Source organism: Methylobacterium sp. J-030 (genome assembly GCF_022829545.1).
Classification (GTDB): domain Bacteria; phylum Pseudomonadota; class Alphaproteobacteria; order Rhizobiales; family Beijerinckiaceae; genus Methylobacterium.
The window spans coordinates 1-56330 of sequence record NZ_JAKSYM010000063.1 but is presented as its reverse complement, the minus strand read 5'-3'; the positions used below and the strand labels follow the sequence as shown (position 1 = coordinate 56330).

The following is a 56330-nucleotide window of genomic DNA, read 5'->3' as shown; positions in this document are numbered from 1 at the left end:
TGGTAGCGGGAGCCGGCGCCGCCGTCGAAACCGTCGAAGGTGGGGGCCTGGAGGAAGAGCGTGCGCATGGGGTTCAAGGCCTCAGGGCAGTGCCGGGGAGGGGCGGAGGAAGGAGGAGCCGGGTTCAGCGGAGCGGCGCGCCGGCGTCGGGTCCGAGTTCGGCGTCCGGGATCAGGGTGCCATCCGCAACCACGTGATAATCATGACCTTTCCATGTCACCGCCCCCGACATGAAGGCCCAGGAGAAGTTCAGGAAGGAGAGGCTGTCGCGGATTGGCAACAGTCCGTAAGGGTGCGGGGCGAGGCCGAAGGCGCGCTCGACCTGCCGGCAGAGCAGGATGCGGCTCGCCAGGGCGAAGCCGGCCAGCGCGAGGGTGCCGGTGCCCGCGCCGGGGAGCAGCGCGGCCAGCAGGGCCAGCGGGAAGGCGTGGGTGACGATCGAGCCGGCATAGCCTGCCGGATCGACGGTGCGGATGGTGCGGTTCCAGCGCAGTTCGTGCCGCCACAGGCCGGCGAGATCGGTGTCGACGCTGGTATGGCCGATGGTGAAGCTCGGGATCGCGACCCGGCCGCCGAGACCGCGAAGCGCGGCGCCGATGGCGTAGTCGTCGGCCAGGTCGTTGCGGAAGCTGCGGAACCCCCCCACCGCCTCAAGGCTCGCCCGGGTGAAGGCGACGGTTGAGCCGAAGCAGGGTTTTGCCAGCCCGAGGCTCAGGCCCATCACAACGTTGGGCAGGAAGTGCGTGTCGATCGCGAGCGTCGAGAGCCGGTCGTACAGGCCTCGGAAGGCCGGCACCCCGTGGTACAGGCAGGTGACGCCGGTGACGCCCGGCTGGGACAGCTCGGCGACCAGCCGCTCCAGATAGTCGGGGCCGACCACCATGTCGCTGTCGGCGAGCACCACCACCTCGTGGGCGATCCGCTCGGCCATGTTGATCAGGTTCGAGACCTTACGGTTCGAGCCGTGCTGGCGGGCGTCGATCACGAGGTCGATCCGGGCCGCCGGGTAGGCCCGCTTCAGTTGCTCCACCACACCGATCGCCGGATCGGCGGCCTTCTGGACGCCGAACACGATCTGAACCGGGCCGGCATAGTCCTGGCGCAGGACGCTCTCGAGATTCGCGTAGAGGGACGGCTCCAGCCCGCAGAGGGGCTTCAGCACCGTCACGGAGGGCAGCGGCGCGCCCGGCGTCAGGACTGGAACCGGTCGGGCCGCATAGCGGCAGGCGCAGAAGGCAGCCGCCAGCGCGTAGAGGCAGCCCGCCGCCGCCAGGATCAGGCAGAACAGCGAGAGCCACGAGAGGGCGAGCAATGCCAGGGCGGAAACATCCATCCGATCGGGTCCGTGCGATCGTCCCGCCGCCTCAGGCAGCGATGGCCGCGAACGGCCGGTTCAGGGCTGCGTTCACGGCGCGGGCTTGGCGGCCAGGATGCCGTCTGTCCGCTGGCGCAGGAACTTCACGACGCCGTCCGCCCCCCCGGATTTCAGCGGCGCCGACAGGGCGGTCCGCTGGGCCGCGACTTCGCTGACGTCGCCGTTGAGCAGGACGTCCTGGATGCGGTTGTCGGCGTTGACGACGAAATCGACCTCCGAATCGTCGCCGTCCGCCGCGGTGACGCGGGTCGGAACGACACGCTGGGCGCCGCGCGCCTCGACCTTCGGCGTGACGTCGAACTTGCCCCCGGCGGCGCGGGCGAGGCGGTTGGCGTAGGTGACGGTCAGGCTGCGCTTGAACGCGTCGGTCACCGCTGCCTGCTGGTCCGGGGTGAAGCTCGACCATTTCGCGCCGACCGCGATGCGGGCCATCGCGGGGAAGTCGAAGGCTTTGTCCATCGCCGGGCTCACGGCCTCGACCCGGGCGGGGAGGGGGCCGGGCCCGTCCTTCAAGGCGGCCGAGAAGGCGGCGTAGAGGTCGCGCACCGTCTGAACGGCCGGATCGTCGGCGGCCCATGCAGGGACCGGGACGAGCAGCGGTGCGGCGATCAGGGCGGCCGCGAGCCGGCGGGTCAGGCGCACTTCTTCAACTCCTCGCCCTCGCCGAGCCGCGCCACCATGCGGGGCGGGGCGTAGCTGTAGAACGGTCCCAGCGTCGCGGCCTGCGGCATCCGCTGGGCGCCGCGCACGGCCGCCACCTCCGCCTCGCGCTCCTCCTCCGGGGCCTCCGCGCGCAGCTTGGCCTCGATCCGGTGCCAGAGCAGCAGGCTTGGGAGGCCGACGCCGAGATCGGCAAAGCGCTTGACCAGCGAGAGGGCGAGCGCCGCCTCGGCCGGGATGTTGAACAGGCCGCACAGGGCGATCAGGCCGCCCTCCTGGGCACCGAGCGCCCCGGGCACCGCGAAGGCCGCCCCGCGCACCGCCTGGGCGAGGCTCTCGATCATCAGGGCCTGCGCGAAGTCGATCGGGTAGCCCATGAAGTGCAGGCAGACATAGACTTCCAGGGTCCCGATCACCCAGCCGATGAAGTGGACGCCCAGGGCGGCGGCGAAGCGGCCGTGGTTGCCGTAGAGGCGGCGCAGGCTGTCGTAGAGCTGGTCGACGGCCCCGAAGGCGCGCCACTCGCGCCCGGAGGCGAAGCGGCTGAGCAGGCCCTGGATCAGGCGGTGCCCGGCCCGGCGCTGGATCAGGTAGAAGGCGCCGAGCGCCGGCACCGCCAGGGCGAGGCCGCCCGCCACCGTCCGCGCGATCGGACCGTCGCCGCAGATCATGATCAGCAGGGCGAGGCCGACGATGGTGAACAGGAGCTGCGTCAGCGCCTGGGTCATCAGGTCGACGAACATGCTGGCGCCCGCGAGCGCGCCCGGAACCCCGCGCTTCGACAGGAGACGCGCGCCGACGAAGTCGCCGCCGACGGTCGCCACCGGCAGCAGGGTGTTGATGCCCTCGCGCACGAAGCGCAGCGACACGCAGTCGGCGAGCTGGGCCGTGCCCTTCGGGAATACGACGTACCAGCCGAGTCCCGCCCAGCCCACCGCCACGATGCGGGCCAGCACGACCAGGGCGGCGCCCCAGCCGGCGCTCATGACGGCGGCCGAAACATCCTCGAGACCGGAGGACATGAACAGGCCGACGACCGTGCAGAGACCGGCGATCGAGGCCAAGGTCGTCAGGCGCTTCATTGTCGTCTTTCAAGCTCGCAAAAGGCTTGATGCGGGAAATCGGCCACGGTCGCGGCAGAAATAGGTCCGCCGGGCCGAGAACGTTTCTGTCACGTTGCAGCACGGATGAGCGCTGTCTATCACCCGTTTAACACACCGGGAGTTAAAGCGGCGGCGGGGCTGAAGGGCCTGCGTAGAAGGCCGCGGCACGTCGCAGAAGGGGCACACGTCATGGAGCGCGAATCACCGATCACGGCCCTTGAGGCCGTGGCCGACGACACGCATGCCGGCGGCTACGCGGGCGCGGCCGCGCCGGGCGTGCCGGCCCCCCACGCGCCCGTGATGGCCTGGAACGAGTGGGATCCGCTGGAGGAGGTGATCGTCGGCTCGCTGGACGGCGCCACGATCCCGACCCACCATCTCACTGTGATCTTCAACCTGCCGCGCGCCGCGCAGCCGTTCTACCGGCTGGCGAGCGGCTGGAAGTACCCGAAGTTCATGAAGAAGCTCGCCCAGGCGGAGCTCGACAACTTCATCGGGATCCTGGCCGGCGAGGGCGTGAAGGTCCGCCGCCCCGATACGGTGGACTTCTCCAAGAAATTCAAGGCGCCGCGCTGGTCGTCCCGGGGCTTCTGCGTCGCCTGCCCGCGCGACCCGTACCTCGTCATCGGCGACGAGATCATCGAGAGCCCGATGTGCTGGCGCTCGCGCTACTTCGAGGGCGACGCCTACCGCGCGCTGTTCAAGGAGTATTTTCGCGCCGGCGCCCGCTGGACCTCGGCGCCGCGGCCGCAGCTCACGGACGATCTCTACAACTACGATTACCGGGTGCCGAACCTGAAGGCCGGCGAGCCGATGCAGTTCACCGTCAACGAGTTCGAGCCGGTCTTCGACGCCGCCGACTTCGTGCGCTGCGGTCGCGACCTGTTCGTGACCCGCTCCAACGTGACCAACCTGATGGGCATCGAGTGGCTGCGCCGCCACCTCGGCCCGGGCTTCCGCATCCACGAGATCGAGAGCCGCTGCCCGCAGCCGATGCACATCGACTCGTCGTTCATGCCGCTGGCCCCCGGCAAGGTGCTGGTGAACCCGGACTACATCGACGTCGAGAAGCTGCCGGCCGTGCTCAAGAAATGGGACGTGCTGATCGCGCCCCGCCCCGACCCGGTCGAGGGCTTCATGAGCAAGATCTCGATGTGCTCGCCCTGGACCTCGATCAACGTGCTCGCGATCACCGAGAAGAAGATCGTCGTCGACCAGAGCCAGCCGACGCTGATCAAGGCGCTGAAGGACTGGGGCTTCGACCCGATCCCGGCGCCGTTCCTGAGCTACGGCCCGTTCGGCGGCTCGTTCCACTGCGCGACGCTGGACGTGCGCCGCCGCGGGGTGCTGAAGTCGTATTTCTGAGGGTCGGGGACGGCCCCGCCCCGCGGCAGAAGCCGGGAAGGGGCCGTCCCCGGGCTCACCGCACCGCGATCCCCTCGATCAGCGCCTTGTTGAACCCCTCCGGGTCCGACATCTGCGGCGCATGGCCGAGCGCGGGGAACTCCACGAGCCGCGCCCCCGGGATCGCCTGCGCGGCCGCCCGGCCGAGTTCGGGATAGTGGCCGAGGCGCGCCCGCACCTCCGGCGGGGCGAGATCCTTGCCGATCGCCGTGTTGTCCTTCTGGCCGATCATCAGGAGGGTCGGCACCGCGATCTGGGGCAAGCGGTAGACCACCGGCTCGGTGACGATCATGTCGTAGACCAGCGCCGAGTCCCAGGCGACGGCCTCCTTGCCGGGGCCATTGTTGAGCCCGGCCAGCATCGTCACCCACGGCTCGTAGCGCGCCTCCCAGCGGCCGGCATAGTAGGTCGTGGTCTCGTAGGCGCGGATCGACTCCGCCGAGACCTTCAGCTCGCGCTGGTACCACTGTGCCAGGGAGATCGGCGGCAGACCCTTGGCGCTCCAGTCCTCCAGGCCGACCGGATTGACCAGCACGAGCCGTTCGACCGCCTTCGGGTAGAGCAGGGCGTAGTGCGCGGCCAGCATGCCCCCCGTCGAGTGGCCGATCAGGATCGGACGCTCGACCCCGAGCTGCGCCAGCAGCGCGTGCGTGTTCTCGGCGAGCTGCCGGAAGGTAAACTGGTAGGCGGCCGGCTTGCTCGACTTGCAGAAGCCGACCTGATCGGGCGCGATCACCCGGTAGCCGGCCGCGCTGAGCGCGCGGATCTGGCTCTCCCAGGTCGCGGCGCAGAAGTTCTTGCCGTGGAGCAGGACCGCTGTGCGGCCGTTCGGCGTCTCGGCCGGCACGTCCAGATAGGCCATCTGAAGCGCCTGGCGCTGCGATGGAAACGTGAAGCGCTTCACCGGGAAGGGATAGTCGAAGCCTTCCAGCTCCGGACCGTAGGCCGGTGCGGCGACGGGGTTCGCCGTCGCCGCACCGGGGGAGGCCAGCGCGAGGAGCGCGGCGGCGAGGATGGGTCGGAGCATGGGCCGGGTCGGAGCCTCGTGTGCCAGCGGCGTAGGGCGCCGCGCCGCCGGCACAGATCGGGCATCCGAAGGGCGCTGTCCACGCTGCGAGCCCGGGGCGACAGCCGCCGGACCCGGCCCGAGCCGGACGGACAGCGCCGGCCGGCCTCAGGCCGCGGCCGGCTGCGCCACCGCGGCCTGGTCGCGCTTGGCGTACCAGGCGTCGGACATCGAGAACGGCGCGAACCGGCGCTCGTAGCCCGTCCGAGTCATGAGCTCGGCCAGCGCCTCGCCCTGCGGCGGATCGACATTCGCGATGCTGATCAGCGTCACGTCGTGTGCGGAGATATCGAAGCGCTCCAGAAGGTCGCGCGTGTCCTCCTCGGCGTTGATGCTCAGGAAGTCGATGGTGCGCGGCGCCTGAGCGGCCTGCAGAAGGCTGCGCAGCGTGATGGTCTCGACCTCGTACCGCTTCCCGCTCCGGCGCGTCCCCGCGGCAGCCGAGGGATCCTCCGAACTCTCCGTATCGTTGAACAGGAGCTTCAGACCGTCCTCGGCATAGACGAACTTGTTCGTGACGTAGCAGGTCCGGCTGGCGCGCAGAGTCTCGTGCCGGCCACGCGCCGGCTCCGCGATGGCCCCCTGCCAGCCGTAGAGCGTCTCCAGCAACTGCGTGGTGCTGGCGCCCCGGCCGTCCGCGGCCCCGAACTCGACGAAGTAACCGTTCCGCTTTTCCCCGAGTTCGAACAGGACCCAGAGATCCTGCAGGAGCGGCGCCGTTGAGAGCGCCGCGCGCCGGGCCGCGAAGGTGAGGAAGTCGATCAGTTCGGCGTAGGCCTCCTGGCCCGGACCGACGAGGCTCTTGATCTCCGCGATCGATCCTTCGAGCGTGTCCCGGACGCTCAAGACCGACCTGAAGACGATTCCAAGATCATTTTCCACGACCCAACTCCTCCACACTCGTCCTTCCGATCGGCGCACGGACCCCGAGGCGATCGGTCCGCCGCAGGCCGCCGGAACCTTTTCGGCCGACAATCATCGATCCCCGTGGCATCCTGCACGTCCCGCCCGGGCACCCGGACCGGGCGCACGGCCAGTCATCGGCATCGGATAGAAACATTCACCTCGAACAAAGTCCTTGAACACACGATACAGAGGCTATATTCGGGACGCATCGAAGCAAACCTGGGTATATTGCCGGTAAATATCGAAACGAAGACAGCAAATCGCGATACAGCCGGCCCTTCTTACGGCCAAGCATGCGATGAGATCTTGCAGAGGATTTGGAACGAGTCAATGACACCGACCCGGAAAACGATCTTAACGTTTGCTATCCTGACCAGCCTGAGCACAGCGCCGGTCCATGCCGCGGATGCCTGCGACGCGCTTGCCGCCAGGGTGATCCGCGATACCGGCGCCTCGCTCGCCGGCCGGGCCGGCCACTACGCGGTGTTCCGCGCCGAGGATGCGGAGCGGCTGAGCCTCGATTGCCGAAAGCCCGCGCGGATCACCGTGGCTTCGCGGGATCGGGAACCGTCCCTGGCCTACTTCACCCTGGTCGGCCGCGCGGCCCGGGCGCTCGCCGGGGCGGATCCCGCCGCCGCCGAGGTGCTGGCGCTCAACCTGCATCAGGCGAGCCTTCTGGCGAACGCCCCGCGCCGCGGCGGCTCGGGCAAGGCCCTGATGCTGTGCGAGACCGGCCCGCGATCGGACGCCCTCCGGGAGGATCTCACGGTCTGCCGGGTCGCGCCCCGGGCCGGGCTTTCGCGGATCCGCCGTGCGGGCTAGACCGCACTCATGTCGAATTCCGAGACCCCCGGCCCGGTCGTCCGAGGCCCCATCGTTCAGGTCGGCGACGCGCGCTTCGCCAACCACCTGCCGCTCGTGCTGATCGCCGGCCCCTGCCAGTTGGAGGGGCGGAGCCATGCCCTGGAGATCGCCGCCGCCCTCAAGGCGATGACGGCGCGCGCCGGGATCGACCTCGTGTTCAAGACCTCGTTCGACAAGGCCAATCGCACCTCGGGCGGTGCCGCCCGGGGCGTCGGGCTCGACGAGGCGCTGCCGGTCTTCGCGGAGATCCGCGAGTCCCTGGGCCTGCCGGTGCTGACCGACGTGCACGCCGCCGAGCAATGCGCCCGGGCCGCCGAGGCCGTGGACGTGCTCCAGATCCCGGCCTTCCTGTGCCGCCAGACCGACCTGCTCCTGGCGGCCGCCGCGACGGGGCGGGCGGTCAACATCAAGAAGGGTCAGTTCCTGGCGCCCTGGGACATGAGGCACGTCGCCGCCAAGGTGACGCAGGCCGGCAACCCGAACGTCATCGTCACGGAGCGGGGCGCCTCGTTCGGCTACAACACCCTGGTCTCCGACATGCGCAGCCTGCCGATCATGGCACAGGTGACGAGCGGCGCGCCGGTCGTGTTCGACGCGACCCATTCGGTGCAGCAGCCGGGCGGCCAGGGGGCGAGCTCCGGCGGGCAGCGGGAATTCGTCGCCGTGCTGGCCCGGGCCGCCGTGGCGGTGGGGGTGGCCGGCGTGTTCATCGAGACCCACCCCGATCCCGACCGGGCGCCCTCCGACGGCCCCAACATGGTGGCGCTGAAGGATATGCCGGCGCTGCTCGACCAACTCATCGCCTTCGACAAGCTGGCCAAGGCTCGCGCCGCGTGAACTGGGTTTCAAAAGGGCGAGCCCTCTGGTGGGTCGTCAGGGCAAAGCCCTGACCGATACCAAGGCTCCGCCCTGGACCCGCGAAAGGGCTCGCCCTTTCGAAACCCCGGATCAGGCAGGCTCCAGCACGTGGATCCGCAGGGGCTGGACGAGGCCGTAGCGTCCGTCCGCCGCGCGCTCGGCCGCCGTCTCGAAGGCCGCTTCCACGACGGAGCGACGGGCCTCGATCGTCGCCGCCCGGGCGGGATCAACCGCGCAGACCCGCTTCAGGAAGGCATCCAGGGAGGCGAAGCTCTCCCGCCGCTCCATCGTGATGTCCCGCCGGCAGGTGAGGGCGCCGCGGGCGAGGGCCGCCGCGATCGCGTCCTGTGCGGCCGCGCGGATTGCGGTCTCGTCCTCGATCGGCCGCAACGCGTCGAAGAAACTGCCCGCCGCCAGGGGCTCCACCACCACGACACACCCGCCCGGGACGAGGACGCGCGCCGCCTCGATGAGGGCTGCGGCGGGGTCGGGCACGTGGTGCAGGGCGTTGAGGAGGACGGCCCCGTCGAAGCTGCCGTCGGGGAAGGGCAGGGCCTCGCCCGAGGCGCTCTCGAACCGCACCCCCGGCGCGGCGGCCCGGGCCTGTTCGAGCGCTGCCGCGCCCGGATCGATGCCGGTCACCGCCGCGCCGTCCTCGCTCAGCCGCTTCGCCAGCGTTCCGGGGCCGCAGCCGATGTCGAGGATCCGCTTGCCGGACAGCGGCGCGAAGGTCTCGCGGATCAGGGTCAGGGCATCCATCGGGCACTCCTCCAGGGTCGCCATCATAGGCCCGACACCGGGCGGAGGCGATCAAGCCGGGCGCGACAGCATCGGAAAATATTCGCAAGGTTACGGGATGCACCGGGGCCGGAACGGCCAAGCTCGGCGGAATGGTTAACCCGTCGATCATGAAGAGCCGCGGTTCACGAAACCGACTGTGTGCGGATCCGCACGCCGAGACCTGCCGGAACTTGGAACTGTCCCGGCACGGCTACGTTATTGGGCAGGTTCGATCGAGGATCGAGAGGGAATATCATGCGCAAGATCGGTATCATCGCCACCGCCGCCGCCCTGGCCATCGGCAGCGTCGCCGCGACCTCGAGCGCCGAGGCGCGTCCCTACGGCTTCCACGGCGGCTATGGCGGCTACGGCCACGGCTACTACCGCGGCGGTCGTCGTGGCATCGGCACCGGCGCCGCCATCGGTCTCGGCATCGCCGGCCTCGCGGCCGGTGCGATCGCCGCCGGCGCGGCCCGCGACAGCTACTACGGCGGCGGGTACGGCTACGCGCCGGCCTACGGCTACGCCCCGGCCTACGGCGGCTACGGCTACGCGGCGCCGGGCTACTACGGCTACGGCTACTGAGGTCCGCGGACCGACGATTTGGGGGCGGCCGGCGCAAGCCGGCCGCCCTCTTCGTTTGCGCCGCTCACCGCCCGCGGTAGGGCGGCACGCCGGGATCGGGCAGCCACGCGTTCTTGGGCAAGGTGCCCGTCTGCCAGAAGACGTCGATCGGGATGCCCCCGCGCGGATACCAGTATCCGCCGATGCGCAGGAAGCGCGGCGCCAGCAGGTCGCCCAACCGCTTGCCGATCGCCACCGTACAATCCTCGTGGAATGCCCCGTGGTTGCGGAACGCGCCGAGGTAGAGCTTCAGCGACTTCGACTCCACGAGCCAGTCACCCGGCACATAGTCGATCACCAGGATGGCGAAGTCCGGCTGTCCAGTCACCGGGCAGATCGACGTGAATTCGGGCGCGGTGAACCGGGCCACGTAGTCCGTGTCCGCGTGCGGGTTCGGCACCCGGTCGAGGCGCGCAGCCTCGGGGGAGGTCGGCAGCGGCGCCGGCTGGCCGAGCTGGAGGTTTTCGGGCATCATCATGGTGGGCGTATAGAACGCCGCGCCGCCAGGCGCATCCCTCGGCACCGCGGCGATTTTCCCGGTCCGGCGCCCGGCCGGCCCCGGCAGCGGCATGCACAGGCCGAGCGTCCTCCGCCGCTTGCCGTCACTCCCGGCTTGACCGATAAGCCGCCGCGATGCGCCGACGCCCCGACCGGGCGCGGTCGCCGGCCCGCGGCCCCGCAAGAGGACGTTCCATGACCGCGATCACCAATATCAGCGCCCGCGAGATCCTCGACAGCCGCGGCAACCCCACGGTCGAGGTGGACGTGCTCCTGGAGGACGGCTCCTTCGGCCGCGCCGCGGTCCCCTCGGGCGCCTCCACGGGTGCCCACGAGGCGGTGGAGCTGCGCGACGGCGACGCGAACCGCTTCCTCGGCAAGGGCGTGTTGAAGGCGGTCGAGGCGGCGCAGACCGAGATCCTCGACGCGATCGGCGGCATGGAGGCCGAGGATCAGGTCGCGGTCGACGAGGCGATGATCGAGCTCGACGGCACGCCCAACAAGGCGCGGCTCGGCGCCAACGCGATCCTGGGCGTGTCGCTGGCAGTGGCGAAGGCCGCGGCCGAGGCTTCGGGCCTGCCGCTCTATCGCTACGTCGGCGGCGTGCAGGGCCGGGTGCTGCCGGTGCCGATGATGAACATCATCAACGGCGGCGCGCATGCCGACAACCCGATCGACTTCCAGGAATTCATGATCCTGCCGCTGGGGGCGGACTCGATCGCCGAGGCCGTGCGCATGGGCTCCGAGGTGTTCCACACCCTGAAGGGCAAGCTGAAGAAGGCCGGCCACAACACCAACGTCGGCGACGAAGGCGGCTTCGCGCCGAACCTGCCGTCGGCTGAGGCCGCCCTCGACTTCGTGATGGACGCGATCAGCGCCGCCGGCTTCAAGCCCGGCCAGGACATCGCCCTGGCGCTCGACTGCGCCGCGACCGAGTTCTTCAAGGATGGCGGCTATGCCTACGAGGGGGAGGGGACGACCCGCACCATCGAGGCGCAGGTCGATTACCTCGCCCAGCTCGTCGACGCCTACCCGATCGTGTCGATCGAGGACGGCATGTCGGAGGACGACTGGGCCGGCTGGAAGCTCCTGACCGAGAAGATCGGCGACCGCTGCCAGCTCGTGGGCGACGACCTGTTCGTCACCAACGTCGAGCGCCTGTCCCGGGGCATCGGGGAGGGCACGGCCAACTCGATCCTGATCAAGGTCAACCAGATCGGCTCGCTCACCGAGACCCTGGCGGCGGTCGATATGGCCCAGCGCGCCGGCTACACCGCGGTGATGTCGCACCGTTCGGGCGAGACCGAGGATTCGACCATCGCGGATCTCGCGGTCGCCACCAATTGCGGGCAGATCAAGACCGGCTCGCTCGCCCGCTCGGACAGACTGGCCAAGTACAACCAGCTGATCCGGATCGAGGAGGGCTTGGGCCCGCAGGCGCTCTATGCCGGCCCGGCGGCGCTGAAGCAGCTCGCCCGGCGCTGATCCGGCGGCGCTCTCTCCCCCGCAGAGGGGGAGGGGATCCGCGGAATCGGTCGCGCCCACGCTGAAAAGGCCCGGGATCTCGCCGTCGAACACGAGCGGGAATCCCGCCTCATGCCGGCTCCCCGGAACCAAACCCATCGCCGAACTCCGGCAGCGTCCAAACCCGCATCGGCCGCGACAGGCCCCGCAGCTCGATCGTCCCGACGGGCTGAAGCCGCCGCTCGCAGCGCTCCGCGAAGGAATCCGACACCAGCAGCGGATGGCCCAGGGCCGCGCACTGGCTCTCGATCCGGCTCGCCTCGTTCACGGCCCGCCCGATGATCGTGAAGTCCAGGCGCCGCCCGGTGCCGACATTGCCGTAGACCACCGTGCCGAAATGGACGACGCAGTCGGCCGCCAGGTCGGGCAGCCCCGCGGCCCGGCGGCGGGCATTGAGGGCCTCGTTGGCGGCCAGCGCCTCCGCGGCCGCCCTCAGGGCGTTGCCGCAGACCGGGCAGGGCAGGGTGTCGGCGTCCGAGACGGGGAAGATCGCCAGGAATCCGTCGCCCAGAAATTTCAGGATCTCGCCGCCGTGGCGCGCCACCGGATCGCCCAGGGCATCGAAATGCTCGTTGAGCCACGTGACCATGTCGATCGGGTCGGCCCGGTCGGACAGCGCCGTGAAGCCGCGCAGGTCCGTGAGCAGGATCGCCGCCGGGACGGCCCGGCCCTCGCCGCGCAGGATCTGCCCGTCGAGCACCCGCTCGGCAGTGGAGCGGCCGAGATAGGTCGCCGAGACCTCGCGCAGGGTGTTGGCGAGGCCGATCTTGGCGACCGCCAGGGTCAGAAACGGCAGGGCCGCGGTGATCGCCGCGAAGTGCGCCTCGGCGAAGCCCGCTTGCGCCCGGGTGCAGAACGAGACCGCGACGCCGCGGAGCGCCGTGCCCGGCGCGAAGCCGACGATGTGGACTGCGTAGTCGGTCCCGCCCTCCGCCCGCAGGGACCGCAGGATCGGGAAGTCCGGTTCCGATCCCGGCGCGTCGAGGCGCCAGCGTCCGAAGGTCTCGTCCCGCTCCAGAAGCGCGTGGACGGGGCTGAGACGCCAGTCGGTTTCCTGCTCGGCCCCGTGGGGATTGGCCACGAAGGAGAGGCCCGCGCCCGCATGCCAGTTGAGGCTGACACCGCGCAGGGTCGGATCGATCGCCGGCGTCATGACGCTGACCCGCCAGAGGGGAACGCCCGCGCCGATCAGCGCCCCGCAGAATCGCTCCAGCAGGGTGTCGTGGTCGTTCGTTCCGGTGGCGTGCTCGGCGATCCAGCGCGCCAGTTCGGTCATGTCCATTCGCGCGGCCCTCGCGCTCTCCTGTGCGATCCCGCCCCACGGGGATCAAGTCCCGGGGCCCGCGCAAGGCTCCGTTAACCTTCTCGCGCGAGGGTCGCGCCATGGTCGTGCGTCGCCGGGTCAGAATGGTCGTGTTGCCGCTGGGTCTCTGGACCCTGTCGGCGCTCGTCGTGGGCTATTTCGTCTGGCAGGCCGAGAGCGGCAATCGCGGCCTCGAGGCCAAGAAGGCGCTGAAGATCCGCGCCTACCAGCTCACCCAGGAGCTCAACGCCGTGAAGGCCGAGCGGGCCGTCTGGGAGCACCGGGTCGCCCTCTTGAAGAGCGACCAGATCGACCGCGACCTGCTGGAAGAGCGCGCGCGGATCGTCCTCGGTCGCGTCCACGCCAACGACGTGGTGATCATCACGCCGTGATGCGTCTGGCGGGGTTTTGCCGAGAGCAGGGTCCCCCGCGCACGAAGAGTGGCCCAGTGCTTCACGTCGGGTAAGACCGGATTTGAGAACGCCGAGACCGTCGCGGTCGCATGCGGTGCGCTCCGGCCGCTGCCTGTTCGACCGCTCTTCGGAGAGCCTCTTCGCCCCACTGATTGAGGATCTTGCCCGACAGTTCGGCCGCGAGGGCCACATTGGCCTGCAGTCTCCGAGCCCGCATCGCATCGCGTGCCGGCCCCGGGAGGACAACCGCGATCCCAACGAGGCCTTAGTCCCGAAAACCCTCTGACAACAGCGGCTTCCTGTCAGAGCGGCAGCCCTCGCTTTCCCATCGGCGCTGTCCTACACCCCCACCACGTCGCGTGGAATCACGGGGAGAGCGCCGATGGACGCCGCCAAAGAGCCTGCAAAGGAGGCTTCGTCTTCGCAGCCCGCGAACCCTCAAGTCGCCGAGGCGCACAAGCCGGCACCCAACATGCCGCAGTTCAGCCGCGACGAAGATCTCCACGCCTATCACGAGATGCTGCTGATCCGGCGCTTCGAGGAGAAGGCCGGCCAGCTCTACGGCATGGGCCTGATCGGCGGCTTCTGCCACCTCTATATCGGCCAGGAGGCCGTGGTGATCGGCATGCAGATGGCCTCGGTCGACGGCGACCAGGTCATCACCGGCTATCGCGACCACGGCCACATGCTGGCCTGCGGCATGGACCCGAAGGGCGTGATGGCCGAGCTGACCGGGCGCCGCGGCGGCTACAGCCGCGGCAAGGGCGGCTCGATGCACATGTTCAGCCGCGAGAAGCAGTTCTTCGGCGGCCACGGCATCGTCGGCGCGCAGGTCTCGCTCGGTACGGGTCTCGCCTTCGCCGACCATTACCGGGAGAACGGCAAGGTCAGCCTGACCTACATGGGCGACGGCGCCGCCAACCAGGGCCAGGTCTACGAGAGCTTCAACATGGCGGCCCTCTGGAAGCTGCCAGTCGTCTACGTGATCGAGAACAATCGCTACGCCATGGGCACCTCGGTGGCCCGGGCCTCGGCGCAGACCGACTTCTCGAAGCGCGGCCTCTCCTTCGGCATCCCGGGCGAGCAGGTCGACGGCATGGACGTGCGCACCGTCCGCGAGGCGGCCACCCGGGCGATCGAGCACGCCCGCACCGGCCAGGGCCCCTACATCCTGGAGATGCAGACCTACCGCTATCGCGGCCATTCCATGTCCGACCCGGCCAAGTACCGGACCAAGGACGAGGTCTCGAAGATGCGCGACGAGCACGACCCGATCGAGATGGTGCGCAAGCGCCTGCTCGAACTGCATGGGGTGCCCGAGGCCGATCTGAAGGCGACGGATGCCAAGGTCCGTGAAGTCGTCAACGCCTCGGCCGAGTTCGCCACCAACGATCCCGAGCCCGATCCCTCGGAACTCTGGACCGATATCCTGTTGGATGCGCACGCCTAGCGCGATCCTGAAACCCTGGCCGCCCCGACCGAAAAGACGACCGCAGAGCTGAGCATGGCGACCGACATCCTGATGCCCGCCCTCTCGCCCACCATGGAGGAGGGCAAGCTCGCCAAGTGGCTGAAGAAGGAGGGCGATCCGATCAAGTCCGGCGACGTGCTGGCCGAGATCGAGACCGACAAGGCCACCATGGAGGTGGAGGCGATCGACGAGGGCGTGCTCGCCAAGATCCTGATCGCGGAGGGCACCGAGGGCGTCGCGGTCAACACGCCGATCGCCGTCATCGCGGGCGAGGGCGAGGATCCGGCGAGCGTCCAGTCATCCGGCGGCGGCGCCAAGCCCAACGGCGCGGGCGGCCATCCGGCCCCGGCGCCCGACATGCAGGCCGAGGGCATGGCCGACAGGCCGGCTGCCACGGCCAAGACCGGCGACGACGCCCCGAAGGCGCCGGCGGCCCCGGCCGTCATCACCAACAAGGCCGACGAGCCGGTGATGGAGGAGTTCCCGGCCGGCACGCCGATGGTCACCCAGACCGTCCGCGAGGCCCTGCGCGACGCCATGGCGGAGGAGATGCGCCGCGACGGCGACGTCTTCGTCATGGGCGAGGAAGTCGCCGAGTATCAGGGCGCCTACAAGGTCACCCAGAACCTGCTGCAGGAATTCGGCGCCAAGCGCGTGGTCGACACCCCGATCACCGAGCACGGCTTTGCCGGCATCGGCGTCGGGGCAGCTTTGTCCGGCCTGAAGCCGATCGTCGAGTTCATGACCTTCAACTTCGCCATGCAGGCGATCGATCACATCATCAACTCCGCGGCCAAGACGCTCTACATGTCGGGCGGCCAGCTCGGCTGCCCGATCGTGTTCCGCGGCCCCAACGGCGCGGCCGCCCGGGTCGGTGCCCAGCATAGCCACGACTATTCCGCGTGGTACTCCAACGTGCCGGGCCTCAAGGTGATCGCCCCTTACACGGCCTCCGACGCCAAGGGCCTGCTCAAGGCCGCGATCCGCGACCCGAACCCGGTGATCTTCCTCGAGAACGAGATCCTGTACGGGCAGTCCTTCCCGGTGCCGAAGCTCGACGACTTCGTGCTGCCGATCGGCAAGGCCAAGATCCACCGCACCGGCAGCGACGTGACCATCGTGTCCTTCGCGATCGGCATGACCTACGCCCTCAAGGCCGCGCAGGCTTTGGCCGAGCAGGGCATCGAGGCCGAGGTGATCGACCTGCGCACGATCCGCCCGATGGACAGCGCCACGGTGGTGGAATCGGTCAAGAAGACCGGCCGCTGCATCACCGTGGAGGAGGGTTTCCCGCAATCCGGCATCGGTGCCGAGATCGTGGCCCGCCTGATGGTCGACGCGTTCGACTACCTGGACGCCCCGGTCCTGCGCATCACCGGCAAGGACGTGCCGATGCCCTACGCGGCCAACCTCGAGAAGCTGGCGCTGCCCAACGTGGCGGAGGTCGTCGAGGCCGCCAAGAGCGTCTGCTACAAGTGACCGGCGCGCGGGCGCCGGTCGCCCGCCCCGGCGAGGATCGAGGAACAGCCGGCGCGCCATGAGCCAAGATTCCAGCAACGAATTTGCCGAACTCGCCATCCCGCCCGACGCCCTGGACCAGGGCGGCATCGAGGTTCTGCGCGCCGCCGTGGTCGACGGCGCGGTGAGCGTGGCGCTGCGCCGCTCGTTCGACGATCCCGCGACCTGGGGCCGGCTGCTGGCCGACCTCGCCCGGCAGGCCGCCCGCGCCTACGCGCTGGAGACCGACATGTCGGAGGAGGAGGCGGTCGAGCGCATCCGGGCCGGGTGGGAGGCCGAGGGGCTCGACCCCGGCGGCCTCAACTAGCGATGGCACATGCCCATGGCTGAGGCGGCTGTCCGGCAGGCGACCTACGCGGATCTGGAGGCGGTCCCGGGGCATCGCGTCGCCGAGATCATCGACGGGGTGCTGGAGACGCATCCGCGGCCGAGGCCCCGGCACGGCATCGCCGCGGCGCGCCTGTCGGGCGAGCTGGATCGGCCGTTCGCACGCGGCCGCGGCGGCCCCGGCGGATGGGTCTTCATCATCGAGCCGGAACTTCACCTCGGATCCCAGGTGGTCGTGCCCGATCTTGCGGGCTGGCGCCGCGAGCGGATGCCGACCGAACCCGAGGATGCCTTCATCGAGACGCCTCCGGATTGGATCTGCGAGATTCTCTCGCCGTCAACGACTCGCCTCGGTCGCGGGCCGAAGCGCCGGATCTACGCCGGGTCCGGCGTCGGCCATCTCTGGCTGCTCGATCCGACGTCGGGCGTGCTGGAAGGCTTCGCTCTCACGGATGGGCGCTGGGTGCTCCTCGCCACGATCCAGCGCGGCGAGACCGTGGCGCTCGCGCCCTTCGACGCCGTGCCGTTCCCCCTCGACGACCTCTTCCCCTTCGACGATCCGGCCGCCCCGGCCCAGCCCGAGACCTGATGCCATGCCGATCAACGTGCTGATGCCCGCGCTCTCGCCCACCATGGAGAAGGGCAACCTCGCCAAGTGGCTGAAGAAGGAGGGCGACGCGATCAAGTCCGGCGACGTGCTGGCCGAGATCGAGACCGACAAGGCCACCATGGAGGTGGAGGCGATCGACGAGGGCGTGCTCGCCAAGATCCTCGTGCCCGAGGGCACCGCGGACGTGCCGGTCAACGACCTGATCGCCATCATCGCGGGCGAGGGCGAGGACGTGTCGGCGGCTGCGGCCGGCGGGGCGCCGAAGGCGGGCTCCAACGGCGCGGCCAAGCCCGAGTCCAAGGCGGAACTCAAGGTGGACGCCTCGGCGGCCGACCAGAACACCACCCCCGGCGGCGGCCACATGTCGTACGAGCGGGTGAACGCCGCGCCGGAAGGCGCGCAACCGAGCGGGGCGCCGCAGGCCGGTGCCCAGGCCGGTTCGGGCGGCCGGGTCTTCGCCTCGCCGCTCGCCCGGCGGATCGCCAAGCAGGAGGGCGTGGACCTCGGCGCCGTCCAGGGCAGCGGGCCGCACGGCCGCATCATCGCCCGCGACGTCCAGGCCGCGAAGGCCTCCGGCGCCACCAAGGCCCCCGCCGCCGCGCAGCCCGCCGCCGAGGCACCGAAGGCGGCAGCCCCCGCCCCGAAAGCCGCCCCCGCGGGCGGGGCGCCGGCCGGGCTCACGACCGATCAGGTCAAGGGCTTCTTCGCCAAGGATTCCTACGAGGAGGTGCCGCTCGACGGCATGCGCAAGACCATCGCCAAGCGCCTCACCGAGGCGATGCAGGTGGCGCCGCACTTCTATCTCACGGTGGATTGCGAGCTCGACGCCCTGATGAAGCTGCGCGAGACGCTGAACGGCTCCGCGGCCAAGGACAAGGACGGCAAGCCCGCCTTCAAGCTCTCGGTGAACGACTTCGTCATCAAGGCGATGGGCCTCGCGCTGACCCGCGTCCCGGCCGCCAACGCGGTCTGGGCCGAGGACCGGATCCTGCGGTTCAAGAACGCCGAGGTCGGCGTCGCGGTGGCGATCGACGGCGGGCTGTTCACCCCGGTGATCCGCCGGGCGAACGAGAAGACGCTCTCGACCATCTCCAACGAGATGAAGGATTTTGCGGCGCGCGCCCGCGCCAAGAAGTTGAAGCCCGAGGAGTACCAAGGCGGCGTCACCTCGGTGTCGAACCTCGGCATGTTCGGCATCAAGCACTTCACCGCGGTGATCAACCCGCCGCAATCGAGCATCCTGGCGGTGGGCGCGGGCGAGAAGCGCGTGGTCGTGAAGGATGGGGCCCCGGCGGTGGTCCAAGTGATGACCGCGACCCTGTCGTGCGACCACCGGGTGCTCGACGGGGCGCTCGGCGCGGAGCTGGTCTCAGCCTTCAAGGGGCTGATCGAGAACCCGATGGGCATGCTGGTGTGAGGGGCGACTCTGCTATGATCGCCTGAGCGATCAAAGCAGAGTCGCGTGTCCGAAGTCACCGATCCGGTTCTGCTCGCCTTTCAACGGATGCAGAGCGACATCGCCGAGGTGAAGCGCGATGTCGCAGCGATCAAGACAACCCTGACGGGTCATACCGAGAAGCTCGAAGAACTGGAGATCTACGTCGCCTACGAGACCGGCCTCGGCACGCAGGCGAAGGCGGATCTCCAGGCGATCAAGAAGACGATCAAGGCCATGGAGCAGCGGCTGAACGCGCTGAAGACCTCGTCCTGATCGCCGCGTCAACGACGGTGCGGTCGCGCGCCCCACAGCGGAGAGCTGAGACACGATGTCCGACACCTACGACGTCCTCATCATCGGCGCCGGGCCCGGCGGCTACGTCACGGCGATCCGGGCGGCGCAGCTCGGCTTCAAGACCGCCGTGGTCGACCGCGAGCATCTTGGTGGCATCTGCCTGAACTGGGGCTGCATCCCCACCAAGGCCCTGCTCCGCTCGGCCGAAATCTACCACTACTTCCAGCACGCCGGCGATTACGGTCTGACGGTGGAAAAAGTCGGGTTCGACACCGCCGCGATCGTGAAGCGCTCCCGGGGCGTCTCGGGCCGGCTCAACGGCGGCGTCGGCATGCTGCTCAAGAAGAACAAGGTCGACGTGATCTGGGGCGAGGCGGCGGTCGACAGCGTCGCGAAGGGCAACCAGCCCGGCCAGGTCACCGTGAAGGCGACCCAGCGCGCCGAAGCCCCGAAGGGCGCCAAGGGCGCCGGCACCTACGGCGCCAAGCACATCATCGTGGCGACCGGCGCGCGCCCCCGGGCGATCCCCGGGATCGAGCCCGACAAGAAGCTGATCTGGACCTACTACGAGGCCATGGTCCCCGAGACGATGCCCAAGAGCCTGCTGGTGATGGGCTCGGGCGCGATCGGGATCGAGTTCGCCTCGTTCTACCGCACCATGGGCGCCGAGGTGACCGTGGTGGAGCTGCTGCCGCAGATCCTGCCCGTGGAGGATGCCGAGATCGCCGGCCTCGCCCGCAAGCGCTTTGAGAAGCAGGGGATCAAGATCCTCACCGGCGCCAAGGTCACGAAGGTCGAGAAGGGCGCGGATTCGGTCACGGCGACGATCGAGGGCGGCGACGGCAAGTCACAGACTATCACGGCCAAGAAGCTGATCTCGGCGGTGGGCGTTGTCGGCAACATCGAGGGCATCGGCCTCGAAAAGCTCGGGGTAACGATCGAGCGCGGGATCGTGGTGACGGACGGGCTCGGCCGCACCAACGTGCCCGGACTCTACGCGATCGGCGACGTCGCCGGCCCGCCGATGCTCGCCCACAAGGCCGAGCACGAGGGCGTCCTCTGCATCGAGACCATTAAGGGCCTGCACACCCACCCGATGGACAAGGCCAAGATCCCGGGCTGCACCTATTGCCAGCCGCAGATCGCCAGCGTCGGGCTGACCGAGGCCAAGGCCAAGGAGCAGGGGTTTGCCGTGAAGGTCGGCCGCTTCCCGTTCGCGGGCAACGGCAAGGCGATCGCGCTCGGCGAGCCGGACGGGCTGATCAAGACCGTGTTCGACGCCAAGACCGGCCAGCTGCTGGGCGCCCACATGGTCGGCGCCGAGGTGACCGAGCTGATCCAGGGCTACGTGGTGGCGATGAACCTGGAGAGCACCGAGGAGGAGCTGATGCACACGGTGTTCCCGCACCCGACGCTCAGCGAGATGTTGCACGAGAGCGTGTTGGATGCGTATGGGAAGGTGATCCATACGTAGGGCCTGAAACGGACCGAAAGCTCCTTCAAAACAAGCTGTTAGCTAGAGGAGCCTAGGTGACTATCGGGCCCTGGGTCAAGCCTAGGGTCAGCCAAAGGAGGGCCGGGTGCCGGCTCTCACTGTGCCCAGATTGTGCCAGCGAGCATCCTAACCGGAACACGCACAGTGGCTTCAGTGGTCCATCAGAGCGCTATGATGTGCCATGCCGCTGTTTGAGCCTGACGACTTCCCACCGACACTCAGGGACCGCCTACAGGCCGCTGGGGCTGGTGTCTTCCTGTTGGGTATCGGCTCGCTGATGCTGTGGTCCGCCCCGACCTACGCAGATTCCTCCTGGACACCATCATCCCACAGGCTCCGCTACCTGCTGGATTGGCCCCCATTCTGGCGTGGGGCGCAGATGGCAATCCTAGGGTCTTGGTTCGCAGGCTTCTCCCTGGTTGCCTTCTGGAAGGCTCTGAGACCCTTCACGCCGCGTTGCATATCAACAAAGCCGCGTAGCAATCACAGGGGCTGATTCGAGCGGTCTATCTTTCTGAGCCGAGCAGACAAGGCTCCTGATTTCAAGGGAGACGTGATGACTAGACTTCATTGCTGGATCGTGGTGGGTGGCAAGGCTGTCCGTAAGGGCTCACTTGTTCGGGCATTAACCGGAGTCGGGAATGGGCGGGATGCACGTATTGAGCTAGCCAACGGGCAATGGCTTGAACTGAATTTAGCAGTTGTCAGCTCAGTCAACGAGGGTCATACACCGCCGACGCCTCAGTACTGGGTTCAACAGCAGCTGACGCGGTTCACTAAAGGTAGGGCAAATTTGCTAATTACATTAAGGCTCACGGTCGCCCCAGGATTCAACGCCGTCGATTACATCGATGAACTTGACAAGAATGGCGCGGTCATAGAATCAATTCTAACGCTTGGGGAACCAGTGCCGACCTGGGTTTCTACCTACGGCGCCCCATTTGCTGCCATCGCAAATTCACAATGGACGCCAACAGCCCATACTGCTCGACAAGTTCGTGGGTTTTGGGGCTGGAGTTGATCGGGTAAAGACGCAAAGCACTACCTAACCGTCACCCTACACGTACCCTTCAGCATCTCGCCAGATAATTCTGACATAGCCGTGCTGGTATTTTGGGTGACCAGCAGCTTGCCTGACCGTGGGTAGATCGAGTGGACCCACGTGGCGTCATCAAGCACGCTTACGAGGCTCCAACGGCCCGTGAGTATCCGCTTCACATAAGCCTTCTCGGTCACCACGTGCGCGCCAGAAGATTTGGAGCCCTGGAGGATCAGCAATCCCTCCGACGTGTCGTCGTCCCCCGTATAGGACCACGAGACATCTGTAAGACGGCCTGTGCCCAATGCCAGATTGCCCTTCTCATCATCTTACCTGATGCCCCCAATGTCTCGGCATACAGCAGTCAACTTCTCGGCTGACACTGAGGCGCTAGCGAATACATTAAAGGCGATGTGGGCTGAGGCGGTACGCTTAGCTTGACAGTGAGCGGGACCGGGGGATGGCCGCTAGCTGGTCAGTTACCGCAACCTCAATCATATTCAGTCCATGAACCCTGACAATCCCAAGCCGTCCAGCGAAGTCATTACGCCCTATCGGATACCCCGACGTATTAGGGCCGCCATAGGCGAGATAATTATGGTTGGGGCTGAAATAGACCACTTGATCAGTATGAGCCTATTCAAGATGGCTCAAGTCCATCCCCGCATTGGTTTCGTGTTACTGAAGCGCGCTCCAATAAGTCAAAAGCTAGAGACCCTGGGTTATCTGGTAGAAGAAGAGTCCGACGAAAAACGATTGCAGGCTTGGGACGCGTTGGCGCCAGAAATTCGGCAGTTCTCCGAAAACCGCAATGTCCTCAGTCACGGCATATATCGGGGTCGATTGATAGCCAATGACAGCCTAAGCTTCGGCATGCCTCAGTCTCATGTAGCAACAGACGGTAAGCACCCTTACTATTACGAGAATAAGTCAATCTCAGAGTCCGCGATCATCATCACCTCAGCTAAAGGTCTTGAGATATGCGAGAGGCTGAAGGAAGCATTCTCAGTGCTGCCGTTTCATGAGGCCTACCGGGATCTACACCAAGCTAGGCGACCTATGTCCCAGAAAGCCCAGCGGAAGCAGTTGGGCGGACAGAATAAGTCACGCTAGGACTCCCCAGGACGCCCCCAAGCCCCCCCTCGCCCTAGAGACCACTCACGGCCGTCCCGGGGCTTCCTAGAGCACTCCAGGGGCATCCCACGGCCCATACCCAAGGCTCCTCCCGCGCTAGGTGATTCCCTGAGTGTCCTCAGCGCCTTGGTGCGGTTTGGTGGCCGAATAACCGACCCTTTAGAGAACAGACGGGCCGCATATGGTCCCGCTAAGTAGCCTGGTTACGTTGGTTGCTCAGGAGCTTGGACCCACTTGAGTGCCACAACGGAGACCCTTTAGAGAACACGGGTGCCACACGAAGCCTCTACGAATAGCAGGGCTCACAAGAACGCTCAGAGGCTTGGACCCACTTAAGGCCTGGATAAACGGCCCCTTAGAGAACCTGGCGACCACCGTGTTTCGGGGAAGTGGTCCGTGATGGGCAAGGTTCCTGATAGTGTTCTGTGGGTTAGGCCTTGTTAGGGTTCACAACGGTGGCCCTCTAGAGAACACAGGGCCTCCGAGGTGGCTTCCGATGGCGCTCCGGGTCGGATCCGAAGGCTCGTAGCATGAACTGTTGGTCCGATAGTTATCCGTTTCGTGGTTCACTCTTGGGCACCAGAGACGTGAGTCTGTTTGTGTGCTAAAATTCCCAAACATGCGACCCTTCCGGACATGTCGATTTCATAGGCAAGGTTCCTGATATAGTTCAGAGGGTTAGGTCGATTTAAGGGCCGAATAATGCCCCCTCCAGAGAAAACGGGCTCAAATCAGCCACCCGCTGGGCGCCTCCTGAAGCCATCCCGCAGTGGACCTGGAGCCCCTTCGTTCTCTCGCTAGCTCCGCATCGATCAAAAAGACCACGCCACGTCTGCCCCTGGGAGCCGCTGTGCTCCTGGGGTTTTTCCTTATGCCATTTACTAATGGTAGTCCTGGGGTCCACCTACAGGCCCAGGTCACTGAGAGAGATGATCGTTATAGATACACACATGAGAGGATACTCATGAGGATCAGGGATGAACCATGATACTGAGAATGACGATGATGATAGAAACACCAAGGAGAAGGAGCCTTGGATCCATCAGTACCGTCTGTCGAGACCGGGGCCTCTGGGCTCTGTGCTAGATGTGGTGATTGAAGAGGTAACGTTCATCGAACAGAGAGCTAGGAAGCGTAGGACAAAGGACGCTGAGACCTTCCACCTCGTTACCGATGTTTTGGTGTCCAATCTCGCCTACAGCCTCCTCAGACACCCCGCGGGCAAGCCGCTGGTCATCTGCCGGGACAATGGGGGCCGTAGGGCCTACGACAATCCCGCGATCCCCCGAGCTACCTTTGTACAGACTGTGGACCTCCTGGAGGCCGCAGGCTTCCTCACTCAGGCCATCGGAGCGAGGGGCAAGGGCCTCACCACCATTCAGGCTACCAGCCGTTTAGCAGCCCTGGTGTCCGGCCTGGGCGTGGACCTGGGATGCTTCAGGATCGATAGGCGCAATCCGCTTGTCATGCTCAGACGGAAGGTGGTTCACGGTCCCGGCCAGGAGCCCACCAGGAGGGACATCGAGTTCCAGGACACCCCGGAGACCGAACGCGTCCGATTGGAGATGTCTCGTCTAAACAGCTTCCTAGCCACTGCGGATCTTGGGTTCATCCCGGATGGCCTTGGCTTGGTGGACACCATCAATGACCGCACCCTCAGTCGCCGCTTCGTGGTCCTGAACGATCAAGCGGCACGCTTCGATCAAGTCGGCCGTCTCAGTGGGGGCTTCTGGACGAACTTGGAGAAAGACCGCAGGGGCGGCCTTCGCATCCAAGGCGAACCCATCGCGGACCTCGACTTTGAGGCGATGCACCCCCGGCTCGCCTACCTGATGCTAGGCCAGGATTGGCCTCCCGGTGATCCCTACGACCTAACCGGCCTCCTGAGCGGCTACGACCACGCAAACAAGGAGCACCGGGGGGCCGTGAAGAAAGGCCTTTCGTCTCTCCTGAATGGCGGGAGAGCAGGCCGGAAGTACGGTAGGCCGCTAGAGGGGCTTCCCAATGGGGCGACCCCCGCAAGCCTCCGCGCCGCACTGAAGGCCAAGCATCCCACATTGGTGTCCATCATTGATCCCCCGGTGCCACTCGAAGTCCCAATGGGCTACCGATTGATGAAGCTAGAAAGTGACATCCTCCTTGAGGCCCTAGACCACCTCATGTCCTTGGGCATCGTAGCCCTCCCCAGTCATGATGGTGTGTTCACCGCTCAGAGCAACGCCAAAATCGCCCAGGAAGCCCTACAGGCCGCTTCCAAGTTCATTCTGGATGTGAGCCTGCCCGTGAAGGCTAAACCCGTTCCTGGGCCGCGCCAGGCCATTCTACCGCCTACCTACAATCAACCCTTTCACCAATACGCATGCCCATGACCGAAATCACCACCAATAAGAAGCCGAAGCGCGCTAGGGCCAAGTCCCGTATCTCGCTCAAGGAGTTCATCCCCAACTACCGAGACTTTCAGAGAGAGGTAGCCCGGCTTGAAGAGATGCTTGGACCTCAATCTAATCTCGATGTTGCCGCGAACCTTCCCGCTGGGATGACCCGTGAATGGGCCGTTGATGCCCGGGAGATAGTGAAGGCAAACGCTGATCTGGATTTCAGGCCGCTCAAGCCCGGCACAGAGTTCCCTTCAGGCGTCTACGCTGACCGTGCCAAGTTAGCTATGCTTCGGATCAGGCACAGTCCGTTCAATGACAGGCTCAAAATGCTTGCTATCCGTCAGATGCTTGACGGGGACGAAATGAAATACAAGGCCACACAAAGGCGCCTCAGGGCTGATAAGCGGGCTGCCAAGGCTGAAGCCTCTCAGAACTAAACCACGACACAGACAACCCAACAGAACGTGAGGCCATCTCTGGCTTCGCGGCGATAACCTATGGAAGCTAGCAATTGCCCGCAACACCACATGACCCAAACACACCATACACCTTGCAGCAGCGGTCGCGAAGCTACGAAGCGTAGGCCTTGAATCCTCCTTGGACACGCTGGGAGTCGGACGGAGGCCTTCCGAGACGACCAACTTACCGCCGTCACAGCCGCAGCAGCCTACTCCTCCCGTGTGGCTCCCCGGTAATCTGGATTTCGCTGGGCGCGACCCTTGGCACCCGCAGTTCGCTGGGCTCCCCGGCCAGCCTACAGGAGAGGACCGTTTGATTACCCTCCACAACGGAGCCGGGACACCATCCAATGAGATGACCCTGGGTTCGGATGGCCTCCATGGGCCAAACCCGATGACCGCTGCTCTCAGACAGCGGCGAGAGGCCGGTGAGGATGCCACCCGACAGGCTCAGTCTGAGGAGACCGACGCCATGGTTGATGAGTTCTCACGGTCCAAGACTCGAAAGGATGCCGCTCAGGACCAAGAGTGGGCCGCACGCTCCGCTCAGTCCGCCGCGAACTTTGAGGCCGACATGCAGGCCCGTGGTGCCCAGCGGACCACACCAAGGCGTGGAGGCTTCTCGCGGATTGGAAGGAGCGCCCGTGGCCGCGCTGGGTCCTAAGGTTAGCCTTAAGATCGCAGCGACACAGGCGAGGAGCCAAAGGCAGAACCACTGCTCGCTCAAGACGCCTCATAGCTTCTCACGAACAGGGGCTGAGCCCTCGCGAAATCCTCCATCGACCTCATGGTCACTTCGAGATTGCCGGTTCCGAAATGGCCCACCTTGGTGACATCACGTGTGAAGCCATCTTCGAGCGCAACCGTTGCGGGGTCTACCTTGAGAAACGCGATGACAACCTTCGTTTGCGGGTACACCTCCAAGCAGGCAAAGTTCTTGATGCGCTTGAACGCTATGTAATAGCTTAGCTCCTTGACCTGAACGTCATCGCCCAGGGCCATCAGGTAGTCCTTGATCGCACCGAAGATGTCTTGAAGGGCGATGCTCGACTGACTGAGGCGGTACGCGATGCGACTTGATTTGTATTTGTTTTCGAGTGCGGCACCGTCAGACACAACAGAGGGCAATACGACGCCTTCCGCAGCGACAGCCTGGTTCGCGTTGGAGGGCTTGGCCTGCTTGGGAGCATGAACAAGCTCAATCATCAGCAGGTCGGAACCAAAGCGGCGGTAGCGAAGAAGCTCTATGTTCCGAGCAATCTGCTTGACCGCATGAGCATCATACCGTGTGAAATCACCAGCGATGCATAACAGTCGTGGAGCAGACCACTCGACAGCCTTCGCCGCCTCATGGCCCAATTTCTCCATTGCGAGCCACTGGAATTCCTTGCGGTGGTCCAGTAGCCAATCAAGGTAGAAGAGCCCTTGGTTGACGACATTCTCGTTCACTGACCGCTTGTACTCAATGATGACCGGCGTACCATCTTCATCGAGGCCCAATGTGTCAATCCGACCGCCATGGGCCGGACCTGTCGAGTACTCACTTGCTAGGAGGCGTACACCTAGTAGGGTCTCCAGATTACCCTCAAAGAGCTTCTGGAGTGACTTCTCGACCTGGACGGCTTCTCCCTTGAGTTCACTGACAACCTCGCCAAAGCGGAATAACTTGATGTCGCTCATTGAGGGTACCTAGCGGCATGGAGGGGGAGAGGCCTTCATATAGATCACGAAATGATTGGATAAATTATCAGCACATGCTGACATTTTCCTTGCAAACGTATCCAGTCAGGTTTTTGGCATGTAATTTTTTAGGTCCAATGCTCCAGATGAGAGCCACCTATGATTCGTCACCGGGAGAATTACATCGCCACCCGAGTTAATGGCCGAGACCTGCATTCGGATATAGACGTATTCCTCGTCATTCGGGATATAAATTTTTGCCAGATCTAGGTGCTGTATATACTTGTCATTGAAATCGAGTGCCCTTGAAACAGCATCCTGCAACGCTTTTACCATATTGTCTAGATCGCGATCTCTCTTGGTTGGATCGAGAACAAATGTAACTGCCACGCACCTTGGAGATGACTTCGGGATATCAACGGTACGTGTGGCAAACCAGTCGGCAATAGCCGCCTGAAACGCCTTGAAGACTTCTCCCGTGACCGCTTGTCGCGAGACTGGTGTAATGCGGATAGGAATGAAATGTATTTGGCCATCAGGTGAGGCACACAAGCGACAGTGCCGCTGAGCTAGAAGTGAAGCCTTGGTGCTGTAAGTAGAAAATAGAAAATTATGAAGTGAAGGCCATTTCCTCAGTCGGAGATTTGGGTCGCCATTGATCTCTTGCCAAATAAGCCATTTAGCAAACTGATCCTCATCTTTCGAGGAACCCGTATGGTCGGCCTGCTGCTCAAATTGGCTTTTTAGCCATTCGGCGATCAAACCCGCTTTGGGGAACTCAGTCCGCAAGGACGCCTGAAGCTCCCCTGGAAGATCATTCACGGATAGGCCTCGCCAGCCACTAACGTTCTCGCTGCTCACATTTGTCCTCCAGTTATACTACATACATGCGTGTAGTCAGCGGTTTGGTCCACATATCCCAAATTGCGCACCCTGTGGCTACGTCTCGCTGTTACGGCCACGCGCCTCACCCTCGATTGGATTCGAAACGCTCTGAAACTCATCGTTCCAATAGGGCAAGCTCCAGCGGAACGTTCCGGTCCACCCCTGGCATCGTTCCACAAGAATGGGTTTGACAAACGGAACGGCTCCGCTCACTATGTCAAGGACTTCAACGGAACGATCCTGGTCCTGGAGCCCTCTCGATGCTCATTGGTTACGCCCGTACCTCTACCTTGGAGCAGGAAGCCGGTCTCGACGCCCAGGTAAGGGACCTGAAGGCTCTTGGGTGTGAGCGCATACACTCGGAGCAGGTGTCCTCTGTAGGTCAGCGCAAGGAGCTTGAGGCCGCGCTGGACTTCGTGAGGGCCGGGGACACGTTGGTAGTGACGAAGCTCGACAGGCTCGCACGCTCAGTGACCCACATGGGCGACATCATCAACAAACTGGAGGCCAAGGGCGTGGCTCTCCGCATCGTCAACCTGGGAGTGGACACCTCGACACCCACGGGAAAGCTGATGCTCAACGTCCTGGGTGGTGTGGCTCAGTTTGAGCGTGAAATGATGCTGGAGCGTCAGAGAGAGGGGATCGCCAAGGCCAAGGCTGAGGGCGCCTACAAGGGCCGCAAGCCCACCGCACGGGCCAAGGCTGAGGACATCAAGGCTATGGCTGCCCAGGGTCTCAGCATGGGTGTAATCGCCACGAAGCTCGGGATCGGCAAGGCCTCAGTCCACCGTGTGCTCAACCCAAAGGAAGCCTGAGGGTGCTTCCCGCAGCCACCCACCCATCACGCGAAGCACGGCTGGAGTTGTGTCATGGTTTGGTTCTTCGGGTTGGCAATCGCCGCGGTCCTCATGTCCCTCAGTGAGAAGGCCTGGGGAAACCCTTTGACTGTCTTCGGCTTGGTACCGCTTGGCTTCTGCATCGCGATGCTGGGCAGCGTCTTCCTGAAGGCAGCAGGCCTGAACTGACGGGCAACCAATGTCCCCGAAGTCAGCCCCGGATTGCCCAGGGCCTTCAGTGTTCCTGGTGTGCCCGTGGTCACCGCTGGTCTCGCCTGTCCGCTGGGGACGCTGACGGCCGGGGCGGTTCGGGCGCGGTGTGAACCTTGGGTCCTCTCCGTAGAGTCTCCTTTCGCACACCTGATATGGGAAGCGCCCCCAGGCCCCCACTTTCAAGTTCCGGCTAAAGCCTCTCGTTGTTGTTCGTCCTTGCCGTGCAATGCTCCCCATGGTTGCGACCGATGTAATGGGACATCTAACGCGTGAACAACACATACCAATTGATATCCGAATGTTTTGCGCATGATTACATACGCCCAACAGACAGAACACACTTGCTAAATACTCGCGAGCATGAGATAGGCGAAGCGTGACCGCAAGGGACACACGACGGTCTAGGGCTGAGAAGATGCTTCACTCTCTCCACTACGACATCGTGTTCTATCCTCCAGGGCATCGGAGGCACCCAGATGCATCCAGCAAGAGCTTCGTGTTCGCCGCACTGACCACCAAAGGCCTTGAGCATCTGAAAGCTTCGCCATACGGCGAGTGGTCCACCGGACACCTGATAGTCACAAACGAAGCCGATGCGTCAGACTTGATGGATTATGCAACAGACCTTCCGGTCTACGCTTACGAGTAGACCCCAAGGCCCTCTCGCGGGCCATTTTTCGCAGCAGACGCAACGCGATCCAGATCCTACAGGAGGCCGCATGGGTGGCGAGATCATCGGAAACCACGGACTGCCTTTGAAGTCCCTGAGGCGCATCAAGGACGTGATAGGAGCCTTCAGGAGCCTGGAGCCGAACCTCCCGGCCTCCTACATCGATGCCTTCTTGGCTGTAGCCTTGAGGCCCGGCCTGGGCCCTACCGACTACGCCTCAATACTCGGAACGATACAGCCGGTTGCCTCAAGGACCCTGATGGAAATTGGGAAATCTGCAAGGATCCGCGCGACCTCTTTGCATTTGGTTGAATCCCGGCCTCATCCCGAGAACCGTAGACAGATCATGTACCACCTGACGCCCAAGGGTTACGCCTTGGCCTACCGTGTTGGGATGATGCTGCAAGGACGGCAGACGCCATGGGAGAAGCAAGGAACTGAATGAGTTGGCCACTCAAAAGGGGCAGGACTGGGCTTCGAAACCCTATGAGCCGCCCGAGGCTACCCCATCCGCAAGCCTCGTTGACGTCGTTAGACCAGATAGGACTAATTGGCCACTGCTCCAGAGAAGGAGGGGAAGTACGTGGACAGAGGCGTCTCGACTTCGTAACCTTCTTCAAGCGCACGTCGGATGTGACTCGCGACATCTGATCGATAGGCCTCAATTTTCGGAACGAAGGTGTAGATGTCGGTGTCGTCAATTACAATCGTCCGCATCTGGCCGACATCAAAGGGTATTCTATCGCGGGTACGTATCAGCTGAACAATAGGCTTCCTGATGGCGTGTCGGAAAGCAAGTTCGTAGAACACGTTTGGATTATGAAACGACAGGTCGGCAACAACCAGTCTGGCTCTCATGATGTACTCGATGATCTGGCGGGTAATCATGCCAGGTTCAGTCATCGCATCGGCTCGCACCACCTTTAAGCCAAACTGCGCAAGAGCAGGCTCTATGATGCTGCCCATCATCAGATCGGAATGCCTGCGTTCAGGCGAGCCAACTTCGCCGATGGGGGTGATGTAGAAACAGGCGTTGTCCAAACCACCATCTACATCGCGAGCCCGTGCAGGCTGCGGCGCGGATTGCTCAACGATGGCGGATGCGAACCCAGGCGGAACCACTGGGCTGGCCCGTTCTAAGGCCACATGCTCCAAGGCCAGCTCAAGACTAACGATACGATCTGCGCCTGACAGAGTTTGCAACAGACCTGCATAACGAAGGTTAAGGACAAACGTGTCTACGCCCTCCTCAATGAAATCTTGAGGTACCTGCTGCGCTCTCAAGGCATCTATGAGTACTCCTCGACCCGGTAGCCTATTACCCTGAAACTGGGTGTAAAGCTGAGAGAAAATCTCAATCTGTGTGATCCCAAGCTCAGCCTTGGCAACAATTTTGTCACTCGCCGTGCCTGTCTCTGAAAGGATGCGCTTGGCTGCTTCCGTCAATTCGATGGGATCAGCCGCAAAACTACCCTTCAACAAGCCGTACTTGTTGGCATTCGTAAGCAGATCCCGGCTAACACTACTCTCAGGAGACTTGCTGAGATGATCGAAAAACGTCAGCTTTCTAACAGGCTGGCCCGCACTGAACTGATAGATTTGACGAGCAAACTCAACAGACTCCTCGAAAGGCCCTCCGGGGAATGGCCTGACTACTCGTCTGCGTCGTGCGCGTTGACCTGTGCTAGGGCTCGCAACCGATTCAACTTCAACGCCTGACGCCTCAGCGCCATCGTCCGGTCGTCCATCGGTCATTGGGCTGCTGTCCCTGTTCTGTTCTCAACGTAAGGCGCTCATGTCTCCACGGCAATCTTTGGCCCACCTCTCTCCACAAGTAGTCAACCGCCTCGGCGTCGCGGCAAAGTTGTACGAGGTTTAAGCAATTTGCGTTGCATCCGGTGGGGGCGAAGTCTGGCTTACTAAAGCTACGGTTCGCCGCTACTGAGGCCCATCCCAGATTGGCCTAAGATACTGAAATCATTGCCTCAGATGGCTAGGTCAGAAATTGGACCCCTTCCGCCAGAAATCTTGCAAGTCTGCGTGACTTCCAGCAGATTTCCGTGGTGCCCTAAGATTTTGGCGAGACCCAAGGCACCAGGCCGCCCGATACGGCTCGTCAGCGCCGCGTCTAAGGAAGCTTCATCACAACAGCCTCGGGCTTCAGGTGTGTGTACCTCATGAGCATCCGGGTATCGCGATGCCCACTGATGAGAGCCACCTCTGGAATGCTCAGGCCCATTTCGAAGAACCGCGTCACAGCCTCATGCCTTAGGTCGTGGTACCGGAAGTTTGGTAGGACCACGCGTCCCATGATGCGCCTCCAGGCCATCTTCACGGCATCCTCCGTGGTGGGGAACACAAGCTCTTGACCGGTAGGGGTCTCAGGCCTTCGAACCGTTAGGATGCTCAAAGCTCTGGAGGTCAGCGGGATGGTCCTGGCATGACCGTTCTTGGTCTGTGGGATGTGGAGGGTACGCTTCAGCTCATCGAGGTCACCCCAGCGAACCTTCAGCACCTCTCCGCGCCTCATGGCTGTCTCCAGGCCGAACTCCACCATGTGGAGGACGTGAGGGTTCCTGGACCGCTGGCAGGCGGCTTGTAGCTTCTCCCACTCTCCAGGCTCCAGGCGCCGAGACCGGGCGTTGAACACCTTGGGCTTCTTGACCAGTGTGAATGGATTCTCGGCAATCGGATAACCCCAGGTGTGCCGTGCGACCTCCAAGGCATGTCGGTAGATGGCAAGCTCCCGGTTCACACTGCCAGGCTTGATGACCTTGAGGCGCGTGTCTCGGTGGTGGGCCACCTTGGCGACCGTGAGGGCACTGAGAGGCGTCTTGGACAGTGGGTGTCTCAGGAGCACCCGAATCGCCATGGTCTCTCGGAAGGCCCCTCGCTTGGTCGGTGACACCTCATCCCGGTAGCGGACCAGGAGGTCACCTACAGTCAGATCATCGAGGATCCTGCGGTTGGCCGGGATCCCCCTCCGGTCGGCCTCAGTTTCAATGTGTCGCGCCCAGGCCTGCGCATCGGCCTTCGTAAGGAATGACCGGGTGAGGGCAGGGGAGCCCTTACGCCGCACCTGAACATGCCATCTGTCGTTCCGCTTCCTGAAGCTCGCCATGGTCTCGGTCTCACTGTGCCCAGATTGTGCCAGCGAGTTCCGAAGGTGTCTGAGGGTCAGCTTCAGGTCAGATGGAGTGGACCAAGCCCAGGTCGGCTATGTGCCTGACACCGCTCACGAATGGAGACGTGGCGATGAACCTGGAGAGCACCGAGGAGGAGCTGATGCACACGGTGTTCCCGCACCCGACGCTCAGCGAGATGATGCACGAGAGCGTACTCGATGCGTACGGGAAGGTGATCCACACCTGAGATCCGGCCCGAACCGAAGGCTCCGGGACGACACACCGTCGACCGGAGGCGGAGTCACGGCCTGCGCGCGATGAGGCCCCAAAGCGTGCGGGCGCCTGAATGCAATGCAGCGCCCGGCGGCATCCGCTGGCGCCAGCCGCGTCGCCTCCTGCGGCTCGCGCCGCTTCCGGGCGCGGCCGCGACTGTCCACGAATCGTGGATAGCGCCGCATGGCGTCGCGGATCGGCTGCGCCGCCCGGCCTGCCCATCGGTGCGCCCGATCGGTCCGACAGCTCACGAAGCCGGCCGCGGGTTCCCGCGACCCCGGCGCGGGTCGCTGACCGATCGGCGCCCGGAACCCGGTCGCGCCATCAATACGTAACCGCTTGTTAACCACGTTTTTCTACGGTTGGTTAACACTCGGAAGCGTCATGAAGACTCAGATCGGTGGAGCCATACTTGCAGGCAGTCTCGTCGCGGGCTGCGCAACATATCCGCCGCGCGCCGTCTACCTGATCGCGCAGCAACCTGGTCTTTCCAGGGACGAGAACAGGTGCACGGATATCATTTCAACGGGTGGCGGCGTTCTCAAGTTTTGCCAGACCGAGAACAACGTCAACATATACGAGAGCGGCATCGATCTCACCGCCGAGCGGCGGAAGCTGGACATCGTCAACAACCCCAAGGCCCTGCTCGCGCTCCAGAAGGATATCACCGTGCGCCCCGATCTGCGCACATCCCGGAAGCTCGTGGCGAAAGCATGTGTCGTCAACGATACAAGATACGTGACCATATCGTTGGATAGCCTCAAGAAGATCCTGGATGCAACTGGATCAAGTGCGGTCGACGCCGACACGTCCCGAACTCGAAGCAGTCGCGGCGTCGGCCCCGTACAGATCTCGTCTCCCCGTTCCGATATTCGACGCATCAGCCTCATCAAAGCCGTCGATATTCGCACCGCGGCGCGGCAGGAATGAGCAGACGATCACGGCCGATCTGCGATCCGAACGCGAAGGAACCCGGCATCGCTCCGAGATGCGGGATCGCATCGATCAACCGATCGAATTTGTAATCTCTGCCCATGGCATCGATCTGCCGCGCGAACCCGCAATCGTGGGGGACGGCTTCCCTGAGACCGCTGAACAGATCGGCCCGGTGCGTTGAGGTTTTATTAGCCTTGTCGCGCGTCCGCCACAGTATCCAGCCGTCAAGTCGAGGAATTTCTACCGCACGCGCACAGCGGCATCGCGCCTGGCCGGCCTGTCGCTCGTGGTGAGCTTGGCAGCATTCGTGCGGTCGAGGCAAACAATTCAAATCCACCCCAGGAATACGTGCGACGAATGAAGCTCCACGCGGAGTTCATGTCCAATCGGGCTGCCGGTGCGTACGCATTGCCGACATCCGGACGCTTGTTAAGCCTGTGCATCTTCGTTAGGAATTTGATTCGATCGATCTGAAGACCGTTTTCAGATCTCGAATTTGGCGGACGCCCAATATGAGGTCGCGTTATCCGGATCGTATATTGCTGAAGATTGTGTTCGTTCATATATTGGCGCTCGGTTCCCTGGCGGCCGGCTTGACGTGCTGCATGCCACTGGAACAGACAGCCGACCGCCCACGTCAAATCCGCCCCATCCCCGGATCGGAGCAAGCCTCGCCCGCGGATGAACAGTCGAGTGCGCGCAGAACCTTCATCCTGAGATACGCCTCGGATCTGGAGACCTGCGAACGGCGCGCCCAGGGAGCCGCGGGTCCGCGGGCGAACGGCGACCTGAACGGCATTCGCCGCGCTCTCGCGCAAAATCCGGACGCACAACGGATCTCCGTGCAACGCGGCAGTGCAGATGCATATATGAGCACGACCGAATATGTAAAAAACTGCTTAGTTCGATTGGGATATGTTGTAAGTCAGTAATGATTGTGCAATCAAAAGTTCTATCACTGTACTACAGTGGGACTGGACTTGTCTGGGAGTGCACGATGAAGAAGATGATCTGTTTTCTGTTTGCGTCGGTCGGCTCAATGGCTTCGATGTCGGCTTTCGCCGACCAATACACCGTGGAAATTCCGCAGCCGGTGGAGACCTACACGATCTGCCGCCACGGAGCGCTTCTCGCCGTGAACGATCGTGCGATCCCCGTGTCGAGCGGCGGCCGGACTTACGTCGAGGCCGGTAACGTCGCGACGATTTCCCGGTCGCCGGACGTCTTCATCCAATCCGAGCGGGTGATCCGCAATTCCTACACCTCGCTCTCGGCGTCCGGTCGCTGCCGGTAATCCGCGAGCCGGCTGGCGGGGGCGGGGTCATCTCCGATCCTGCCGGCCTCGCTCGATGGCGGCTTGAGGGGCGGGGCGCGGACACGGCATGGCCGTGAGAAAGCGGCTCAACCGCACCCCGTCTCCCTCGGTTCCGCCTCGTCCGGTGACGGCACGTAGGCGCACCATTCGCAGATGCCCCGCTCCGCGCCGCGCTTGGCATTGCGCTGCGAGCAGAGCGGACACACCAAGAGGATCAGCCGCGCGCCGGAGCGCAGGGCCAGCCCGCGCCCCCGGAAGGTGACCTCGGTCGCCCCGTCGCGCAGCGGCCGTTCGCGCGCCCAGCCGCTCACGGGGCGCACCCTCCGGCCGGCAGGTCAGCCGATGCACCGCGCCGCCCGTTCGATCCCGTCCGTATGGCCGACCCCATGGCGATGCCGCTCCCCAATGGCCCAGCCAAGCTGGCCCCGACGGGATAAGCCCTGAGCCGGCGAATGGCTCCGCTTCCGGCCGTGCACGAGACCAGGATGCGCCCGGACCCGATCGCCCCTATGACTCATCCCCACTGGGGACAGGCGCGAGGCGGGATCCGATGCAGGGCGAACACGGCGCGGCGATCGCGGGCCTGCCCACCTATGCCGACGTGGCGCGCGCGGCCGAGCGCCTCGCAGGCGCGGCGCATCGCACGCCGGTGCTCACCTCCCGCACCGCCGACGCGATGACCGGCGCGAAGCTGTTCTTCAAGGCAGAGAACCTGCAGCGGGCCGGGGCCTTCAAGTTCCGCGGGGCCTACAACGCCATCAGCGCGCTGCCGGAGGCGGCCCGCACCCGCGGGGTGATCACCTTCTCGTCGGGCAACCACGCCCAGGCGATCGCCCTGGCGAGTCGGCTGCTCGGCGCCCCGGCCACGATCATCATGCCGGAGGACGCCCCCGCGGCGAAGATCGCGGGCACCCGTGGCTACGGCGCCGAAGTGGTGCTCTACGACCGCTACGGCCAGGACCGCGAGGCGCTCGGCCGGGCCATCGCGGAGCCCCGGGGCCTGACCCTGATCCCACCCTTCAACCATCCCGACGTCATCGCCGGGCAGGGGACGCTCGCCCAGGAGCTGATCGAGACGGCGGGTCCGCTCGACGTGCTGGTGGTCTGCCTCGGCGGCGGCGGCATGCTGGCGGGCTGTGCGCTCGCCGCGGCGGAACTGTCGCCGGGCTGCCGGGTGATCGGCGTCGAGCCGGAGACCGGCAACGACGGGCAGCGCTCGTTCCGCGACGGCCGGATCGTGACGATCCCGGTGCCCCGCACCATCGCGGACGGAGCGCAATCGACGGCGCTCGGCGCGCTCACCTTCGGGATCATCCGGGAGCGCGTTTCCGACATCGTCACCGTCACCGACGCTCAGCTCGCCGAGACCATGCGGTTCTTCGCCAGCCGGATGAAGATCGTGGTCGAGCCGACCGGGTGCCTCGCGGCGGCGGCGGTGCTGCACGGGCAAGTGGACGTCAGGGACAAGCGGGTCGGCGTGGTGATCAGCGGCGGCAACGTCGATCTCGCGACCTTCGCGCGACTCACCGCCGGGACCGCCTGACGCGCCGAATGCCGGGCGGGTGTGACCCGGGCGCGGTGGACCGGCCTCAACCCAATGCTTATCTTGTCGATGTCAGAATGCGCGTCCCCGGGCCTTGAACCCGGATGGGCGGGAGGGTGACGATGTCGAACGGGTTCAAGGTTCTCTCGCTGACCGATCGGGCCGCCGATCGGATCAAGGCGATCATGGCGGAGGCCGACCGGCCGATCGCCGGACTACGGGTCGGCGTCCGCAACGGCGGCTGCGCCGGCATGTCGTACACGATGGAATACGCGGAAAGCCGCAAGCCGGGCGAGGACATGGTCGAAGATCGCGGCGTGCGGGTCTTCGTCGATCCGAAGGCGGTGCTGTTCCTGCTCGGCACCGAGATGGACTTCACCACCAACAAGCTCGCGTCGCAGTTCGTGTTCAACAACCCGAACCAGACCTCGGCCTGCGGCTGCGGCGAGTCGGTGGCGATCACGCCGGTCTCGGAGGACCGGATGCCGGCCCGGGTCTGAAGCCCGCCGGGTTTCAAAAGGGCGAGCCCTTTTGCGGGTAAAGGGCAGCGCCCCATTGTCGGGCGAAACCGGATCGTCAAGGTTTCACCCCGACACCCCACCAAAGGGCTGAGCCCTTTGGGAACCCGTTACGCCACCTGCGTCAGGGCCTCGGCGGTGTCGTCCACGGCGCGATTGCGGCCGCCGCGCTTGGCCGCGAACATGCAAAGGTCGGCCCGCTCCAGCAGCGAGGCCGGCGTATCGCCCTGGCGCAGCACCGCGACGCCCAGCGACACCGTGACTTTGCCGAGCGACTCGCCCGTCGAGCGCTTGACCAGCTCCCGCCCCATCACGCTGGCGCGGACCGACTCGGCCACCTGCCGCGCCGCGGCGCGGTCCGCCCCGGGCAGCACGATCCCGAACTCCTCGCCGCCGAACCGGGCGAGTTCGGCCGATTTGCCCGCTGTCTCGCGCATCACGATCGCCACGAGCCGCAGCACCTGATCGCCCGTCAGGTGGCCGTACAGGTCGTTGAAGCGCTTGAAGAAGTCGATGTCCAGGATGATCAGGCTCATCGGCCCAGCCCGCAGGCGCGCCGCCTCCATCGTGGCCTTCAGGGTCTCCTCGAACCGCTTGCGGTTCGCGAGGCCGGTCAGGGCGTCGGTGAGGCTCTCCAGCCGCGTCGCTTCCAGCGTCTCGCGCAGGGTCTCGATCTCGCTGCGGGTCTCGCGCATGCGCGCTTCGAGCACCCGGTTGTTCACCGCGACCTCCCGGGTGGTGGAGGCCAGGGTCGCGACGATCTCGCCAAGCCGTGCGCCGCTGGGCAGCCCCTGGGCGAGGTCCTGGGCCAGCCCGCGCAGGGATTCGCCGTACTGGGCGGTGGTGCCGAGGGAGAGATCGAGGATCTCGGTGACCGCGGCGAGCTCGCTCAGGACCACGCCGCTGATGGCGCCCGCGGCATTCGCGAGGCGCCGCCCGTCGAGGTAGGTCTCGTGCAGGTCGTCGATATCGGCCTCGGTCAGGCCGCCGTTCTGCGTGGTCAGCCGCTTCACGGCATCGCTGAGCAGCGGAAGCTCCGCCGACACGTAGGTGTACCAGACCGCGTAGGCGCGGGGCGTTGCGGAAGGGCCGTAGTCGCGAATCAAGTCGTGCACCCGCTTCGCCAGCGCGAAGCTGCGATCACGATCCGCATTGATCTCCTGGCTCATGCCCGTCCCGCCGCCCTCGGACTGTCGATGCGTCGCTGCGCCGCGCCCGAAAACAAATCTACGGTAGCTGGGTAGCCGGAAAGTTAAGCCGGAATAGGCTTGGTTATTTCTCTTTCTTCGCCTGAACTGGACGAAGCAGGAAGGCTGGGACGTGCGAGCCCAGACCGACGGGGGTGTCACCCTCCGCCTCACCCCGGCGCCCGCGCTCGTCCCGCACCCGTTCTTCGCGCACCGGCTCGCGGCGCGGCTCCGGCGCGGGCCGGCTCTCGGCTCGCGGCGCGGGCGATGCACCGCGCCCGCCGCGCGCCCTCGGGCGGTCCCCGGCCTCCGCCGCACCTTTCGCTGCACCGCTGGCCGCGCGCGACCCGCGGCGGCCCTCGCCGGAGCGGCCGCGATGGCGGGTGCCGGTGTCGCCCGCGGAGGCGGCCACCGTGGACAGGTCGCCGTCGAACCACGGGATCGGCTGGCCGATCAGCGACTCGATGGCGCCCAGCGACCGTGCATCCTCCGGCCCGGCGAGCGTGTAGGCGGTGCCGGACCGTCCGGCCCGCCCGGTGCGGCCGATCCGGTGGACGTAGTCCTCCGGGTGGTGCGGCACGTCGAAGTTGAAGACGTGGCTAACCGCCGGGATGTCGAGTCCGCGGGCCGCCACGTCGCTGGCGACCAGCAGGGCGGTCTCGCCGTTCCGGAACGCGTCGAGGGCGGTGGTACGCGCGCGCTGGTCCATGTCGCCATGAAGCGCGGCGGCGTCGAAGCCGTGGCTGACCAGGGATTTCTGCAGCAGGGCGACATCGCGCTTGCGGTTGCAGAAGATGATGCCGTTCTTGAGTTCCGCCTCGCCGCGGATCAGGTCCCGCAGCCGCTCGCGCTTGGCCTGGCCCTCGGAGCCGGTGGCGACGAGACGCTGCGTGATCGTCGCGGCCGTGGAGGCGGGGCGCGCCACCTCGACCCGCTGGGGATTGTGCAGGAACATGTCGGCCAGCCGCTCGATCTCCGGCGGCATGGTCGCCGAGAAGAACAGCGTCTGCCGGGTGAACGGCACCATCTTGGCGATCCGCTCGATGTCGGGGATGAACCCCATGTCGAGCATCCGGTCGGCCTCGTCGATCACGAGGAGTTCGACGCCGGTGAGCAGCAGCTTGCCGCGCTCGAAATGGTCGAGCAGCCGGCCGGGCGTGGCGATCAGCACGTCGGTGCCGCGCATCAGCTTGGCGTCCTGATCGGCGAAGGAGACGCCGCCGATGATCAGCGCCACGTTGAGCTTGTGGTTGGTGCCGTAGCGGTCGAAATTCTCGACCACCTGGGCGGCGAGCTCGCGCGTCGGTTCGAGGATCAGCGTGCGCGGCATCCGGGCCCGGGCGCGGCCATTCTCCAGCAGCGTCAGCATCGGCAGCGTGAAAGCCGCGGTCTTGCCGGTGCCGGTCTGGGCGATGCCGAGGACGTCGCGGCGCGCCAGCACATGGGGGATGGCCTCGGCCTGGATCGGCGTCGGCTCGGTGTAACCCGCCGCTTCGACGGCGTTCAGGACTTTCTCACTCAGTCCCAGGTCGGAAAAAGGCATCTGCGTTCAGGAACCGTTGCGCGCCCGGCCGGCGCGAAGGACACCGTCGCGGCAACGGCTGGGGAAGGCTCGCGCGGGGCGCTGGTACGCTCCCGGGGCCGCGGGGCGCATGCTCCGTGTCAGTTAGGGGCTTGGCGCGGCTTGTCAATCTCGCAATGCGCGCCGCTGCACCGCCACGCACAGGCGATCAGGGCCGAAGACGGTCCGCGGCGGCCGAGGGGACAGGGATCAGACAGGGATCGAGACGCGTACCCCGCGCGGCCTGGGCGGCGCCTGCGGGCCTGATCGCCCCGGTGGTCTCGGGATCGGCCGGCGCGGGAATCAACCTGCCGGCGCTATGAACGAGACTGCGAGCGGGACCGTCGTCGAGCATGTTCCATCGCGCCAGCTGCGCGGCGGCAGCCACCGCCACGAGCCCGATCACCGCCGTGACCCGCAACGACCAGGCAAGAAGGCTCACGGAGGGGCCCGACCCGCCCCGATCACGATCGGCAGCCTCACCCACGGCCTCGGCCATCGGCCGACGCCTGCCGAACGCCTTCGGACCCTGAACCCGGCGGATCTGCATCGGCGACTCGCTTCGCCGAACATGCGGCCGGCCCCGCCGAACCTCGCGCGACAGGGTTAACCACAGCTTTACGTACCGCGTCGGAGGCGGGCGACGTCGAGTCCACCGCCATCCTCGAACCCAGCCACCGCAGCGAAACGATCACGACTGAACTTCAATAAATACCTCGCCGCGCGATCATATTCCGCATCACTTTACCAGATATATTGATCTATTGTCGGTATTGTCGAAGGTTTTTCAGTATATAAAATCAAAGATCGAATATTATAGCGCATAATCGTCTTCATGATTCCTTGACTCAATCGGTCTAAGCTGGGGATGATTGTTGCAGTAAAGTGACAGACCTCGCTCTCAGGAGCGCCTAAAAGGCTGCCGGCTTCCGCTCATCTAGGATCAAGGCAAACATGAAGACGCTTCTCCTTGCATCGACTGTGCTCGTCGGCATCGCCGCCGCAGCCTCCGCGGCGGATCTGCCGCGCCGCGCCGCCCCGCCGCCGGCCTTCACGCCGGTGCCGGTCTTCACCTGGACGGGGTTCTACTTCGGCGTGAATGCCGGCTACGGCTTCGATGCCAACAGCCGGCGGACCACCAACTACAACCTGCGGGCTGGCTCGGTTGTCGGGTCGGAGGATACCGTGGGCGTCGTCAGCGTGCGCAACCGTGCGGGCAACGACGGCTTTTCCGGCGGCGGGCAGATCGGCTACAACTACCAGTTCACGCCGGGCTCGGGCGTGGTGATCGGCTTCGAGGCGGACGCCCAGTATGTCGACTTCGCCCGTCGCGCCAACGGCACCCAGAACTACATCGGCCTGGGAATCCCGGGCGCGGCCTTCACCCGGCCGCGCGCGTACGTCGCCACCAGCGGCAACGGCCTCGACTACTTCGGCACGGCGCGCGGCCGCCTCGGCTACGCCTTCGACCGCACCCTGGTGTACGCCACCGGCGGTTACGCCTACGGCTCGGGCCAGGACGACCAGAACTTCGCCGGCCGTCGCTTCCGCGACAGCTTCCGCACCGGCTACGCGGTCGGCGGCGGCATCGAATACGCCCTGCCCACCGACTCGTTCCTGAACTTCTTCAAGTCCTCGGCCGTCACGCTTAAGATCGAAGGTCTGTACGTGAACCTCGACCGCCAGAAGAACGCGGCCAGCGGCGTCTACATCCCGTCCCTCCTGCCGCCGAACGGCGTCGCCTACCTCAACGGCGCCGCCGCGCCGACCCAGTTCGCGGTCATCCGCGCCGGCGTCAACTACAAGTTCGGCTCGTACTGAGATCGGCCGACGGCGCCGGGTTTCCCGGCGCCGTCTTTTCGAAGGGGTCCGGCCGCGGGGCCGGACCCCTTTCTCGTTTCATGCCTGCGGCCCGCCGAGCCGGTGCGACATGCAGGGCCGGAACCGGACCGTCATCGGGCGATTGTGCCCGCGGCGCCTCGCAGGACCGGGGCACAGCGGAGCGATCAGCCATGCGAAGCCGAATCCTTCTCCTGTCGCTGGCGGCCTTCGGCCTCGCCGCCGCCCCGGCTCAGGCCCAGGACGCCACCGTGATCGGCAAGGGCACCGTGCTGCCCGGGACCGGACCGGGCACGTCGACCAGCGGCGCCGGGGCCGGCCGGTTGATGGAAGCCGCGAGCGCCGAGGATGCGGCGAAGCGTCAGGGGCTCAAGCCGGTCGCGTTCCTGACCTCGAAGATGGTCGGCGTGGAGGTGCGCAACGCCGCGGGCGACAGCGTCGGCAAGATCGACGACCTGCTGATCACCGATGGCGGGACCCTGACGGCGGTGGTGCTCGACGTCGGGGGCTTCCTGGGCCTCGGCAGCAAGCGCATCGCCGTGGAACCCGGCGCCATCGTGCTGCGGCCCGGCGGCGACCGCTTCTCTGCGGTCCTCAACATGAGCAAGGACACAATCTCGGCGGCCCAGCCCTTCGATCCCGCGAAGGCGATGGCCGCCCATTGACGCCGCGCCTCGGTACGCCATGGGCGATCGAGGGGTTCCAAAGGGCGCGGCCCCAGCCCTTTGAAGGTGTTTGACGCGCGACTTGACCGCGACCGCTCGTCGTCATCGCGCGCGCAGCGAAGCGACCCCGGGCAGCGCGACTTCGGTGAGCGCGCGCCACCCTGGATTGCTTCGCTTGCGCTCGCAAGAACGACGGCCGTGCACGGGGCGCGATAAGCCCGTGACTGATAGGAAGAAAACTTCACCTGAGCGTTTGTCGGGAACACCCTGAAAGGGCTGGGGTTCGGCCCTTTGGCGGGTCGCCAGGGCGGAGCCCTGGCTGATCCGGCCTCAAATATCGAGATCGGCCCCCTCGGCGAAGGCCGCGCGCTCGCTGATGAAGGCGAAGCGCGCCTCGGGCTTGTTGCCCATCAGGCGTTCGACCGTGTCACCGGTCGATTCCCGGGCCTCGTCCAGGACCGCGACGCGCAGCAGGGTGCGCTTCTTCGGATCCATGGTGGTCTCCTTGAGCTGGGCCGGCATCATCTCGCCCAGGCCCTTGAACCGCCCGATCTCGACCTTGCCGCCCTTGAACACCGTCTTGACGATCCGCTCGCGGTCGGCGTCGTCCCGGGCATACGCCACCTTCGAGCCCTGCTGCAGCCGGTAGAGCGGCGGGATCGCGAGGTAGAGGTGGCCGCGGTCGATCAGCCTCGGCATCTGCCGGTAGAAGAAGGTGATCAGCAGTGAGGCGATGTGGGCGCCGTCGACGTCGGCGTCCGTCATGATGATCACCTTGTCGTAGCGCAGATCCGTCTCGCGGAAGGCCGCGCCGGTACCGCAGCCGAGCGCCAGCGTCAGGTCCGAGATCAATTGGTTCGCGCCGAGCTTGTCGCGCGAGGCCGAGGCGACGTTCAGGATCTTGCCGCGCAGGGGGAGGATCGCCTGGGTCGCCCGGTCCCGGGCCTGCTTGGCCGAACCGCCCGCGGAATCGCCCTCGACGATGAAGATCTCCGAGCCCGCGGTGCCGGCCGCCGAGCAGTCGGCGAGCTTGCCGGGCAGGCGCAGCTTGCGGGTCGCGCTCTTGCGGGCGACCTCCTTCTCTTGCCGGCGGCGCAGGCGCTCCTCGGCCCGATCGATCACCCAGTCGAGCAGCTTGTTGGCCTGGGCCGGGGAGGCGGCGAGCCAATGGTCGAAGGCATCGCGCACCGTCGTCTCGACGATGCGCTGCGCCTCGACGGTGGCGAGCTTGTCCTTGGTCTGACCCTGGAATTCCGGCTCACGGATGAAGACCGAGAGCATCGACGCGCAGGTCGCCATGACGTCGTCGGTGGTCACGGCCGTCATGCGCTTGGCCTGGTTCACCCGCTCGGCGTGCTCGCGCAGCCCGCGCAGCAGCGCGACCCGCAGGCCCGCCTCGTGGGTGCCACCCTCGGGCGTCGGGATCGTGTTGCAGTAGGAGTGCGAGATCCCGTCCTCGGCGACCATCCAGGCGACCGCCCATTCGAGCGACCCGTGCGAGCCCGGCCTGGTGATCTTGCCGGAGAACATCGCCTCGGTGACGAGGTCCTTGCCGTCGATGTCCCGGGCGAGGTAGTCGCGCAGCCCGTCGGGGAAGCGATGCACGGCGTCGGCCGGGACGTCCGCCAGTCCTTCGAGCAGGGCGGGGGCGCAGCGCCAGCGGATCTCGACGCCGCCGAACAGGTAGGCCTTCGAGCGCGCCATCTTGAACAGGCGGCGCGGGTCGAACTTCAGCGAGCCGAAGATCTCGGCGTCGGGGTGGAAGCGAACCCGCGTGCCCCGGCGGTTCTGGACCCGCCCGACCAGCTCCAGGGCGCCCTGCGCATGGCCGCGCGAAAACGTCTGGCGGTAGAGGGTCTGGTTGCGTGCGACCTCGACCTCCAGCACGTCGGAGAGGGCGTTCACCACCGAGATGCCGACGCCGTGCAGGCCGCCCGAGGTCTCGTAGACCTTCGAGTCGAATTTTCCGCCCGCGTGCAGCGTGGTCATGATGACCTCGAGCGCCGACTTGCCGGGGAATTTCGGGTGCGGGTCGACCGGGATGCCGCGGCCGTTGTCGGTGACCACGAGCGAGCCGGACTCCTCAAGCTCCACCTCGATGAAGCTGGCGTGCCCCGCCACCGCCTCGTCCATGGAATTGTCGATCACCTCGGCGAAGAGGTGGTGAAGCGCCCGCTCGTCGGTGCCGCCGATATACATGCCGGGCCGGCGCCGGACCGGCTCCAGCCCCTCCAGCACCTCGATGTCGGAGGCGGTGTAGCCGGCCTCCGGCGCGGCCGAGGCGAGGGCCGTCACCGAGGCCGAGGCGTCCAGGCGCCGCCGCGGCTCGGGCGGACGGGCGGTCGGGCCCTTGCCGCCCGGCCCGAACAGGTCGCGCGCCGGGTCGCTCACGCGCGGCCTCCGCGGGCGCGGCCCGTCGGCCGGCTCGGCTTCGCGCAGACGGTTCGTGGGTCGTGGTGCATGCGCCTTCATCCCCGCATCATAGCGGAACAAACCATAAACATCAAAGCCAATCGCCCGAAGCGTTCCGCTTCCGCGACGCGGCCGCATCATCGCATGCTGCACCGCCGCGAGCGAGGGGGCTCCGGGCGCAGGGGCCGGACCGTTTTCCGCCGCGTGTCATCGCGACGTTGCACAACAATGAGTTAAAGCTTTCTCGCGCCATATCGGTCGGATCTCAGCAGAACTCCACCGGAACGGATCGGAACGAACGACGTTGTTGGCAGAGACCAAACTTGACCGTAGCCACGGCGCTGCGGTCCAGGGAGCGCAGTCCATGAGTGACGCCGCGATCGAGGCCCGCCGCCTGACCCTGATCCGCTTCGAGCACGCCGCCGGCGCCGCCTTCGGATGCGACGACGATGCGGCCGACCTGCCGCCCGTCCGTGCCCTGGTGAACGCCACCACGATCGCGCTGGCGACTTTTGCGACGGCGGTCGCGGCGACGATCACCTATCTGGTCTGAGCCGGGCCACGTCACCCGATACTGGAGGGGCACGCCCCGTCTTGCGTCTGAACGCCCTCGTCCTTGCGAGCGCAGCGAAGCAATCCAGGGCGGCGGGACTTCTCGGAGTGTGGCGCGACCCTGGGTTGCTTCGCTGCGCTCGCTAGGACGGGGCCGGGCGTCCTTGCGTCAGCCGGCCCCCGATTTCTTCGCCGGCGTCTTCCTGGCGGCCGGCTTCTTCGTAGCGGCCTTCTTGGCCGCCGGCTTGTCACCGCTCGCCCCACGCGCCGAGCTCTTCCGGACCACCCCGCGCTTGGCCGGCTTGCCGCCGCCCGCGGCGCGCTTCGCGTTCACCAGGGCGATCGCCTCGTCGAGCGTCAGCGCCTCGGCGGCCAGGGTCTTCGGCAACGTAGCGTTGACCTCGCCGTCCGTGACGTAGGGCCCGTACTTGCCGGCCTTGACCACGAGATCGCGCCCACTGGCCTCATCCTTTCCGAGCGGGCGGCCCGGATCGGCGGCCGGGCGGCCGCGACCGCCGCCCTGCTCCTTGGCGACGATCAGGTCGATGGCGCGATTGGCACCGATCTCCAGCACGTCGTCGTCCTTGCCGAGGTTGGCGTAGGTCTTCCCATGCTGCACGTAGGGCCCGAACCGGCCGAGATTGGCCAGGATCGGCTCGCCGGTCTCGGGGTGGCGCGCCACCTCGCGGGGCAGCGCCAGCAGCGCCAGTGCCTTGTCCAGGCCGACCTCCGAGGGCGCGAGCCCCTTCGGCAGCGACGAGCGTTTCGGCTTCTCGGCGCCTTTCTCGGTGGAGGCCTCGCCGAGCTGCACGAACGGCCCGAACCGGCCGTCGCGGATCGTCACCGGCAGGCCAGTCTTGGGATCGTTGCCCAGCACCCGCACGCCCGGCTGGCCGCCCTCGGCCGAGGAGCCGTCACCGTCACCCTCAACGCCGGAGGCCGAGAGCTGGCGGGTGTACTTGCACTCCGGATAATTCGAGCAGCCGATGAAGGCGCCGAACTTGCCGAGCTTCAGGGAAAGCTGGCCGGCGCCGCAGGTCGGGCAGGTGCGGGGGTTCGAGCCGTCGCCCTTGTCGGGGAAGATGTGCGGGCCGAGGAGCCCGTTCAGCGCCTCCAGCACATCGGTGACGCGAAGCTCCTTGGTCTCGCCGATCGCGGCGGAGAAGTCGCGCCAGAAGTCGCGCAGCACCGCCCGCCAATCGATCTCGGCGTTCGAGACCCGGTCGAGCTGCTCCTCCAGATCGGCGGTGAAGTCGTACTCGACGTAGCGCCGGAAGAAGCTCTCCAGGAAGCCCGTGACCAGCCGCCCCTTATCCTCCGGCTGCAGCCGTTTTTTTTCGATCTTGACGTATTCGCGATCCCGCAACGTCTGGAGGACCGCGGCGTAGGTCGAGGGCCGACCGATGCCGAGTTCCTCCATGCGCTTCACGAGGCTCGCCTCGGAATAGCGCGGCGGCGGCTCGGTGAAGTGCTGGGTCGAACTGATCCGCTCGCGGCTGAGCGGGTCGCCGGCCTTCATGGGCGGCAGGCGGCGGCTCTCCTCGTCCTCCTCGTCGTCCTTGCCCTCCTGGTAGAGCGCCAGGAAGCCGTCGAACTTCACCACCTGCCCGGTGGCGCGCAGGTCGATCTGACGGGGGCCGACCTTCGCCGTGACCTCCACGGTGGTCCGCTCCAGCTCGGCCGATTCCATCTGACTCGCCATGGTGCGGGTCCAGATCAGGTCGTAGAGCTTGGCCTGCTCGGGTTCGAGGTTGCGGGCGACCGCCTTGGGCAGGCGGCCCATATCGGTCGGCCGCACCGCCTCGTGGGCCTCCTGGGCGTTCTTGGCCTTGACGCTGTACTTGCGCGGCACGTCCGGCACGTAGCGGTCGCCGAACTCGCGGCCGATCACCCGGCGGGCGTCCTGGATCGCCTCCGGCGCCATGTCGACGCCGTCGGTCCGCATGTAGGTGATGAGACCGACCGTCTCGCCGCCGACATCCACCCCCTCGTAGAGGCGCTGGGCGACCCGCATGGTCTGGGCCGGCGCCATCCCGAGCTTGCGCGAGGCCTCCTGCTGCAGCGTGGAGGTGGTGAAGGGCGGCTGCGGGTGGCGCTTGGCGGGCTTGGCCTCGACGCTCGCCACCTGGAAGGTCGCGAGTTCGAGGTCGCGCTTGAACGCGGCCGCCTCCTCGCCGGTGCCGACGTCGAGGCGCTGGATGCGCTTGCCGTCCGCACCCACGAGGCGGGCCTCGAAGCTCGCGCCGTCGGCCGTCGTCAGCGTGGCGATGATCGTCCAGTACTCGCGCGGCTTGAACCGCTCGATCTCCATCTCGCGCTCGACCACGAGGCGGAGCGCGACCGACTGAACGCGCCCCGCCGAGCGGGCGCCCGGGAGCTTGCGCCACAGCACCGGCGAGAGGTTGAAGCCCACGAGATAGTCGAGGGCCCGGCGCGCCAGATAGGCATCGACCAGGGCCTGATCGATCTCCCGCGGCTTGCGCATCGCCTGCTCGACAGACGCCTTGGTGATGGCGTTGAAGGTCACGCGCTCGACCGGGATGCCCTTGAGCGCTTTGCGGGCATTCAGCGCCTCAAGGACGTGCCAGGAGATCGCCTCACCCTCGCGATCCGGGTCGGTCGCCAGGATCAGCTTGTCGGCGCCCTTGACCGCCTTGACGATCTCGCTGACGCGGCTGGCGCCCCGGTCGGCCAGCTCCCAGACCATGTGGAAGTCCTGCTCGGGATCCACCGAGCCGTCCTTGGCCGGCAGGTCGCGGATGTGCCCGAAGGAGGCGATAACTTCATAGTCGCGGCCGAGATACTTATTGATCGTCTTGGCTTTGGCCGGCGACTCGACGACGACGACTTTCATTCAGACCTCTGCCCCTGACGGAGCCTGGGCGCGACGGACGAATTCTGTTCGAAATTCGCGTGGGACGTATGCCCGCCGTCGGGCCGGGGCCGCGCGCCGGGGACAAGTGGGTTACGGGGGACGGGTTGTCAAATGGCGGATCCGCGCAAGTCTCGCCCGAGGGCCTCGTCGTAAGCCCCGCGCACGGCTTATATGAACGGTGCGCGATGGCGATCACGTGTGATCCGACCAAGCGCAGGCGGACACTGATCGTGCTTGCGGCTTCGCACGTTGGGTTCGGGATCACCGTCCGGTCGACGCACTCGCAATCCAGACATCCCACGCGCTCTCCCTCCCCCCTCTGCGGGGGAGGGTGGGCCGGCCGTCAGGCCGGGTCGGGAGAGGGGAACCCGGCTTCAGAAAAGAGCGCGACCGTCATGCAGGCCGGCGTTCAACCCTGCACCGTCGCTCCCCTCTCCCGACCCCCTTCGGGGGCCACCCTCCCCCGCAGAGGGGGGAGGGAGAGTCGCGCATGGCAGTTCCCGATGAGAACTCAGATCCCCGCGTACCACTCGTAGCCGCGATCCTCCCAGTAGCCGCCGCTGCCCTGGCCGATGTCGGCCAGCGACTCCACCATCTCCACCCGCATCACGTACTTGGCCTGCTTGTAGCCGAGCTGGCGCTCGACCCGCAGGCGCAGCGGCGCGCCGTTCGAGACCGGCAGCGGCTTGCCGTTGAGGTCGTAGGCCAGGATCGTCTGCGGGTTGAAGGCGTCGTAGAGATCGATGCTCTCGTAGTAGCGGATCGGAATCCCCGTCTCCTCGGGCTCCGGGGCCGGACTGCCCTGGCCCCAATCATCCGTGGGGGCGTTAGTCTTGGGGGCGTCGGTGGCGGTGGCCGGTCCGCCCCAATCGTCGGCGGCGGCGAGCTGGACGTACGCGTCGCGGACCGCGCCCGGATGGGTCGGGCGCCACAGGGACGCGCCCTGGCCGCGCCCCTTGCCGCCCTTGGGGCCGGCCTCGACCTCCAGCGTGTCGGCGCAGTGGAACACGGCGTAGCGCGCCTGCGGCTTCAGCCCGGCCTTCTTCAGCACCTCGGCGAGCGGCACGCCCGCCCATTGCCCGATGCAGCTCCAGCCCTCCACGCAATCGTGGCGCGTGATCTGGGTGCGGGTGGGCAGAGCGCGCAGGTCCGACAGGCTGAGTGCGAGCGGCGTCTGCACCAGCCCGTCCACGGTGAGCTTGAAGTCGGAAAACTTCTGCGCCGCCAGCGCCCGATAGGCGCGGTCCGGCGGGTCGATCGTGCCATTGGGCTTGAACCAGGGCGAGATCATCGCGGCCGGGAATTCCCGGGCCAGGGTCGCGGGGGACATCAGCAGGCGCTGGACGTATGCGTTCGCGTCCTCGCCGACCTTGAGGGTGCGCTGCCCCTCCTCGGTCCCGGCGAACCTGTCGCAGCCGCCCAGCAGCGCGGTGCCCATCAGGCCGGCGCCCGCGGTGAGGAGCTTGCGGCGGTGGAGGATCATCGGGCGGTCTCCCGGTCACGGCCGAGGCTGAACCAGCCGGTGATCATGCCGCGCATGTTGTTGACGAGGCCGGAGACGATCACGAGCAGCACGTGGACCACCACGAACAGCACGATCAGCCCGGCCGCGATGAAGTGGACGCTGCGCGCCGATTGCCGGCCGCCGAACAGCTCGGTGAGCCAGGGCCAGGCGGCGTCCATCCCCGGCGACATGGCGAGACCGGCGAGCACCATGGCGGGCAGGAGGCCGAGCACGAGGACGAGGTAGGTCAGCTTCTGGAGGACGTTGTAGCGCTTCGCCTCCGTGCCCTCGGGGAAGCGCAGGAGCAGGTGCTCCTTCACGGAACCGCCGAAGTCGCGGATCTGGTCGCCGTCCGGGATCAGGCGGCGGCGGAGCTGGCCCGAGACCAGCCCGTAGAGCAGATAGACCGCGCCGTTGATCACCAAAAACCACGCGAACAGGAAGTGCCAGCGCCGCCCCGTGGCGAGGTCCTGGTCGGCCGGCAGGGTCGCCCAGGACGGGAAGGCGCGCTCGACCTCGGTGCCGCCCTGCTTCGACAGGCCGAGCATGCCGGTGGTGTCGAGGGTGTGGGCGCCGACCGTCACCACGCCTCGATTCGTGCCGTCGCGTCCCTGCTCGCTGGTGATTGCGAGCGCCGGATTGTCGAAGGTCGAGGTCGAGCCCCAGTAGAGGGCGGGGTGGGCGTTGAAGATCTGCAGGCCGCTCATCAGCAGCACCAGCAGGACCGCGGCGTTGATCCAGTGCGCCAGCCGGATCACGAGCGGGTGGCGGTAGAACCAGCGGCGCCCCTGACGGTCGACGGTCTCGGGGGCTTCGAGGGCAGGGGAGGCGGCCACGTGTCGGGATCCCGGTTGGCGTCGTGGGGCCGGGACATCTCCGGATCCCGACCGTTCGGGCGAATACGTGGCGCAGGCCGCGCCGGTTACCATCCGCGGGAAAAAACGCCGCAGGCTTTTCCCCTCCCTCTTGCGAGGAGGGGCCAGGGGTGGGGGTGGTGCAGAAGGCACCACTCCATCCTGCACCACCCCCACCTCCACCTCCCCCCCGCAAGGGGGGGAGAGAGCGTCACGGCTTGAACCGACCTGTATGAGCCGAAGCGCCTTGCCCACCGGGCGCGCCGCACCTACACCCGGGCCTCATCATGACGAGTCTCGCGCCCTTCCCGCACCGACACCTCCTCGGCATCGAGGGCCTGACCCGGCCCGACATCGAGGGGCTGCTCGACGCCGCCGATTCCGCCGTCGACATCTCGCGGCAGGTCGAGAAGAAGCGCACGACCCTGCGGGGCCGCACGCAGATCAACCTGTTCTTCGAGCCCTCGACCCGGACGCAATCCTCCTTCGAACTTGCCGGCAAGCGGCTCGGCGCCGACGTGATGAACATGTCGGTGGCCTCGTCCTCGGTGAAGAAGGGCGAGACCCTGATCGACACCGCCGCGACGTTGAACGCCATGCGGCCCGACATCATCGTGGTCCGCCACGAATCGGCCGGCGCGGTGCATCTGCTGGCCCGCAAGGTCGATTGCGCGGTGGTCAATGCCGGCGACGGCGCCCACGAGCACCCGACCCAGGCGCTGCTCGACGCGCTCACCATCCGCCGCAACAAGGGCCGGATCGAGGGCCTGCAGGTGGCGATCTGCGGCGACGTCCTGCACTCGCGGGTGGCGCGCTCGAACCTGATCCTGCTCCAGGCCATGGGCGCGCGGGTCCGCCTGATCGCGCCTTCGACGCTGCTGCCCGCGGGCATCGAGCGCTTCGGCGTCGAGACCTTCACGGACATGCGCAAGGGCCTCGTCGGCTGCGACATCGTGATGATGCTGCGCCTCCAGCGCGAGCGCATGAACGGCTCGTTCGTGCCCTCCGTGAAGGAGTATTTTCGCTATTTCGGCCTCGACGGCGAGAAGCTGGCTCTGGCCAAGCCCGACGCGCTTGTGATGCATCCCGGCCCGATGAACCGGGGCGTCGAGATCTCGTCCGAGATCGCCGACGGGGCGCAGTCGCTGATCCGCGAGCAGGTCGAGATGGGGGTCGCCGTGCGCATGGCGGTGCTGGAGGCGCTGGCCCGGCACCTGCCGAACGAGTAAGGCGGCTCGCTCCGGCGGTCGATGAGACGCGCCCCTTTCCCGGACACCTGGAACGCAGTGGAAGGTGATCCGGGACTCAGCACACAGAGCGCCGCGCAAGCGGCTCCGTATGGACGCTTCGCGATGTCTTGCGCTGGATCCCGGGTCGCATTCCGCTGGCGCTCCATGCGCCCGGGAAAAGGTCGGCGTCCCCGGAGCGGCTTCGGCGAACAAAGCCCGTCCGCCTTCACCCGCCCCGCTTGCCCGCGGGCCGGCCGTGGCGCAGTTTCCTGCCGAATTCCGGCCGCAACCCTGCGGCAAGGCCGGCCCCTTATGCAGATCGCTTCATGACCGCCTACACGCTCGCCAACCTCGCCGCCCTCGTGGCGAGCCGTGCCGGGACCGATCCGGCCACCTCCTACACGGCCAAGCTGCTGTCGGAAGGCCCCGCCAAGGCGGCGAAAAAGCTCGGCGAGGAGGCGGTGGAGGCCGCCATCGCGGCCGTGCAGGGCGACAAGACCGGCCTGAAGAACGAGGCCGCGGACGTCCTCTACCATCTCGTGGTGCTGCTCCGGGCCGGCGGCGTGGACCTCGTCGACGTGATGGCCGAGCTGGAGCGCCGCACTGCGCAGAGCGGCATCGCCGAGAAGGCCGCGAGGCGCCACGCGTGAACGCGGCCGCGCTGCCCGGCACGGTCGAGGCGATCCTCGAAGCGTCGGCCGGGCTCTCGCCCTATCGCCGGTTCAGCCGGGAGGAGTGGGCCCATCTTCGCGCCGACACGCCGCTCACCCTCACCCAGGCGGACGTGGAGCGGCTGCAATCGATCAACGACCCGATCTCGGTGGAGGAGGTCGAGGCGATCTACCTACCGCTGTCGCGCCTGCTCGCCCTCTACGTCGCGGCGACGCAGGGGCTGTTCAAGGCGACGCAGCGCTTCCTGCTGGCCGAGCGGGAGACCAAGGCGCCCTACATTATCGGGTTGGCCGGTTCGGTGGCGGTGGGCAAGTCCACGACGGCCCGCATCCTGACCTCGCTGCTGGCGCGCTGGCCCAACACCCCGAAGGTCGACCTCGTTACCACCGACGGGTTCCTGCTGCCGAACGCAGACCTCGCGGCCAACGGGCTGATGGAGCGGAAGGGGTTTCCCGAGAGCTACGACACCGCCGCGCTGCTACGCTTCCTCCACGACGTGAAAGCCGGCCACAAGCGCGTGACCGCGCCGCTCTATTCGCACCTCGTCTACGACCGGGTGCCCGGCGAGGAGCGGGTGGTGGAGAGCCCCGACATCCTGATCGTCGAGGGCCTGAACGTGCTCCAGCCCGCCCGCCTGCCCCGGGACGGGACCGCGATCCCGTTCGTCTCCGACTTCTTCGACTTCTCGATCTATCTCGACGGCCACGAGGACGACCTGCACCGCTGGTACGTCACCCGCTTCATGAAGCTGCGCCAGACGGCGTTCCGCGATCCGCGCTCCTATTTTCGCAAGTATGCCGGGATCCCGGAAGCGGAGGCGCTCGACATCGCCGACCGGCTCTGGACGACGATCAATCTGCCGAACCTGCGCGAGAATATTCTACCCACGCGCCAGCGGGCGAGCCTGATCCTCACCAAGGGGGCGAGCCATCGGATCGAGAGCGTGGCGCTGCGGCGGTTGTAGGACCATTCGGGCCTTCCACCCGGGTACCTCATCCTGAGGTGACCGCGAAGCGGGCCTGGAAGGAGGGCTCCAGGGATCGCAGCGGCTTCTGGAGGGCTCCTTCGAGGCCTCCGCTACGCTCCGGCACCTCAGGATGAGGTGGAGGGTTGGAGCAATCGGCTCAACCGAACGGAAACGCCGCCTCCGCCACATACGGCCCGCCCCCGGTCGAGTCCCGCGCCGAGAACAGCGTCACCCGGTCCACCGAGAACGTCAGCGGCGCGAAGACCGGCGCCTGTGAGAGATACATTGCGACAGCCTCCGAGGTCGCGTCCCGCCGGAGCCGTGCCAGGGTCACGTGCGGGGTGAATTTCCGCCGTTCCGGCTCCAGCCCGGCCCGGCGGACCAGACGCTCCTGCTCGGCCTGGAGGTCGGTCAGGGCCGGATCGGCACGCACCGACGCGTAGAGCGCCCGCGGCCTGTCGCCGCCGAACAGGCCGAGGCCGGGGAGCGTCACAGTCAGGGGAGGGCGCGTCCGCATCTCGGCGAGCGCCTCCACCACGTCGTCGGCCGTGCTCGCATCGATGTCGCCGATGAAGCGCAGGGTCACGTGAAAGTCGTCCGGGTCGATCCAGCGGGCGCCGGGCAGGCCGCCCTGATAGGCCTCGAGCGCCTCGGCGACCGTGGGCGGCACCGCGATCCCGGTGAACAGGCGCGGCATCAGCGCGCCGGCGCCTGGCGGATCCGGTCCAGGAACGCCTGCACCGTCGGCAGCATGCGGGCCGCGATGGTCTCCACGCCCTGCCGGTTCGGGTGCAGCATGTCGTCGAGGTGCTGCGCCCGGTCGCCGATGATCCCATCGAGGAAGAACGGGTACAGGGTCAGGTCGTAGCGCTTGGCCAGCACCGGGTAGATCGCGTCGAACCGCGCCTTGTAGTCCGGCCCGAGATTGGGCGCCGCCTGCATGCCGGCGAGCAGGACCGGGATGCCCCGGGCCTTCAGCCGCTCGATGATCGCCGACAGCGCCCGCTCGGTCACCGTCGGATCGGTGCCGCGCAGCATGTCGTTGGCGCCGAGTTCGAGGATCACCCCGGCGGTCCCGTCCGGCACCGACCAGTCGACCCGGTCGAGGCCGCCGGTGGCGGTGTCGCCCGAGACGCCGGCATTGGCGACCGTCACGTCCTCGCCCTTGGCCTTGAGCAGGCGCTCGAGAACCGTGGGGAAGGCGGCATCGGCCGGGAGCCGGTAGCCGGCAGTGAGGCTGTCGCCGAGGGCGACGAGCCGGGTCGGGCCGCCCGCGGCCTGCGGGGCTGTCATGAAAGGGAGAATCACGAGCGCTAGCGCTGCGGCAAACAGGGCCGTGCGCCGGAGCACAGCGCCGCCGTCATGGCGCAGCCCCAATGGGCGACCCATATCGCGGTGCAACCACGGCCCGTGCAGCCAAGATTGAAGCCAAGACAGGACCTCGCGCGCCATGCTCGTCATCGCCCACAGATCGGCTCACCCGTGAACCAAGGCAAGGTGGGAGGCGCCCCCGCGATCGCGCTGTCCGACATCGATCTCAGCCTCGGCCGCGGGGCCGCCCGGGTCCACGTCCTGCGCGGCATCTCGCTCACCGTCGGCCGGGGCGAGGCGGTGGGGCTGGTCGGGCCGTCCGGCTCGGGCAAATCGACGCTGCTGATGGTGATGGCCGGGCTGGAGCGGCCGGATTCCGGCGGCGTGGTGATCGAGGACACCGACCTCGTCCACCTCGACGAGGACGCGCTGGCCCGGTTCCGGGGCCGGCGGATCGGCATCGTGTTCCAGGCCTTCCACCTCGTGCCGACCATGACGGCCCTGGAGAACGTGGCGCTGCCGCTCGAACTCGCCGACCGGCCCGGCGCCCTGGAGCGGGCCCGCGCCGAGCTGGAGGCGGTCGGCCTCGGCCACCGGCTGCACCATTACCCGGCGCAGCTCTCCGGCGGCGAGCAGCAGCGTGTCGCCATCGCTCGCGCGGTCGCCCCCGACCCGGCGATCCTGGTGGCCGACGAGCCCACCGGCAACCTCGACGAGGCCACCGGCCGGCAGATCGTCGATCTCCTGTTCCGGCTCAAGCGCGACCGCGGCGCGACGCTGGTGCTGGTCACTCACGACAACGGCCTCGCGCACCTGTGCGACCGCACCGTACGGCTGCGCTCGGGGCGGATCGAGGAGGCGGTGGCAGCGTGATGGCGGCATTCGAGCGCGACGGTCTGTGCGCATTCCCTCCCCCCTCTGCGGGGGAGGGTGGCCCGCGAAGCGGGTCGGGGGAGGGGAGCGACGGTGCAGGACAGTGCGTTGGCCTTCATGACGGTCGCGATCTTTACGGACGCGTCGCTCCCCTCTCCCGACCCCTGCTGACGCAGGTCACACCCTCCCCCCCAGAGTGGCGAGGTGGTGCGCGGCATCTCGGCTCGGTATAGCGCCATGCACGGTACCATTTCCCGTCCCCAGCCCAATCCCCGCCGCATCCCGCTCACCCTGC

53 protein-coding genes (1 of these 53 running past the window's edge) are annotated in these 56330 nt (G+C 66.4%); 30 read left to right on the top strand and 23 right to left on the bottom strand.

From position 1 onward, the window contains the following. The 4 genes from hpnJ to MKK75_RS03505 form a co-directional block, all read right to left on the bottom strand. Nucleotides 1-68: the start of a hopanoid biosynthesis associated radical SAM protein HpnJ gene (gene hpnJ, locus MKK75_RS03520; RefSeq protein WP_244041251.1), read on the bottom strand. The gene continues 1366 nt to the left of window position 1, outside the view; 68 of the gene's 1434 nt are visible here — the first part of the coding sequence; it begins with the start codon at nucleotides 66-68; its stop codon lies off the left edge, out of view. Between the two features lie 56 nt (nucleotides 69-124). Next, complete coding sequence (gene hpnI, locus MKK75_RS03515) at nucleotides 125-1333, bottom strand: bacteriohopanetetrol glucosamine biosynthesis glycosyltransferase HpnI (protein WP_244041250.1); 1209 nt, start codon at nucleotides 1331-1333, stop codon at nucleotides 125-127. A 72-nt stretch (nucleotides 1334-1405) separates the two neighbouring features. Beyond that, nucleotides 1406-2017 (bottom strand): phospholipid-binding protein MlaC, encoded by a 612-nt coding sequence (locus tag MKK75_RS03510; RefSeq protein WP_244041249.1) that lies wholly within the window; start codon nucleotides 2015-2017, stop codon nucleotides 1406-1408. Continuing rightward, entirely contained in the window at nucleotides 2008-3117 is a 1110-nt protein-coding gene (locus MKK75_RS03505; protein WP_244041248.1) for a flippase-like domain-containing protein, read from the bottom strand. Before MKK75_RS03505 ends, MKK75_RS03510 begins: the two co-directional genes overlap by 10 nt. Nucleotides 3118-3327: 210 nt before the next feature. Between MKK75_RS03505 and MKK75_RS03500 the strand changes: the two genes are divergently transcribed. Further along, a complete protein-coding gene (locus MKK75_RS03500; RefSeq protein ID WP_244041247.1) occupies nucleotides 3328-4503 on the top strand; it encodes an amidinotransferase in 1176 nt (391 codons plus the stop codon). Between the two features lie 55 nt (nucleotides 4504-4558). Here the strand turns inward: MKK75_RS03500 and MKK75_RS03495 are convergent, their stop codons facing one another. Continuing rightward, nucleotides 4559-5569, bottom strand: a complete 1011-nt coding sequence (locus MKK75_RS03495; protein WP_244041246.1) for an alpha/beta fold hydrolase — start codon at nucleotides 5567-5569, stop codon at nucleotides 4559-4561. Nucleotides 5570-5716: 147 nt separating this feature from the next. Next, on the bottom strand, nucleotides 5717-6490 hold the full coding sequence (locus tag MKK75_RS03490; protein WP_244041245.1) for an FkbM family methyltransferase: 774 nt from the start codon (nucleotides 6488-6490) through the stop codon (nucleotides 5717-5719). 354 nt (nucleotides 6491-6844) lie between these two features. Here MKK75_RS03490 and MKK75_RS03485 point away from each other — a divergent pair, with 354 nt between their 5' ends. Together MKK75_RS03485 and kdsA are read left to right on the top strand one after the other, a co-directional pair. Then, entirely contained in the window at nucleotides 6845-7336 is a 492-nt protein-coding gene (locus MKK75_RS03485; protein ID WP_244041244.1) for a hypothetical protein, read from the top strand. A gap of 9 nt (nucleotides 7337-7345) precedes the next feature. Next, nucleotides 7346-8215, top strand: coding sequence for a 3-deoxy-8-phosphooctulonate synthase (gene kdsA, locus MKK75_RS03480; RefSeq protein ID WP_244041243.1), 870 nt, complete (start codon nucleotides 7346-7348; stop codon nucleotides 8213-8215). A gap of 111 nt (nucleotides 8216-8326) precedes the next feature. Here the strand turns inward: kdsA and MKK75_RS03475 are convergent, their stop codons facing one another. Then, nucleotides 8327-8995: a class I SAM-dependent methyltransferase gene (locus MKK75_RS03475; RefSeq protein ID WP_244041242.1), complete on the bottom strand. Its 669-nt coding sequence runs from the start codon at nucleotides 8993-8995 to the stop codon at nucleotides 8327-8329. 276 nt (nucleotides 8996-9271) lie between these two features. Between MKK75_RS03475 and MKK75_RS03470 the strand changes: the two genes are divergently transcribed. Beyond that, nucleotides 9272-9601: a hypothetical protein gene (locus MKK75_RS03470; RefSeq protein ID WP_244041241.1), complete on the top strand. Its 330-nt coding sequence runs from the start codon at nucleotides 9272-9274 to the stop codon at nucleotides 9599-9601. 64 nt (nucleotides 9602-9665) lie between these two features. On the opposite strand, the gene queF is transcribed toward MKK75_RS03470, so the two are convergent. Further along, nucleotides 9666-10118, bottom strand: coding sequence for a preQ(1) synthase (gene queF, locus MKK75_RS03465; RefSeq protein WP_244041262.1), 453 nt, complete (start codon nucleotides 10116-10118; stop codon nucleotides 9666-9668). 215 nt (nucleotides 10119-10333) lie between these two features. Here queF and eno point away from each other — a divergent pair, with 215 nt between their 5' ends. Further along, on the top strand, nucleotides 10334-11623 hold the full coding sequence (eno, locus tag MKK75_RS03460) for a phosphopyruvate hydratase (protein ID WP_244041240.1): 1290 nt from the start codon (nucleotides 10334-10336) through the stop codon (nucleotides 11621-11623). Between the two features lie 109 nt (nucleotides 11624-11732). Here the strand turns inward: eno and MKK75_RS03455 are convergent, their stop codons facing one another. Further along, entirely contained in the window at nucleotides 11733-12944 is a 1212-nt protein-coding gene (locus tag MKK75_RS03455; RefSeq protein WP_244041239.1) for an adenylate/guanylate cyclase domain-containing protein, read from the bottom strand. A gap of 101 nt (nucleotides 12945-13045) precedes the next feature. Between MKK75_RS03455 and MKK75_RS03450 the strand changes: the two genes are divergently transcribed. The 11 genes from MKK75_RS03450 (at nucleotide 13046) to MKK75_RS03400 (ending at nucleotide 25519) form a co-directional block, all read left to right on the top strand. Then, a complete protein-coding gene (locus tag MKK75_RS03450) occupies nucleotides 13046-13357 on the top strand; it encodes an FtsB family cell division protein (RefSeq protein WP_244041238.1) in 312 nt (103 codons plus the stop codon). 403 nt (nucleotides 13358-13760) lie between these two features. Continuing rightward, nucleotides 13761-14828, top strand: coding sequence for a pyruvate dehydrogenase (acetyl-transferring) E1 component subunit alpha (gene pdhA / locus MKK75_RS03445; RefSeq protein WP_244041237.1), 1068 nt, complete (start codon nucleotides 13761-13763; stop codon nucleotides 14826-14828). Nucleotides 14829-14882: 54 nt separating this feature from the next. Beyond that, the gene (locus MKK75_RS03440; RefSeq protein WP_244041236.1) at nucleotides 14883-16328 is read left to right on the top strand and encodes a pyruvate dehydrogenase complex E1 component subunit beta; all 1446 of its coding nucleotides are present in this window, start codon (nucleotides 14883-14885) and stop codon (nucleotides 16326-16328) included. A 58-nt stretch (nucleotides 16329-16386) separates the two neighbouring features. After that, nucleotides 16387-16674 carry a DUF5076 domain-containing protein gene (locus tag MKK75_RS03435; protein WP_244041235.1) on the top strand — a complete coding sequence of 96 codons (288 nt, stop codon included), beginning with the start codon at nucleotides 16387-16389 and terminating at the stop codon, nucleotides 16672-16674. A gap of 9 nt (nucleotides 16675-16683) precedes the next feature. Then, entirely contained in the window at nucleotides 16684-17283 is a 600-nt protein-coding gene (locus MKK75_RS03430) for a Uma2 family endonuclease (RefSeq protein WP_244041234.1), read from the top strand. Nucleotides 17284-17287: 4 nt separating this feature from the next. Next, the gene (locus tag MKK75_RS03425) at nucleotides 17288-18721 is read left to right on the top strand and encodes a pyruvate dehydrogenase complex dihydrolipoamide acetyltransferase (protein ID WP_244041233.1); all 1434 of its coding nucleotides are present in this window, start codon (nucleotides 17288-17290) and stop codon (nucleotides 18719-18721) included. Nucleotides 18722-18766: 45 nt separating this feature from the next. Beyond that, nucleotides 18767-19015, top strand: coding sequence for a hypothetical protein (locus MKK75_RS03420; RefSeq protein WP_244041232.1), 249 nt, complete (start codon nucleotides 18767-18769; stop codon nucleotides 19013-19015). A 55-nt stretch (nucleotides 19016-19070) separates the two neighbouring features. After that, nucleotides 19071-20510 (top strand): dihydrolipoyl dehydrogenase, encoded by a 1440-nt coding sequence (gene lpdA / locus MKK75_RS03415; protein WP_244041231.1) that lies wholly within the window; start codon nucleotides 19071-19073, stop codon nucleotides 20508-20510. Between the two features lie 1705 nt (nucleotides 20511-22215). Further along, nucleotides 22216-22683, top strand: a complete 468-nt coding sequence (locus MKK75_RS03410; RefSeq protein WP_244041230.1) for a hypothetical protein — start codon at nucleotides 22216-22218, stop codon at nucleotides 22681-22683. 998 nt (nucleotides 22684-23681) lie between these two features. Next, nucleotides 23682-25073 carry a hypothetical protein gene (locus MKK75_RS03405; RefSeq protein WP_244041229.1) on the top strand — a complete coding sequence of 464 codons (1392 nt, stop codon included), beginning with the start codon at nucleotides 23682-23684 and terminating at the stop codon, nucleotides 25071-25073. Next, on the top strand, nucleotides 25070-25519 hold the full coding sequence (locus tag MKK75_RS03400; RefSeq protein ID WP_244041228.1) for a hypothetical protein: 450 nt from the start codon (nucleotides 25070-25072) through the stop codon (nucleotides 25517-25519). Before MKK75_RS03405 ends, MKK75_RS03400 begins: the two co-directional genes overlap by 4 nt. 744 nt (nucleotides 25520-26263) lie before the next feature. Here the strand turns inward: MKK75_RS03400 and MKK75_RS03395 are convergent. Together MKK75_RS03395 and MKK75_RS03390 are read right to left on the bottom strand one after the other, a co-directional pair. Beyond that, nucleotides 26264-27220: a DUF5655 domain-containing protein gene (locus tag MKK75_RS03395; protein ID WP_244041227.1), complete on the bottom strand. Its 957-nt coding sequence runs from the start codon at nucleotides 27218-27220 to the stop codon at nucleotides 26264-26266. A gap of 105 nt (nucleotides 27221-27325) precedes the next feature. Further along, entirely contained in the window at nucleotides 27326-28081 is a 756-nt protein-coding gene (locus tag MKK75_RS03390; protein WP_244041226.1) for a hypothetical protein, read from the bottom strand. A 284-nt stretch (nucleotides 28082-28365) separates the two neighbouring features. On the opposite strand from MKK75_RS03390, the gene MKK75_RS03385 reads away from it, so the two are divergent. The 3 genes from MKK75_RS03385 to MKK75_RS03375 all read left to right on the top strand — a co-directional run bounded on the left by MKK75_RS03385 (nucleotide 28366) and on the right by MKK75_RS03375 (nucleotide 30269). After that, nucleotides 28366-28920, top strand: coding sequence for a recombinase family protein (locus tag MKK75_RS03385; protein ID WP_244041225.1), 555 nt, complete (start codon nucleotides 28366-28368; stop codon nucleotides 28918-28920). A 54-nt stretch (nucleotides 28921-28974) separates the two neighbouring features. Beyond that, on the top strand, nucleotides 28975-29130 hold the full coding sequence (locus tag MKK75_RS03380) for a hypothetical protein (protein WP_244041224.1): 156 nt from the start codon (nucleotides 28975-28977) through the stop codon (nucleotides 29128-29130). Between the two features lie 743 nt (nucleotides 29131-29873). Then, entirely contained in the window at nucleotides 29874-30269 is a 396-nt protein-coding gene (locus MKK75_RS03375) for a MarR family winged helix-turn-helix transcriptional regulator (RefSeq protein WP_244041223.1), read from the top strand. 101 nt (nucleotides 30270-30370) lie between these two features. On the opposite strand, the gene MKK75_RS03370 is transcribed toward MKK75_RS03375, so the two are convergent. Beyond that, nucleotides 30371-31579, bottom strand: a complete 1209-nt coding sequence (locus MKK75_RS03370; protein ID WP_244041222.1) for a hypothetical protein — start codon at nucleotides 31577-31579, stop codon at nucleotides 30371-30373. Between the two features lie 373 nt (nucleotides 31580-31952). After that, nucleotides 31953-32945 carry a site-specific integrase gene (locus MKK75_RS03365; RefSeq protein ID WP_244041221.1) on the bottom strand — a complete coding sequence of 331 codons (993 nt, stop codon included), beginning with the start codon at nucleotides 32943-32945 and terminating at the stop codon, nucleotides 31953-31955. Between the two features lie 661 nt (nucleotides 32946-33606). On the opposite strand from MKK75_RS03365, the gene MKK75_RS03360 reads away from it, so the two are divergent. Together MKK75_RS03360 and MKK75_RS03355 are read left to right on the top strand one after the other, a co-directional pair. Beyond that, complete coding sequence (locus MKK75_RS03360) at nucleotides 33607-34152, top strand: hypothetical protein (RefSeq protein WP_244041220.1); 546 nt, start codon at nucleotides 33607-33609, stop codon at nucleotides 34150-34152. Nucleotides 34153-35155: 1003 nt separating this feature from the next. Then, nucleotides 35156-35452 (top strand): hypothetical protein, encoded by a 297-nt coding sequence (locus MKK75_RS03355; RefSeq protein ID WP_244041219.1) that lies wholly within the window; start codon nucleotides 35156-35158, stop codon nucleotides 35450-35452. Between the two features lie 107 nt (nucleotides 35453-35559). Here the strand turns inward: MKK75_RS03355 and MKK75_RS03350 are convergent, their stop codons facing one another. Further along, nucleotides 35560-35784: a hypothetical protein gene (locus tag MKK75_RS03350; RefSeq protein WP_244041218.1), complete on the bottom strand. Its 225-nt coding sequence runs from the start codon at nucleotides 35782-35784 to the stop codon at nucleotides 35560-35562. Nucleotides 35785-36023: 239 nt separating this feature from the next. Between MKK75_RS03350 and MKK75_RS03345 the strand changes: the two genes are divergently transcribed. Both MKK75_RS03345 and MKK75_RS03340 read left to right on the top strand, forming a co-directional pair. After that, nucleotides 36024-37016 (top strand): threo-3-hydroxy-L-aspartate ammonia-lyase, encoded by a 993-nt coding sequence (locus MKK75_RS03345; protein ID WP_244041217.1) that lies wholly within the window; start codon nucleotides 36024-36026, stop codon nucleotides 37014-37016. A 122-nt stretch (nucleotides 37017-37138) separates the two neighbouring features. Then, complete coding sequence (locus MKK75_RS03340) at nucleotides 37139-37516, top strand: HesB/IscA family protein (RefSeq protein WP_244041216.1); 378 nt, start codon at nucleotides 37139-37141, stop codon at nucleotides 37514-37516. Nucleotides 37517-37644: 128 nt separating this feature from the next. Here the strand turns inward: MKK75_RS03340 and MKK75_RS03335 are convergent, their stop codons facing one another. From MKK75_RS03335 to MKK75_RS03325, 3 genes are all read right to left on the bottom strand, one after another. Further along, nucleotides 37645-38703: a sensor domain-containing diguanylate cyclase gene (locus MKK75_RS03335; RefSeq protein WP_244041215.1), complete on the bottom strand. Its 1059-nt coding sequence runs from the start codon at nucleotides 38701-38703 to the stop codon at nucleotides 37645-37647. Between the two features lie 103 nt (nucleotides 38704-38806). Continuing rightward, entirely contained in the window at nucleotides 38807-40264 is a 1458-nt protein-coding gene (locus MKK75_RS03330; RefSeq protein ID WP_244041214.1) for a DEAD/DEAH box helicase, read from the bottom strand. 187 nt (nucleotides 40265-40451) lie between these two features. Next, entirely contained in the window at nucleotides 40452-40781 is a 330-nt protein-coding gene (locus MKK75_RS03325; protein WP_244041213.1) for a hypothetical protein, read from the bottom strand. Between the two features lie 455 nt (nucleotides 40782-41236). Here MKK75_RS03325 and MKK75_RS03320 point away from each other — a divergent pair, with 455 nt between their 5' ends. After that, on the top strand, nucleotides 41237-42103 hold the full coding sequence (locus MKK75_RS03320) for an outer membrane protein (protein ID WP_244041212.1): 867 nt from the start codon (nucleotides 41237-41239) through the stop codon (nucleotides 42101-42103). Nucleotides 42104-42294: 191 nt separating this feature from the next. Further along, nucleotides 42295-42786: a PRC-barrel domain-containing protein gene (locus MKK75_RS03315; RefSeq protein WP_244041211.1), complete on the top strand. Its 492-nt coding sequence runs from the start codon at nucleotides 42295-42297 to the stop codon at nucleotides 42784-42786. Between the two features lie 330 nt (nucleotides 42787-43116). Here MKK75_RS03315 and parE read toward each other — a convergent pair whose 3' ends face one another. Continuing rightward, the gene (parE, locus tag MKK75_RS03310) at nucleotides 43117-45177 is read right to left on the bottom strand and encodes a DNA topoisomerase IV subunit B (RefSeq protein WP_244041210.1); all 2061 of its coding nucleotides are present in this window, start codon (nucleotides 45175-45177) and stop codon (nucleotides 43117-43119) included. A gap of 385 nt (nucleotides 45178-45562) precedes the next feature. Here parE and MKK75_RS03305 point away from each other — a divergent pair, with 385 nt between their 5' ends. Further along, nucleotides 45563-45751, top strand: coding sequence for a hypothetical protein (locus MKK75_RS03305; RefSeq protein ID WP_244041209.1), 189 nt, complete (start codon nucleotides 45563-45565; stop codon nucleotides 45749-45751). Nucleotides 45752-45919: 168 nt separating this feature from the next. Here MKK75_RS03305 and topA read toward each other — a convergent pair whose 3' ends face one another. The 3 genes from topA to MKK75_RS03290 all read right to left on the bottom strand — a co-directional run bounded on the left by topA (nucleotide 45920) and on the right by MKK75_RS03290 (nucleotide 50965). Beyond that, on the bottom strand, nucleotides 45920-48604 hold the full coding sequence (gene topA, locus MKK75_RS03300; RefSeq protein ID WP_244041208.1) for a type I DNA topoisomerase: 2685 nt from the start codon (nucleotides 48602-48604) through the stop codon (nucleotides 45920-45922). Between the two features lie 532 nt (nucleotides 48605-49136). Continuing rightward, nucleotides 49137-50108: a molybdopterin-dependent oxidoreductase gene (locus tag MKK75_RS03295; RefSeq protein WP_244041207.1), complete on the bottom strand. Its 972-nt coding sequence runs from the start codon at nucleotides 50106-50108 to the stop codon at nucleotides 49137-49139. After that, complete coding sequence (locus MKK75_RS03290) at nucleotides 50105-50965, bottom strand: cytochrome b/b6 domain-containing protein (RefSeq protein WP_244041206.1); 861 nt, start codon at nucleotides 50963-50965, stop codon at nucleotides 50105-50107. The genes MKK75_RS03295 and MKK75_RS03290 overlap by 4 nt, the downstream gene beginning before the upstream one ends. A gap of 305 nt (nucleotides 50966-51270) precedes the next feature. Between MKK75_RS03290 and MKK75_RS03285 the strand changes: the two genes are divergently transcribed. From MKK75_RS03285 to coaA, 3 genes are all read left to right on the top strand, one after another. Next, complete coding sequence (locus MKK75_RS03285) at nucleotides 51271-52212, top strand: aspartate carbamoyltransferase catalytic subunit (protein WP_244041205.1); 942 nt, start codon at nucleotides 51271-51273, stop codon at nucleotides 52210-52212. Between the two features lie 326 nt (nucleotides 52213-52538). Then, a complete protein-coding gene (locus MKK75_RS03280; protein ID WP_244041204.1) occupies nucleotides 52539-52862 on the top strand; it encodes a phosphoribosyl-ATP diphosphatase in 324 nt (107 codons plus the stop codon). Further along, nucleotides 52859-53848 carry a type I pantothenate kinase gene (gene coaA / locus MKK75_RS03275; RefSeq protein WP_244041203.1) on the top strand — a complete coding sequence of 330 codons (990 nt, stop codon included), beginning with the start codon at nucleotides 52859-52861 and terminating at the stop codon, nucleotides 53846-53848. Before MKK75_RS03280 ends, coaA begins: the two co-directional genes overlap by 4 nt. A 160-nt stretch (nucleotides 53849-54008) precedes the next feature. Here coaA and thpR read toward each other — a convergent pair whose 3' ends face one another. Further along, on the bottom strand, nucleotides 54009-54548 hold the full coding sequence (gene thpR / locus MKK75_RS03270; RefSeq protein ID WP_244041202.1) for an RNA 2',3'-cyclic phosphodiesterase: 540 nt from the start codon (nucleotides 54546-54548) through the stop codon (nucleotides 54009-54011). Next, nucleotides 54548-55240, bottom strand: coding sequence for an arylesterase (locus MKK75_RS03265; protein ID WP_409567512.1), 693 nt, complete (start codon nucleotides 55238-55240; stop codon nucleotides 54548-54550). Before MKK75_RS03265 ends, thpR begins: the two co-directional genes overlap by 1 nt. Before the next feature lie 93 nt (nucleotides 55241-55333). Between MKK75_RS03265 and MKK75_RS03260 the strand changes: the two genes are divergently transcribed. Beyond that, nucleotides 55334-56035, top strand: a complete 702-nt coding sequence (locus MKK75_RS03260) for an ABC transporter ATP-binding protein (RefSeq protein ID WP_244041200.1) — start codon at nucleotides 55334-55336, stop codon at nucleotides 56033-56035. The last annotated feature ends 295 nt before the right edge of the window (nucleotides 56036-56330 follow it).

Bases quoted from the DNA above. Each gene is read 5' to 3' on its own strand.
- hpnI (WP_244041250.1), bottom strand. From the start codon at position 1,333: ATGGATGTTTCCGCCCTGGCATTGCTCGCCCTCTCGTGGCTCTCGCTG.
- MKK75_RS03505 (WP_244041248.1), bottom strand. From the start codon at position 3,117: ATGAAGCGCCTGACGACCTTGGCCTCGATCGCCGGTCTCTGCACGGTC.
- MKK75_RS03500 (WP_244041247.1), top strand. From the start codon at position 3,328: ATGGAGCGCGAATCACCGATCACGGCCCTTGAGGCCGTGGCCGACGAC.
- MKK75_RS03495 (WP_244041246.1), bottom strand. From the start codon at position 5,569: ATGCTCCGACCCATCCTCGCCGCCGCGCTCCTCGCGCTGGCCTCCCCC.
- MKK75_RS03485 (WP_244041244.1), top strand. From the start codon at position 6,845: ATGACACCGACCCGGAAAACGATCTTAACGTTTGCTATCCTGACCAGC.
- kdsA (WP_244041243.1), top strand. From the start codon at position 7,346: ATGTCGAATTCCGAGACCCCCGGCCCGGTCGTCCGAGGCCCCATCGTT.
- MKK75_RS03475 (WP_244041242.1), bottom strand. From the start codon at position 8,995: ATGGATGCCCTGACCCTGATCCGCGAGACCTTCGCGCCGCTGTCCGGC.
- MKK75_RS03470 (WP_244041241.1), top strand. From the start codon at position 9,272: ATGCGCAAGATCGGTATCATCGCCACCGCCGCCGCCCTGGCCATCGGC.
- queF (WP_244041262.1), bottom strand. From the start codon at position 10,118: ATGATGATGCCCGAAAACCTCCAGCTCGGCCAGCCGGCGCCGCTGCCG.
- eno (WP_244041240.1), top strand. From the start codon at position 10,334: ATGACCGCGATCACCAATATCAGCGCCCGCGAGATCCTCGACAGCCGC.
- MKK75_RS03455 (WP_244041239.1), bottom strand. From the start codon at position 12,944: ATGGACATGACCGAACTGGCGCGCTGGATCGCCGAGCACGCCACCGGA.
- MKK75_RS03450 (WP_244041238.1), top strand. From the start codon at position 13,046: ATGGTCGTGCGTCGCCGGGTCAGAATGGTCGTGTTGCCGCTGGGTCTC.
- pdhA (WP_244041237.1), top strand. From the start codon at position 13,761: ATGGACGCCGCCAAAGAGCCTGCAAAGGAGGCTTCGTCTTCGCAGCCC.
- MKK75_RS03440 (WP_244041236.1), top strand. From the start codon at position 14,883: ATGGCGACCGACATCCTGATGCCCGCCCTCTCGCCCACCATGGAGGAG.
- MKK75_RS03435 (WP_244041235.1), top strand. From the start codon at position 16,387: ATGAGCCAAGATTCCAGCAACGAATTTGCCGAACTCGCCATCCCGCCC.
- MKK75_RS03430 (WP_244041234.1), top strand. From the start codon at position 16,684: ATGCCCATGGCTGAGGCGGCTGTCCGGCAGGCGACCTACGCGGATCTG.
- MKK75_RS03425 (WP_244041233.1), top strand. From the start codon at position 17,288: ATGCCGATCAACGTGCTGATGCCCGCGCTCTCGCCCACCATGGAGAAG.
- lpdA (WP_244041231.1), top strand. From the start codon at position 19,071: ATGTCCGACACCTACGACGTCCTCATCATCGGCGCCGGGCCCGGCGGC.
- MKK75_RS03410 (WP_244041230.1), top strand. From the start codon at position 22,216: ATGGCTCAAGTCCATCCCCGCATTGGTTTCGTGTTACTGAAGCGCGCT.
- MKK75_RS03405 (WP_244041229.1), top strand. From the start codon at position 23,682: ATGAACCATGATACTGAGAATGACGATGATGATAGAAACACCAAGGAG.
- MKK75_RS03400 (WP_244041228.1), top strand. From the start codon at position 25,070: ATGACCGAAATCACCACCAATAAGAAGCCGAAGCGCGCTAGGGCCAAG.
- MKK75_RS03395 (WP_244041227.1), bottom strand. From the start codon at position 27,220: ATGAGCGACATCAAGTTATTCCGCTTTGGCGAGGTTGTCAGTGAACTC.
- MKK75_RS03385 (WP_244041225.1), top strand. From the start codon at position 28,366: ATGCTCATTGGTTACGCCCGTACCTCTACCTTGGAGCAGGAAGCCGGT.
- MKK75_RS03380 (WP_244041224.1), top strand. From the start codon at position 28,975: ATGGTTTGGTTCTTCGGGTTGGCAATCGCCGCGGTCCTCATGTCCCTC.
- MKK75_RS03375 (WP_244041223.1), top strand. From the start codon at position 29,874: ATGGGTGGCGAGATCATCGGAAACCACGGACTGCCTTTGAAGTCCCTG.
- MKK75_RS03370 (WP_244041222.1), bottom strand. From the start codon at position 31,579: ATGACCGATGGACGACCGGACGATGGCGCTGAGGCGTCAGGCGTTGAA.
- MKK75_RS03365 (WP_244041221.1), bottom strand. From the start codon at position 32,945: ATGGCGAGCTTCAGGAAGCGGAACGACAGATGGCATGTTCAGGTGCGG.
- MKK75_RS03360 (WP_244041220.1), top strand. From the start codon at position 33,607: ATGAAGACTCAGATCGGTGGAGCCATACTTGCAGGCAGTCTCGTCGCG.
- MKK75_RS03355 (WP_244041219.1), top strand. From the start codon at position 35,156: ATGAAGAAGATGATCTGTTTTCTGTTTGCGTCGGTCGGCTCAATGGCT.
- MKK75_RS03345 (WP_244041217.1), top strand. From the start codon at position 36,024: ATGCAGGGCGAACACGGCGCGGCGATCGCGGGCCTGCCCACCTATGCC.
- MKK75_RS03340 (WP_244041216.1), top strand. From the start codon at position 37,139: ATGTCGAACGGGTTCAAGGTTCTCTCGCTGACCGATCGGGCCGCCGAT.
- MKK75_RS03335 (WP_244041215.1), bottom strand. From the start codon at position 38,703: ATGAGCCAGGAGATCAATGCGGATCGTGATCGCAGCTTCGCGCTGGCG.
- MKK75_RS03330 (WP_244041214.1), bottom strand. From the start codon at position 40,264: ATGCCTTTTTCCGACCTGGGACTGAGTGAGAAAGTCCTGAACGCCGTC.
- MKK75_RS03325 (WP_244041213.1), bottom strand. From the start codon at position 40,781: ATGGCCGAGGCCGTGGGTGAGGCTGCCGATCGTGATCGGGGCGGGTCG.
- MKK75_RS03320 (WP_244041212.1), top strand. From the start codon at position 41,237: ATGAAGACGCTTCTCCTTGCATCGACTGTGCTCGTCGGCATCGCCGCC.
- MKK75_RS03315 (WP_244041211.1), top strand. From the start codon at position 42,295: ATGCGAAGCCGAATCCTTCTCCTGTCGCTGGCGGCCTTCGGCCTCGCC.
- MKK75_RS03305 (WP_244041209.1), top strand. From the start codon at position 45,563: ATGAGTGACGCCGCGATCGAGGCCCGCCGCCTGACCCTGATCCGCTTC.
- topA (WP_244041208.1), bottom strand. From the start codon at position 48,604: ATGAAAGTCGTCGTCGTCGAGTCGCCGGCCAAAGCCAAGACGATCAAT.
- MKK75_RS03295 (WP_244041207.1), bottom strand. From the start codon at position 50,108: ATGATCCTCCACCGCCGCAAGCTCCTCACCGCGGGCGCCGGCCTGATG.
- MKK75_RS03285 (WP_244041205.1), top strand. From the start codon at position 51,271: ATGACGAGTCTCGCGCCCTTCCCGCACCGACACCTCCTCGGCATCGAG.
- MKK75_RS03280 (WP_244041204.1), top strand. From the start codon at position 52,539: ATGACCGCCTACACGCTCGCCAACCTCGCCGCCCTCGTGGCGAGCCGT.
- thpR (WP_244041202.1), bottom strand. From the start codon at position 54,548: ATGCCGCGCCTGTTCACCGGGATCGCGGTGCCGCCCACGGTCGCCGAG.
- MKK75_RS03265 (WP_409567512.1), bottom strand. From the start codon at position 55,240: ATGGGTCGCCCATTGGGGCTGCGCCATGACGGCGGCGCTGTGCTCCGG.